Source organism: Actinoplanes sp. TFC3 (assembly GCF_001553785.1).
Classification (GTDB): domain Bacteria; phylum Actinomycetota; class Actinomycetes; order Mycobacteriales; family Micromonosporaceae; genus Actinoplanes.
Genome location: NZ_LOJP01000001.1, coordinates 1177078 through 1218438, shown reverse-complemented (window position 1 = coordinate 1218438; position 41361 = coordinate 1177078). Strand labels below are relative to the sequence as shown.

Below are 41361 nucleotides of genomic sequence, written 5' to 3'. Positions count from 1 at the left end.
GGCAGTTCGGGGGGCTCTGCTGATTCGGCTGGTGGGGGCTGCGTCGACGGTGGGGTTGTTCCGAGGGGCGCCTCGCGCGGCGTGGATGAGCGGGGTGCTGAGGCCCGGCGGAACTTGGCTGGGCGGAGCCTCGACCCCGCTGCGCGCAGGGCGGGTGTTCGCGCTCCAGCCACCCGTGGCGCAGGCGCCCGAGGCCCGGCCCTTCCCACATCAGCCGGACGAGGCAAAGGCGCCGCAACCTCCGCTGCAACAGTCAAAGAACGCAGCACCCGGACCTCCCGCCGCCAGCCGGCGACCCGCAGTGGACCCAGCGAGGGTGAGCTGGCCGCCCACCACTTCGTCAAAGCCTGCGCCGAAGTCATCAACGGCTACCGCCCCGCAGCCCACCTACGCTCCTTGGCCCAACCGCGCGAGGCAGCCCACCTGATCTCGCAAGCCCTGATCGCCGCGCAGCAGGTAGCTGTCACTCGCCGGGAAGTCCAGCAGCTCCCCCGCAATCAGGTTCCATCCCCGGTACTCGCCACTCGCACCTCCATCTGCGAACCCCGGATTGGCGTCGTAGAAGCAGCGGCCGTGCTGGTTGCCCCGGAGAGAGCCTGGGCGCTCGTGTTCCGCCTGGAGAAGCCCCATAACCGCTGGCTGGCCACCGTGCTGCGCCTGCTGTAACCACCCTCCTCAGCAGTACAGACCACGGGTACCCCCGGGGCGTCCGGTGAGCAGTAGAGGCGGCGGCCGTCCTGGGCCTCACCCTCCTTGAGCCCGTTACCGGTAACGGCGCTCGAGGCCTTACCCCCTCGATACCGCAGCATGGAGACACAGCCGCGCATACAGCCGAAAGAGCCCGGCCCCCACGGCAAACGCCGTAGGGGCCGGGAACTAACAACCACGAACCGATCAGACAGCGCCCGGAGCGCCGTGGCAGCGCTTGTACTTCTTGCCGGAGCCGCAGTAGCAGGGGGCGTTGCGGGAGGGGCCGTTGCTGGCTTCCGCTTGGCCGGAGGTGCGGCTCGGGGTCTGGCGGTGGGCGCCGGTGTGGGCCGGGCTGGCCGGGACTACCGGGGCGGCACCGAGGCCGAGGGCCGGGGCCTGCTGCTCGGGTTCTTGGATCTGGGGGGCGCCGGCTCCGGCCTCGCCGTCGATGGTGGGCGACGTGTACTGCAGGCGCTGGGGTCGACCGCTGCCGCCGAGGCCCTTCGCGCGGACTTCGACGTGCTGGTCGGGCTGGTCGTCGTCGTCGGGGTCGGTGGCCTTGGGCATCGGGACGGCCTGGGTCGGGTCGACGGTGACCGCGGGGGTCTCTTCGACCTGGACTTCGAGGTTGAACAGGAAACCGACCGCCTCTTCCTTGATGCCCTCCATCATCTGGTTGAACATGTCGAAGCCCTCGCGCTGGTACTCGACCACCGGGTCGCGCTGGGCGTACGCCCGCAGGCTGATGCCTTCCTGCAGGTAGTCCATCTCGTAGAGGTGCTCGCGCCACTTGCGGTCGATGACCGCGAGCAGGACCTGGCGTTCGAGCTCGCGGACCGCGTCCTCGCCGAGTTCGTCCTCGCGGGCCTTGTACGCCGCCTGCGCGTCCTGCTTGAGCCGCTCGATCAGCCATTCCTGGTCGATGCTGCTGCGCTCGCCGCCGGCTTCCTCGACGACGTCCTCGATGGTGACGCTGAGCGGGAACAGGCGCTTGAGGTTGGTCCACAGCTGCTCGAGGTCCCAGTCCTCGGCGTAGCCGTCGGTGGTGGCCACGTGCACGTAGTCGGCGGTCACGTCGTCGATCATGTGCTGGGCCTGGTCGTGCATGTCCTCGCCGTCGAGCACGCGCTTGCGCTCGGCGTAGATGACCTGGCGCTGCTTGTTGAGCACCTCGTCGTACTTGAGGACGTTCTTGCGGATCTCGGCGTTCTGCGCCTCGATCTGGGTCTGCGCGCTGCGGATCTGGCGGGTCACCATCTTCGACTCGATGGGGACGTCCTCCGGGATGTTGAAGCGCTCCATCACCGCTTCGACCGCGCCGGCGCGGAAGCGCTTCATCAGGTCGTCCTGCAGCGACAGGTAGAAGCGGGACTCGCCCGGGTCACCCTGACGCCCGGAGCGGCCGCGTAGCTGGTTGTCGATGCGGCGTGAGTCGTGGCGCTCGGTGCCCAGCACGTAGAGGCCACCGGCGCCGATGACCTCGGAGGCCTCGGTCTCGCAGGCTTCCTTGACGATCGGGAGGACCTCTTCGAGGGCCTTCGCGTACTCCTCCGGGCTCTCCACCGGGTCGAGGCCGCGCTGGTGCAGCTCGGCGGCGGCGAGGAACTCGGGGTTGCCGCCGAGCAGGATGTCGGTGCCACGACCGGCCATGTTGGTGGCCACGGTGACCGCGCCCTTGCGGCCCGCCTGGGCGATGATCGTCGCCTCCTGGGCGTGGAACTTGGCGTTCAGCACGCTGTGCGGGATGCCGCGGCGGCGCAGCAGGGTGGACAGGATCTCGGAGTTCTCCACCGAGACCGTGCCGACCAGAACCGGCTGGCCGGTGGCGTGGCGCTCGGCGATGTCCTCGATGACCGCGTTGAACTTGGCCTTCTCGGTCTTGTAGATGACGTCCGGGTGGTCCACGCGGATCATCGGGCGGTGCGTCGGGATGCTGACCACACCGACCTTGTAGACCTGGTTGAACTCGCCGGCCTCGGTCTGGGCCGTACCCGTCATGCCGCCCAGCTTGTTGTAGAGCCGGAAGTAGTTCTGCAGCGTGATGGTCGCCAGGGTCTGGTTCTCCTGCTTGACCTCGACGCCTTCCTTGGCCTCGATGGCCTGGTGCATGCCCTCGTTGTAGCGCCGGCCGTGCAGGATGCGACCGGTGAACTCGTCGACGATCAGCACCTCACCGTTCTCGTCGACGATGTAGTCCTTGTCGCGCTTGTAGAGCTCCTTGGCCTTGATGGCGTTGTTCAGGTAGCCCACCAGCGGCGTGTTCACCGACTCGTAGAGGTTGTCGATGCCGAGGCGGTCCTCCACCCGGGAGACGCCACGCTCGGCGATGGCGACCGTGCGCTTGGCCTCGTCGACCTCGTAGTCGCCCTCGCCGTCCTTGCCCTTCTGCAGGCGGTTGACGATCGAGGCGAACTCGCCGTACCAGCGCTGGGAGTGCTCGCCGGGACCGGAGATGATCAGCGGGGTGCGGGCCTCGTCGATGAGGATGGAGTCCACCTCGTCGACGATCGCGAAGTTGTGCCCGCGCTGGACCAGCTCGGCGGCCGACCACGCCATGTTGTCGCGCAGGTAGTCGAAGCCGAACTCGTTGTTGGTGCCATACGTGATGTCGCACTGGTAAGCCGCGCGGTGCTCGGCGGCCGGCCGGTTCGGCAGGATCACGCCGACGGTCAGGCCGAGGAACGAGTGCACCCGGCCGACCCACTCGGCGTCGCGCTGGGCCAGGTAGTCGTTGACCGTGATGATGTGCACACCCTCGCCGCTGAGCGCGTTGAGGTAGGCGGGGAACACGCCGGTCAGCGTCTTGCCCTCACCGGTCTTCATCTCCGGGATGTTGCCGAAGTGCAGCGCGGCGCCGCCCATGAGCTGGACGTCGTACGCCCGTTGCCCGAGCACCCGGCGCGCGCCCTCGCGCGCGACTGCGAAGGCCTCGACCAGCATGTCGTCGAGCTTCTCGCCGTCGGCGTAGCGCTGCTTGAACTGTTCGGTCCAATCCCGCAACTCGTCATCGGTGAGGTCGGTGTACTCGTCCTCGATCGAGTTGACCGCCTCGGCGATCGCCTTGAGGCGGCGCACCATGCGGCCTTCGCCTGCGCGGAGGACTTTTTCCAAAATCGACACGGGTCAACGCTCCCCTAGACGGTCTGCCGAACCATCGTAGGCGCCTTCTTGGCGTACTCGTGACCCGCGCCTCCGGTTAACCTCGCAAAGTGGTGCAAATACCGCAGCACGTTCGCTGAAAGCGGAGCGGCGGTGCGGCGTGCAACGTGGTGGCATCTCTGTGCGTCCGCGCGGCAGGATGGCCGCGTGCGTGCGCCCGAGTTTCGAGTCGATGAGCTACTCGTGCGCCCCTGGCGGTCCGGGGACGCCGAGGCAATGGTCCGGGCGTGTCAGGACCCGTGGCTGCGCCGTTGGTTACCGAGTTTGCCGTGGCCGTACCGGATGGAGGAGGCTTTGGAGTTCATCGGCTCGCGGCAGGACGACCGGACCAATTGGCACCTGGGCGTCTTCGCCGATCATGGGTTGGCAGGCAGCGTCGTGCTGAGTGGCATCGATGAAGCGGCGCGGACGGCGTCGATCGGTTACTGGACGGTACCGTGGGCGCGGGACACAGAGTTAGCGAGCGAGCCGCACGGGCGCTGCCGCAGTCGGCCTTCGAACAGGGATTGCGGCGGGTCAGCTGGCGGGCAGCCCGCGTTTTCGGCTCCACCCCCCCGACACTCACCGCCAATCCGGTCACGCTGCGTCAACCTGCCGAGAAAGACATCCCGGCCATCACCGTCGGCTACAACGACCCGGACACCATCCGCTGGTTCTCGGTTCCGGAGAAGTGGACTCACGAGACGGCCCGTGACTACGTCGACCGGCTGGTTCCGCTGTGGTGGGCCGGGGGTGTTGAGGTTGTTTTCGCGATTGCTGATGATCTGGACTCGTACGCCGGATCGATTGATCTGAGCGTGCGGCGCGACGACCCGGCGGTGGGCGAAGTGGGATATTTCGTCCTGCCTGACTTTCGCCGGCGTGGGTATGCGGTGTCGGCGGTCCGCGCCATCAGCAGGTGGGGGTTCGAGGTGCTCGGGCCGCAGCGCATCCAGCTCCGGTGGGCGGCCGGGAACGATGTGTCCGGGCAGGTCGCGGCGAGGGCCGGGTTCGCGACCGAAGGACTCATGCGGCAGGCTTTGATGATCAACGGGAAACGGCGGGACTGCTGGGTGGCATCGCTGCTGAGAGATGAGGTTGTGTGAGGGTTCCTGTGATCGAGGCGCACGGGGTACGACTACGCGCGCTGGCCCGGCACGACCTGGACGACCTGCTCACCGCGTACAACGATTGGGAACTGCGGCGTTTCCTGCCCCTGCTGCCGATCCCCTTCACGCATACGCAGGCCGAGGAGTACCTGAACGACGTCGTGCCGCGCATGTTCTCGGCAGGCGGCGGTTTCTGGGCCATCGCGGACACCGGAACCGACCAGTTGCTCGGCGGCGCGGGAATCGACCGGGTGGCGCTCGAACGCGGTCAGGCGGAGATCGGCTACTGGACGGCGCCGGATGCGCGCGGACGAGGCGTGGCCACTGCGGCGGTACGCGCCCTGAGCGAGCACGCGTTCGTAAGTGGGCTGTCCCGGCTGGAGTTGCTGACGCACTGGGAGAACACGGCGAGCCAGCGTGTCGCCTTTGCGGCTGGTTACACCCGTGAGGGCGTACGGCGGGCAGCGCTTCCGGACAGAGACGGCAATCGCGACGATCTGGTGGCCTATGCCCGCCTGGCCGAGGATCCCCCCGGCCCCGTCGAGCGACTCTTGCCCGATTTGCCGGGCAACGAACTGAGCGATGGCGTGGTGACCCTCCGGCCGCTGCTGCCCGAGGACAGCGAGTTCTACACGGCGCTGCACAGTCTCCCGGAGATCGTCGCAACCTCCGTGCCCCCCATCCCGCCCAGCCACATCGAGATGGAACGACGCTGCGACCGCTCTCAAGCCCACTGGCTCGCCGGCAACCGCGCCGACATGATCATCCTGGACGCGGAAACCGGCACGCGAGCCGGCGAGATCGGGCTGTACTACCAGGACCCCCGAACGGCCCAGGCCATGATCGGCTACAGCATGCTCCCGGCCTGGCGCGGCCGGGGCTACCCCACCCGAGCTGCGCAACTGGTGGCGCTGTGGGCTTTCGCGGAGACGGGAATCGCCCGGCTGATCGCGGGGGCGCTGCCGGAGAACCTGGCCTCTCAGCGGGTGTTGGAGAAGGCGGGATTCAAGCGCGAGGCGTATCTGCGGGGCCGGCTGCCCGGACCCGATGGGACGCGCAACGATGATGTTCAGTTCGCGCTGCTGGCTGAGGATGTGCTCGCTCTGATCAGTGAGTGAGGCGGTTGGGCGCGACGGGCTGCGGGCGCGAGAGTCGTCTGCCCACTGGACACAAGCCATCCTGCAAGCGCGCAGGTGTCAGACCGCGCCCTCAGTTCGCACTGCCGAGGGCGCGGTCAGCGTAGACAGGTCTTGCGCTCAACCCGCCCGTCCGCGGGCTGAGGACCGGCCGGACCGGGCACCGCGCTGCTCGCGACAGCGTCAGTCAAGACCGGTCAGAGGCCGCGCTCAGCCGGTTGTCTCCAGGCTGAGGATGCCGTAGTCGTAGCCGCGGCGCCGGTATACGACGCTCGGGCGGCCGCTTTCCTTGTCGTGGAAGAGGTAGAAGTCGTGGCCGACCAGCTCCATCTGGAACAGGGCGTCGTCGACGGTCATCGGGTCCGCGGGGTGTTCCTTTTCGCGCACGATGCGCCATGGCTGGTCATTGTCGTGTTCCTGCGGGTCGGCCAGCGATGAATCGTCAGGCGCGCTCAGACTCGGCAGGTCGGTTGGGAGCCCAGCGGTGGCTGCGGCCACGGACACCGGTGCGTGCCGGCCGCGGTGGACGCGGCGGCGGTCGGCGGCGCGGCGAAGGCGGCCGTCGAGTTTGTTGATTGCGCAGTCGAGTGCGGCGTAGAAGTCCTTGGCGCAGGCCTCGGCCCGGATGACGGGTCCTCGGGTCACTACGGTGATTTCGACGCGCTGGCAGTTATCGGACTGCCGCGGGTTGCGCTCGTGGAACAGTTCCACGTCGACTCTGATCAGCTTCTGGTCGTACCGTTCAACTTTTGCCAGCTTGTCGGCGACATGTTCCCGATAGTGATCGGGAACCTCTACGTTGCGGCCCTTGACGACAATGTCCACTCGTGACCTCCCCCAACGTTGGCACTGGGATCGCGCTGTGCTGCTGTCGGTGACGCCGGGGATCACGGAGCAATCCCACGCGCGTGACCGAATCGGCTTACGAGGACGCTCCTTTCCGGTGCGGCGGGCTGGATGTTCGGCTTCGCTCCGGTGGCGGATAAGCAAGGACGCTTACCCTCGTCACCAGAACGCTAACCTGCCGATGCCTGCCCGTCACCCCTCGTTGGGCAACCCGATAGCGGGACTTCCGGCTCTGGCGCTCGCCATGCCGGAGGGCTTTCACCCGCTTGGGGGCGGACCCGTCGCAGCGTTGTCGCTGCCAGCACAGCAGCCCCATTGACCTGCATGTCCACCTCCTGCAGCCGGCTCGCCACCGCGGCCAGTGTGGCCCCGGTCGTGACGATGTCGTCCACCACTATCAGGGTGCCTTCCATCGTCGGCCGCCGCCGCGAAATGTGGATCCGGGCGGGCCTGATCCTCAGGGAATTCTCAGCCGCGGCCACCCGTCCGCTTACATCCAGTGACGCGGAGTCCGGTCGGGGAAGCGCCCGCAACGGCTGATGGAGATCAGCCTGCCAACCGGCCCGACGCAACCGCCGCACTGCATGTGCGGCCAATCGCGCCATGTGGTCACCGTGCCGCTCGCGTGCCGCCCTTGCGGTCGATGGCACAGCAACAACATTTACCGGTACGTCCACAGCGCCCCCACCCAGCAAGGCAGCCTCAGCAACCGCACTGGCCAGCAGAGCCCCGAGCGGACGAGCCAACCGATGCCGCCCGCGTTCCTTGTAGCCGAGCAGCACCCCTCGCAACGAACCCGCGTACGGGCCCATCGCCACGCACCCCGGCATACCCGGCGGTGGTGGCGACGGGCTGCTGGCGTACGGGAAAAGTCTTTCCAGACGCGTCACACAGCTCGCGCAGACCCCGCGGCGCAACGCCACGCGCTCGGCACCACACCCGGCACAGACGCCGGGCAGCACCAGGTCGGCAAGGTCGGTTCCGAGCTCGGCCAGGCGCATGCCGCAGGCTCAGCGTAAGAAGAACGGCGCGACCGGTACGACTCCGGCCGGCGGGTTGGTCACCGGATCGGCCAGGTTGCCCACGCCGATGCGCACCGGCGGGGTGAGCGCGTCGAAGGTGATCCCGTTGGCCATGTAGTGGATGACGTCGGGCAGTTGCTTCACCGGAACCGGGCTGACCGGGTACGAGGTCAGGTACGTGACGTGCTGCGTGCCGATGTCGGCCAGCACCTGCGACGAGCGGGTCCCGTCGATCTCGGTTTCGATGATCGAGGCCCGGCCCCTGGCGGTCACCCCGGCGACGACCAGCGAGGTCTCCGTGCCCCAGTCCACCGCCGTGACCTGGTTGAGCTGGAAGACCTGCACGAGCCGGGGCGCCGACAACTCGGGCACATCCCCGTCCGCGTCGAGCGCGGCCACGTACAACTTGTCGCCGGCCACCAGGGCCAGGCGCCGCCCGTCCGGAGCCACCGCCACCGCCGAGATGAACCCGCCGTTCGAACCGGGCCAGGCCACCGCGCGCAGCGGCGACCCGTCCGCCGAGAAGCTGAACAGCTTGCCGCCCACAGTGATCAGGCCGAGCGCGCCGGTCTGCGCGTCATCGGAGGTGATCGCCCACACCGGCTGGCCGACCGAGCCACCCCGCAGCGCCACGGGCTTCAAGCCGGCCTGCTCCCCCGGCGCCGCCCCGCCGACCCGCAACGTGTTGACGCCCTTCTCGGCGGTGACCAGGGCGGCGTACCGGTAATTGCTGAAACTGTGTCCGATCGCCGCGGCCCGCACGTTCTTGTTTGCCGCCGACCGGACGACCGGGACCGCCTCGGTCGAGCCGCGCGACTGCGACAACCGCCGGATCTGCTGGTTGTAGATGACAAAGCGCTCAGGTTCCGCGGGCAGCCGGTACGAGGCGTTGCTCAGCAGGTAGTCGGTGCCCTCGTAGTCGTTCTGGTCCTGGCCGATGGTCAGCTCCAGCACCCGCGGTAGCAGGTCCTGCAGCGACCACATGACCTGCCGGCGCAATCGGTCCAGCGCGTTCGGATCGTCCTGCGGCTGCACGGCCTGGCCGCTCAGGCTGATCTGCAGCTTCCCGTTGCCGGCGGCCGGCACGTTACCCTGCAGCAGCGTGCCCTCGGGCAAGGATTCCACCGAGTCGGCCAGCCAGGCCGCAGGCCCGTCGATCAGCCACTTGATGACCTGACCCGGCACCTGCTCGGACGGCACGTCGGCGGACAGATAGCGGACGTCGGGCACCAGCGCGGTGTGATCCTTGTTCCAGAAGTAGATGGTGCGCGGCTCGTAGTAGTCCTGCAGCGCCCGGTCGGTCAGCAGCATGACCTGCGGTGCCTTGGTCACGAACAGCCCCGGCTTACCGGTGATCTGCGAGACGGTCAGCTTGTACGTCTGCTCGCCGCTGTCCTGCGACGGCTCGAGGATGCCCTTGGACGTCAGGACGCCCACGGTGACCACCTTGAGTGTCACGTCATCGCTGCCCGGGTTGACCAGCGGGTCGTCGGTCAGGTGCACGACCTTGATCTCGCTGGGCGCCTTGAACACGTTGTTGGCCGACGGCGAGAGGAAGCTCTGCACCTGCTTGAGCGAGGTTTCCGGGTTGCTGGCAGCCGCGGCGCGCAGGTAGTACTGCACCAGCTCGAGGTTGTCGGTGGCATCCTCGCGGGTGAACCGGTCGGGCGCATCGTTGTCCCCGGAAGCGAACCCGGTGGTCGGCCCTTCCTTGATCTTCTCGACCCGGGTGTTGTCCGGAATGCCGCACCCGGCCAGCGCCAGAGCACCGGCCAGCACTGCCGCCAGCAGTCCACGCTTCATCGCCGCACCTCCGCAGGCTCTTCCCCACGGGCCTCACCAACGCCGTTCCCGCCGGTCTTCGGGGCGTCGCCCGCGTCTGGGTTACCGCCGCTGCCCGGGGTGCCGCCGCTGCCCGAGTTGGCGCCGCTGTCCGGGTTATCGCCGTTGTCCTCCCGCGCGGCGCCGGCCACGGCGGGCCGGTCATCCGCGGCGGGCGTGGCTGCTGCGGGCGTGGCTGCCGCGGGCGTGGCTGCCGCGGGCGTGGCGGTTATCGCACGCGTGGCGGCTGCTGGCGTGGCGGCGGGCGTGGCGGCGATTGCGGGTGCGGCGTCGATCGCTCGGTCGCGGGGGATCAGCGGCAGCGGGGCCGCCACCAGCCGGTCGCCGGCGCGGACCGGGATGGTCAGGCGGAACTGGGCGCCACCGCCCGGCTCGCCCCACGCCTCCAGCCAGCCACCGTGCAGGCGTGCGTCCTCCACGGCGATGGACAAGCCGAGCCCCGTGCCGCCGGTTTGCCGGGCCCGGGACGGATCAGCTCGCCAGAACCGGTTGAAGACCAGCCGCTCCTCACCCGGTTTGAGCCCGACGCCGTGGTCGCGGACGGTGATGGCCACTGCCGCGTCGTCAGTGGCCATGGTGACCTCGACCGGTTTACGTTCGCCGTGCTCGACGGCGTTGCCGACCAGGTTGCGCAGCACCCGTTCGACCCGGCGCGGGTCGACCTCGGCGATGACCGGGGTGTCGGGCAGGCGCAGCTCGATGGTGACGCCGACGCGCTCGGCGAGGCCCTCGAGGCGTTCGGCGACGCGTTCCACGATGGGCACCAGGTCGGAGTGCTCGGCGTCGAGCGCGGCGAACCCGGCGTCGAACCGGCTGATCTCCAGCAGATCGGTGAGCAGGCTTTCGAAACGATCCAGCTCGGCTTGCAGCAACTCGGCGCTGCGGGCCACTGCCGGATCGAACTCGTCGCGCTCGGCGAAGATCAGGTCGGCTGCCATCCGTACCGTGGTCAGCGGGGTCCTCAGCTCGTGCGACACGTCGGAAGTGAACCGGCGCTGCAGGCGGGACATCTCCTCGAGCCGCACGATCTGGCGCTGCAGGTTGGCCGCCATCTGGTTGAAGGAGGCTGCGAGCAGGGCCAGGTCGTCCTCGCCGTCGACCTTCATGCGCTGATCGAGCAGGCCGGCCGAGAGCCGCTGAGCGGTGCGCGCCGCAACTCGCACCGGGGTGACGACCATGCGGGTCACCAGGCCGGCCACCACGCCAAGCAGGATGACCAAAGCCAGACCGGTGACCAGAACGGTGGCTCGGATCTGGTTGGCCGCGCGGTCCTCGGTGGTCAGCGGTACGAGGTAATAGAGCTCGACGTGGCCGAAACTGGTCGGCACCGGCGATCCGTACACCAGGTATTTGATCGGTTCGCCGTTCATCCTGATCGTGCGGATCTGCTGTGCGACCAGGCTGTCGGTGGCGACCGCCTGGCGCATCTCCCGGCTGATGAGCACGTCGGTGTCGGCCCGGGTCGAGGTGACCGGCTTGAGGTCAGCGATGTTGTCGGCCCGCAGCGAGACGATCGCCCCGCCACTCTCCGCGGGGTCGGTGTCGGCCAGCCGCGTCACGGTGTCGTTGATGGTTGCCGGTAGCTGCGGGTCACGGGCTTGGCGGTGCACGGTGAGCTGGCGGTAGGCGTAGTCCACCTTGCCCGCCATCTGCGAGCGGACCTCGTCCTCGGCGCGGTTGAGCAGGATCTTGGTGCTCTGGTCGGCGATGAACCAGCCGAAGCCGCCGACCAGCAGGCTGGACATCACCATGGTGAGCGTGACAACGCGCAGGTGCAGGGAACGCCGCCACGCGCGGCGGGCCGGGGCGGTGAACCGCTTGGCCCGGCGCACGGCAGCACGCCAGTGCCGCCGCACCACTCGCAGGGTGCGGCGGACGGGCATCGGAAGCCAGGCAGGAGCACGCATCGGGGCCAAGGTTAGCCGTTCGGCACCTCAGCCCCGAGGAGCCTGTGGATAAGTGTCAGCCCGTCCCGGCTTTGTAGCCGACGCCGCGCACCGTGAGGATGATCTCCGGGCGTTCCGGGTCCGGCTCGATCTTGGCGCGCAGCCGCTGGACGTGCACGTTGACCAGGCGGGTATCGGCGGCGTGCCGGTAGCCCCACACCTGCTCAAGCAGCACCTCGCGGGTGAAGACCTGACGCGGCTTGCGGGCCAGCGCGACCAGGAGGTCGAACTCGAGCGGCGTCAGCTTCACCTCTTCGCCGTCGCGCGACACGGTGTGCGCCGGCACGTCGATGGTGATCTGGTTGCCGGGCGGCCCGATGGTCAGCAGCTCCGGCGCGGCGTCCTCGCCACGGCGCAGCCGGGCTCGCATCCGCGCCACGAGCTCCTTGGGCTTGAACGGCTTGACCACGTAGTCGTCGGCGCCGGACTCGAGGCCCAGCACCACGTCGACGGTGTCGCTCTTCGCGGTGAGCATGACGATGGGGATGCCCGACTCGGTGCGGATGGCCCGGGCGACGTCGATGCCGCTCATACCGGGCAGCATGAGGTCGAGCAGGACGATGTCGGGCCTGTTCTCCCGGAACGCGGCGAGGGCCCGTTCACCGTCAGCCACGAACGAGGGCAGGAAACCCTCGCTGCGCAGGACGATTCCGAGCATCTCGGCCAGCGCTGGGTCGTCATCGACGACGAGTACGCGGGCTCTCATGCGATCCAATATTGCACTGTCCCTCTACAGCAGGTGCGACCGGCCGTCGATCATGTCGCGTGCCGGGCCAGATCCGGTCTAACTGAACAGCGCCCGGCCCCAGTAGTCGTCCGTACCGGAGACGCCGGGCGGGCACGCAAACAACGCCAACGACACGGGCTTGAGATATTCGTTCATCTCATCGCGCCGGGCGAGGTTGCGCTGGATCGGCACGAACTGTTTGCGCGGGTCACGCTGGTAGGCCATGAAGAACAGCCCCGCGTCGAGCCGCCCCAGCCCATCGGAGCCGTCGACGAAGTTGTAGCCCCGCCGCAAAAGCCGCGCTCCGCCGTTCATGGTGGGGTGAGCCAGCCGCACATGGGATGTTTCGGGCAGTGCGGACACGTCCGGCTCGTCGAACTCGGCGGCCTTGCCGAGCGCTGCGCCCGTACCCTTGTGCCGCCCCACAATGCTTTCCTGCTCCGCCAATGAGGACCGGTCCCAGGTCTCCACCACCATCCGGATCTTGCGGGTGACCAGGTAGGCGCCGCCGGTCATCCACTCCGCGCCGTCCCCCGGCTGCACCCACAGGTGCTGCTCAAGCTGCTCAGCTTGCTCCAGCTTCAGATTCGCGGTGCCATCCTTGAAGCCGAAGAGGTTGCGGGGAGTCGTTTGAGACGCCGACGTCGATGAGGTACGACCAAAGCCCAGTTGCGACCACCGAACGCCGACCACCCCCATCCCGATCCGGGCCAGATTGCGGATCGCGTGCACCGCCACCTGCGGATCATCGGCGCAAGCCTGCACGCAAAGATCGCCACCGGACAGCGCCGGATCGAGCACATCGCCGGGAAAATGGGGCAGATCGTCCAGGGCTGCCGGCCGCTTCGCCGCAATCCCGAACCGGTCCCGCCCATCGGCGTCACGGAAAAGCGAAGGCCCGAACCCCACGGTGATCGTCAGAGCGGACGGCGGCAACCCGAGAGCCTCTCCCGTGTCATCCGGCGGCGCCTCGGGCACGCCGTCAACCGCGCCGACCTCCCCGGCATCGCGACCCGCAGTCATCCGCGCGGCAGCCGCGGTCCACTCCTGCAGCAGGCCAATGAGCCGGTCCCGGTCCTTGGTGATGACATCGAACGCCACAAAGTGCAGACGATCCTGCGCAGGGGTGACAATTCCGGCCTGATGCGCCCCGGTGAAAGCCACCGACCCATCCCCCGCCGGCGCGGAGTCCGAAACGCCGCTGTCGATCAGCGCCCCGCCGACGGCGGCAGCGCCGGCAACCCCGGCCACACCGATACCGGCGAGCGCTATGGCCCGCCTGCGCGACACGTTCTCCGACGGCATCAGACCTACCTCTGCCCTTACTGCTCGATCTTCGCGTGCGTACTTCCGGGCCGCGGCTCTGTTTCGACCCTCGCTTACCCCCGCGGCCCGGCCTACCTTCCGTGCCCGGCCCACTTCCGTGCCCGGCCTACTTCCGTGCCCGGCCTACTTCCGGACCCGGCTTACTTCCCGGCCCGGCTTACTTCCCGGCCCGGCTTACTTCCCGGCCCGGCTTACTTCTGCGAGACCACCGCGGCGACCTTGGAGATCGGCTCGGCGAGTGCGTTGATGGCGTCCGAGAGGCTCTTCAGGTCGCTCTGGTTGAGCTCGTTGTGCAGCTTCCAGCCGTCCCCGCTGCGGTACTTCTCCAGCGTGGTGCCGACGTTTGCGAACTCGTTGTCCAGCGTCTTCACCAGCGCCGGGTCGCGTTCCTCCAGCACCGGCCGCAACGCCGCAATTGCCGCTTGAGAACCCTCGACATTTGCGTTGAAGTCGTACAAGTCGGTGTGCGAGTAGCGGTCCTCCTCACCGGTGATCTTGCCGGTCGCCACCTCGTCCAGCAGGCCCTTCGCGCCGTTGGCGAGCTGCAGCGGCGACAGCTTCTCCGCGTTCGCCTTGGCCACGATGTCCTTGACGTCGGTGAGCAACCGGTCGGCGATCGGGCCGTCCTTGCTGACGTCGGGCTTGGCAGCCCACAGGTCCTTCTCGAGGCGGTGGAAGCCGGTGAACTCCATGCCCTCCTCGGTGACCTCCTCGCGGCCGTCGATCTTCGGGTCGAGGTCGCCGAAGATCTCCGCTACCGGCTCGATGCGCTCCCAGTACGTACGGGCCACCGGGAACAGCGCCTTGGCCTTGTCGACGTCGCCGCCCTTGACCGCCGTCACGAACTCCTCGGTCTTGGTGAGCAGCGCGTCGGTTTGGCTCTTGACGTACCGCGAATAACTGGCGGTGGCCTCGGCCAGTTTGGCGTCATCGGCGAGCGGCGCCGCGGAACCCGACACGGTGAAGGCCGTCCGGATCCCCTTGCCGATCATGCCCGGTTTGCACGCCGTTTCATAGGATCCGGCCGGCAACTCGACGCGTAGGTCCCGCGACAAACCGGGCGCGATGTTCTCGACCTCGGCCATGATCCGATCACCCGGCGCGTACACGTAGAACTCGGTGACCTTGTTGCCGCCGTTGGTGACCTTGAAGACGCTGGTGCCCGCGCCAACCGCGTTCGTGGCGACCTCACAGGCCGTGTCCGAGGCCTTCACGGTGATCGGACCGCCCGACGCCGAGTCGGCCGGCTTGTCTTCACCGCCGCCGCACGCGGTCAGGGCGCTACCGAGGACGCCGACCGCGGCGAGGGCAAGGAGCCGGTTCGTACGCATGGTTCTCCTACTGCTGGGCGACTGTCGCGGGCGCGCCTTTGCGAGGCGACTCGTTGCTGAGGGGTTACTGCGCTGAGCGGGTACTGCATTGAGGAGTGACTGTCAGGGCTTGCTGCTGAGGCTTGCCGCCGGGCTTCTCGCCGCGGCTTAGTGACGGCTCATGGCTGAGATGCGGGTGCCGAGGTTGACGAGGTGGTCACCGGCCAGAGGAAGAGTGCGAGCACGGGAATGCCGTACGCCGCCCAGACCACGGTTTCGAGTACCGACGCGGTCGGCGTGATGTTGAACATGCCGGTGAGCAGCGCGGTGTACCAGGCGTTCGGGTCGAGTGCGCCGCTGATGTCGTACGCCAAATGGTTGAGGCCGCCCAAAACGCCTGCCTCTTGGAAGTCATGCGCCCCGTACTTCAAGATGCCGGCCGCGACCAGGATGAGCAGGGCGCCCGTGCAGGTGAAGAACACGCTCAGGTTGATGCGCACCGCGGTGGCATACATGAGCCAGCCGATGACAACAGCCGAGGCAATTCCGGCAACAAGGGCCAAGAGCGGTCCGGTGTTGGAGCTTGCTCCCTGCACAGCGGAATAGAAGATCAGCGAAGTCTCGAGTCCCTCGCGGACCACCGCCAGAAAGGCCATCAAAGCCACAGCCATCGAGCCCACGGCAAGCGCATCGTGCAGCTTGCCGCGCAACTCGCCGGCGATCGAGCGGGCCGCCCGCCGCATCCAGAAAATCATCCAGGTGACGAAGCAAACCGCCAGCAGCGAGGTGATCGCCTCGAAGAGTTCCTGCTGGTCGTAGGACTGCAGCAGGGTGGTCTCGGTATAGCTGAGCAGCCACCCGAACAAGACGGACAGCACTACGGCAACCGCGACGCCGCCCCAGACCTGCACGAGGCGGTCCTTGCGGTCCGATTTGACCAGGAAAGCGATGAGGATGCTGACCACAAGGGTGGCTTCCAAACCCTCACGCAGTCCGATGAGGTACGTGGCGAGCATGGCACTCCGTCGGTAAGGCATCCCTAACTAAGGTTCGGCATACCTTACGCATGAAGCCGCCCACCACGTCAAGAAGCCACGTAGTTTCGTTGCATGTCGCATACGGGCAGCCGGAGCTGCCCGCATGAGGTCCGTCGATTCGCGCCCACGGCTACCGGTCGAACTCACCGGCCTGCACGCCGGCGACGAACTGCGACCAGCCTCGTGCCGGGAACTCAAGAACCGGCCCGGCGACATCCTTGGAGTCCCGCACGAACACGGTGGCGGGTGCCGGGGCGACCTCCACACAGTGCCCGGCAGGTCCACTGCGGGTGCTCTTCTGCCAGGTCAAAGCGTTCTGCTGCAATGTCATGCCTTCCAGCCAATGTTCACTCCCCCAGATAACGCGGCAGAACGCAGCTCAGTTCAGCCGTTCGCCTGAACGAGCGATGAGTTCCCGCGTCTCGTCGGCGGACAGCGCGCGCTTACGGATATCGGAGAAGGCTTCGCGGTACACCCGCACTTCGGGGTCTTTCGTCCGCAATTGCCCGCCAACCAGGTCTTCGCTGTGGACCACCGGCGGCCGGTCCTCGAACTCGAAAACGACGAATGCTTCCGAGATGGCAGCGTGCGAACCGGCCGAAAACGGCATGACGTGAAGCTCCACGCGAGGCCGGCGGCTGGCGTCGTACAGGCGCTGCAACTGACGGCGGAGCACCTCGCGCCCTCCCACTTCGCGCCAGAGCACGGCCTCGTCCATCACCACACAAAGGCGTGGTGCGCCGTCCCGGCTGAGGACACTTTGCCGGGCCATTCGTAAAGCGGTCCGGCGCTGCAGCGTCTCCTGGTCTCGCACGTCAGCGCCCGACTTAATGACGGCGTGGGCGTACTCGTCGGTTTGCAGAAGGCCAGGCACGAGTTGCGTCTCCCACTCGCAAATCAAGACAGCTTCGGCCTCAAAAGCAACATATTCCGCGTACGGGTCATTCACCGAGGATCGGTAAGGTGCCCACCACACGCGGTCCCGGCCGCGCCGGGCGAGATTGCGCAGCCTCGCGCGAACCGGCTGCGGCGCCGCAAGTTCGTGCAACAGCCGCTCGAGGTCGGTATCGCTGATCCCGGTCCGGGCGGTTTCGATCCGGCTCAATTTGGATTCGGACCAGCCCAGCACGGTTGCCACATCAGCAGCGCGGCGCTCGGCCCGCAGCCGCCGAAGCTCATCGCCTAACTCACGGCGGGCAGCCATCGATGTCGGTCTAGACACGCGCCCACCGTACCGGCCACTCAGTGCAACTTGCAGACCACTTTCTGCACTTGCAGATCCGCCTCCCGCATGTGCTAATGAGATAAGAAATACCAACTTGGTGCAGGTCGTCACGCGGGACCCGGCACCTTGCGCATCGCCTGCGGGGGCGAAGCGCGGAACCGGAAAGCGAACCGGCGGCGGCAACCACCGGTTCGCTTTTCCATGCATCTCCCCCCGCCCCCCAAATCCCGCACAAAGTCCCATGCCTCATCCGGTACGGCCAAAGCGGGCCACTCCCCTGACCGGACCTCTGATCGCCCGATCGGCACCCTGAACCGACGCGATCCCGCTCGCTGCCCAACCGGCCACGAGCCGCACCCAAGCACCCCCGCGCCGGGCGAACCCAATCGTCGGCGGGCCGCACCGCTCGATAGACACCAGCAAAACTTGTTGAGCACCATCAGCGAGTTGCTGGCCAGCCGCCTGGAAATCAACCCTTCGGGGCGGGGCAACGCCGAATCTCAGCCATGCAGGCACCGCGAACCCCCACATAGCGAACGAGGCGACAGGTCAAAGACCTGCCGCCTCGTTCATCCCCCCGGTTTGGTACCACGCGCGTCGTGGGACCCCCCGATCACCATTGACGCTGCGTGTTTATAGATTCACACTCCGCAACAGCCATGTCAAGTAAATCAGCAAATTTCGTACTTTTTCGGTGGCGTTTGAGGTGCTCTGAGTGCGCCAACGCTCCTTCTCCGGGACTGAACCGCGTTCCGCGTCAGGTAAGAGCTAGTCGACGAGCCCGCCCTCAACCCCCACAGCAGCTACGAAAATCTCGCCCACCCCAGCAGCCGTAGCCGCCCCGGTCTCCGCGGGAAGGTACGCAGCCTTTCCAGCCGATACCTCAACCGGAGTTCCGTCCACCGCCTCAGCCACGTGCACCTCCCCCTCGGTTCCCAGCGCAATCCGGGGTCCCGAGGGCGGCAGGCTCACCGGTGGCGTGGCCGGTCCCAGCGTGAGCCGGTACAGCGCGAACTCCCGAGCCGGCACCTGCCACGTCGTCACGCCGGGTCGTTCCTGGGTTGCGGGCACGATGGGGTCGTCCAGCACCTCGAAGCGCAGGACCCTGAGCAGTTCGTCAACGTCGACGCGCTTGGGGGTCAGACCGCCGCGGAGGACATTGTCGCTGGCTGCCATGATTTCAACGCCGCTGCCCTTGAGGTACGCGTGCAGGTTCCCGGCCGGCATCCAGATAGCTTCACCGGGCTGCAGTCGTACCTGATTCAACAAGAGCGCGACCAGAACCCCCGGGTCTCCCGGATAGTGCTCAGCCAAACTCGCCGCGAGCGGGGACGTACCCGCCGTCACGACCTCCTCGACCAGCGTCGCACGATCCTCCGCAGGCCAGGTCAGCAGCGTGCGCACCGCCTCCGCCAAGCCCTCTGTTCCGGTGTTCAAAGCAGCAACAACAGGCCCAAGGCGCTCGATGCCGAGGTCCCGTAGGTCCTTCGCCGCGGCGGCCGGGTCGCGGAAGCCGCAGAGAGCGTCGAACTCGGTGAGCGCTACCAGCATTTCCGGTTTGTGGTAGGCGTCGGTGTAGTTCTTCGGGGCGTCCGGGTTCGCCTGCTGCGCGGCAAAGGCTTGCTTCGCATACTCGGCGTCCGGGTGGGCCTGCAGCGACAGCGGGGCTTCGGCGGCGAGGACCTTCATCAGGTACGGCAGCCGCGCGCCGTATTCCTCGACCGCCTCGGCGCCCAGTTGGGCTTTCGGGTCCTCAGCGATCAGCGCGTCGAGGCTGACCGGGCCGTCGCCGGTTGTCACGGTGGAGGGGTCACCGGGGTGGGCGCCGAGCCAGAGTTCCGCTTCCGGGTCATCGGTCGGGGCCGTCCGGCCCTGCAACATGGCGATCGCTGAGCGCGACCCCCAGGCGTAGGGCCGGATGACGCCGGTCAGGGGAAGTACTGCAGCCACCGTCGGCCGCCTCCCAATCTCAGGTTGCGACGGCGGTGTCCGCTGCCGTCAGGTTTGTCGCCTTCGCCGGGTGGTAGATGTCCGGTTCGAGATAGATTACCCGGGCAATGGGCAGCGCTTCGCGGATGCGGGCCTCGGTTTCGTTGATGTGCCGGGCCACCTCCTGCGCCTGCTCGGTCGGCGGCACCGCGATCTTCGCGGCGACAAGCAGCTCCTCGGGGCCCAGGTAGAGCGTCTTCATGTGGATGATGCGCTCGATGCCGTCGCCACTGCAGATGGCCTTCTCCAGCTTGGCAACATCCTCGGGGTTGGCGCCCTCGCCGATCAGCAAGCTCTTCGTCTCGACCGCCAGCACCCCGGCGATGACCACCAGCAGCAGGCCGATGGCGGCCGTGCCGATGCCGTCCCAGATGCCGTTGCCGGTGATCAGCGTCAGCCCGACACCGAGCAGCGCGAACACCAGACCGACCAGTGCGCCCGCGTCCTCAAGCAGGACAACCGGCAGCTCAGGGGCCTTGGCGCGGCGGATGTAGTCGACCCAGGAGGTCTTGCCACGGGTGTGGTTGGACTCCTTGATCGCGGTGCGGAACGAGAAGCCCTCGAGGCCGATCGCGATCAGCAGGACAACGACCGGCACCCACTTCCACGACTCGATCGCCTCGGGGTGCTGGATCTTGTGCCAGGCCTCGTAGAGCGCGAACAGGCCACCGATGCTGAACAGCACGATCGAGACGATGAACGCGAAGATGTAGCGCTCCCGTCCGTACCCGAAAGGATGTTCGGGGGTGGCCTTGCGGGTTGATCGCTTGCCACCGAGCAGGAGCAGGCCCTGGTTGCCGGAGTCCGCGACCGAGTGGATGGCCTCGGCGAGCATCGACGACGAGCCCGTGAGCAGCCAGGCGATGAACTTTGTGACAGCGATGCCGAGGTTGGCCCCCAGCGCTGCGAGAATTGCTTTGGTGCCGCCGCCCGCGCTCACTGCATGCTCTCCGGCATCGGGTTGCTCAATTCCTTCATCTCGTTGATCGCAGGCACGGCCATGGGGTCCAGGCCGTGCGCCAAAGCCAGATAAATCGAAGCGAAATCCGGTACGGCGGTCAGCGACGCCAGCCGCTCCAACGCCGAACCACCCTCGGCGGTCAACACGTCGCACCGCACGCCACGGCGCTCGGCGAGCACCTGGACGGCCTCGGCCCGGCGTTCCTCCACCGCGACCGGCTCGTCCGCGTCCTCTTCCGGGTTGAGACCGCCGTCGCGGAGCACGACCAGGCGCAACCGCGTGGTGTCCTCCTCCTCGTCGGGGTCGGCGAAGATGTCGCGCGCCGACTCCGCGAGCCCACCGAACGGGCCGTCCAGCAGACCGACGCGGCCCCGGCCGGCCTCGCCGAGGGCGCCGGCCATCACGGGGTAGCGGGCGTTGGCGGCAAGCGTGTCGGCGAAACGCCGCGCGGCGACGGTGGCCAGCGGCGATGAACCCCAGACAATCGGAACAGAACCGGCCAGATCGAGCGCCAATGACTTCGCCGGGTTGACGAACGCCTCGGCGCCGGGACGGCACCGCTCGGCGTCGGCGTCGAGGCGGGCCGCGGTCTCCGCGAAGTCGGCCTCGTTGACCTTGACCAGACCGAGTGCGCGGGCGGCCAGCAGCACCGGCACGGCCAGGCCCCACAGGCTGGCGCGGGCCGGGGCACGGCGCGGCACCGGGATGAACGGCGCGCGGGCCCGCTCGGCCATGGACTGCAGCTCGGAATCCGGGTTGCCGATCGCGACGAGGCGGGCGCCCCGGCGCGAAGCGGCGTCCGCGGCAGCCAGCGCCTCCGGGCTGCGACCGGACGCGGAAACGGCGATGACGACGTCCGCCGCGCCCACCCAGCCCGGTACGCCGGCGCTGCGGTGCCCGATCACCGGGACCGGGCACCGGGGGCCGGCCACCGTGGCCAGGATGTTGCCGGTCAGCCCGGCAGTGCCGATGCCGGCCACGACGACCGCGCGGGGCCGGCCCTCGTCGGCCAGGCTGGTCAGGTTGGCCTCGGCGGCCAGCGCCGCCGACTCCCGGACCTGGGCGCCGGCGGACGCGGTGGCGCGCAGCATGCCGCCCGGGTCCTTGGCGAGCATCGCCTTCTCGTCTTCGAGCAGCGACTCATCGGCCACCCGGCGGCCGGTCAGGCCGGTTCCGGCGTGTCTCGGGCTCGCCATGTCAGCCCACCTCATTTCGCGCTGTGGGGCCGGTCCCGGGCCGGGCCTCGTCCAGCAGCAGGACCGGGATGTCGTCACGTACCTCGAACACCCGCCCGCACTCGGTGCAGGTGAGCGTCTGTGCATCCGCTTCGTAGCGCAGCGGCGCATGGTGCGTGTCAGGGCAGGCCAGTATGTCCAGCAACTGCGGATCGAGGGCCACCGAGCGGCTCCTTCGTGACGCGATATGTATCCAGGACCAGGTGATCCTAACCGCGCACGATGCCGAGCACTTCGTCCCGGAGGGCCACCATCCGGTCGGGCTTGGGCGCCTCGACGTTCAGGCGCAGCAGCGGCTCGGTGTTGGAGGCCCGCAGGTTGAACCAGGACCCGTCGCTGAGCTGGACCGTCAGGCCGTCCAGGCGGTCGATCGTGGCGTCCGGGTAGGCGGCCTCAACCTCCGCGATCCTGGCGCCGGCGTCGGCGACCGTGGAGTTGACCTCACCGGAGGCGCAGTAGCGCTCGAACTCGGCCGCGAACTGTGACAGCGGCTCGTCCTGCCCGCCCAGCGCCGCGAGCACGTGCATCGCGGCCAGCATGCCGGTGTCGGCGAACCAGAAGTCACGGAAGTAGTAGTGGGCGGAATGTTCACCGCCGAAGACGGCGTTCGTGCGGGCCATTTCGGCCTTGATGAAGGAATGGCCCACGCGGCTTCGTACCGGCTGACCGCCGTTTTCCTTGATGATCTCGGGCACGGCAGCCGAGGAGATCAGGTTGTAGATGACCGTGGCGCCGGGCGCCTTGGCCAGTTCGCGCTTGGCCACCAGGGCGGTGATGGCGGACGGGGAAACGGGGTCGCCGTTCTCATCAACGACAAAACAACGGTCGGCGTCGCCGTCAAAAGCCAGACCGATGTCGGCGCCATGCTCACGCACGGCCGCCTGCAGATCGACCAGATTGGCCGGATCCAGCGGGTTGGCCTCATGGTTCGGGAAAGAACCATCCAATTCGAAATACATCGGTACGATCTCAAGTGGCAAAGCGGCCAGAAGCTGATCTCCCAGCACGGCCGGCACGGTGTAACCGCCCATGCCATTGCCCGCGTCCACGACGATCTTGAGCGGGCGGATATCGCTGAGGTCGACCAGCTTGCGCAGGTGCTCGGCGTACCCGGACAGCAGCGCGACGTGCTCGACATTGGGCGGCATTTCGCCAACCGCACCGAGATCGTTCAGCAGTTCCTCGGCGCGCACCCGGACTACCGCGAGACCACTGTCCTGACCCACCGGCTTGGCCCCGGCCCGGCACAACTTGATGCCGTTGTACTGCGCCGGATTGTGGCTCGCCGTGAACATCGCACCGGGCAGGTTCAGCACCCCGGAGGCGTAATACAGCTCATCGGTCGAACCCAGACCGATGTGTACGACCGCGGCTCCGGCGGAATTCGCGCCGGCGGCAAAAGCGGCGGCCAGTGCGGGCCCGGTCTCCCGCATGTCATGGGCGATGACGATCTTCTCGGCGTCGTCGCCGGACTCCCGCAGCATCTCCACGAAAGCGGTACCCAGGGCCCGGGCGACGGTCTCGTTGAGCTGCTCCGGCACGACGCCTCGCACGTCGTACGCCTTCACGAGCTGGGACAGGTCAGTCAACGCACACTCCTTGGGCGATTTACTGTCCCGCCGAGACTAACGGAGTGCCGGTACCCAGAAGGCGGCAACCGGGGTTCCGAAAAACCGCGATGTGCGCACGTCACACCGCGGTTCCCCGATCGTTAATGTCAGCCCCAGAAGACGTAAACGGCGCTGTAAGGAACGGCCGTGGTGGAACCATCGGTGCAGGTGCCGGCGGGCGCGACACCGCCCGAGGTGTACAGACGCTGGATGTAGCTGGCCTTGGCAAGCACGCCGTCGGCCGGGCCACTGTGGCTGTTGATCTGCAGCAGCAGCTCCGGGATCGTCCCGGCGCGCGTCTGCTCACCCACCTTGGCCGCGGTGACCAGCGAATCGTCCCGCTCGGACTGCCAGCTCGGTCCCTTGAAGTGGTGCAGCCGGCCGCCGGTTCCGGCGAGCTGCGCCTCGGGTACCGACGCCCCCGCGAAGGAACCGTTGGCGCAGGTGTAGGTCTGGGTCCCTCGAACCACCTTGTAGGTGCCGATCCGGCGCAGGCCGGCGGGCGGGTCAATGGGCGAAGCCACCGTGCTGGCGCTGGGCCGCGGACCCGGGCGGCCCGGGCCCTGGCTCTGCTCGGCGGCGGAGGCCTGGAACGTCACAGCGGTCAGTGCACCGACGACGGTGAGCGCCGCTCCGGACAGGATCGCGGTACGAACGGGAGTTCGCATGGATGGTGCTCCTTATGAAGACTCGGGTGTCCACCGAGCCGTACGGAGCTGACCTCGTCCCCAGTTCATCGATTGCCCCAAATGGCTATCCCAGTTGACCCGATCGGACAAGCTGCATCAATGGACATCGAAATGCGCCCGGTAAATGATGAGGATTTATCAGTCTTGCACCGTTTTGCGATCGAGCCAGGACTGATAGGGCCCAACTGGTACGGCTACCGCAACGTGCAGACCCTGAACAAGAGGTACGCCGAAGACGGCTTCCTCAACGACAATGACAGCCGCGTCATGGTTATCGCCGACGCCCAAACCGCGGGGCTGACCTCTTGGCAATCGGGAACTTTCGGCCGCTACGGCTCGTACTGGGAAATCGGCATCGTGCTGCTTCCGGAGTTCCGAGGTCGCGGCATCGGCTGGCGGGCGCAGGCGATGGTAAGCGACTACTTGTTCGAGCACACGCCGGTGCAGCGCATTCAGGCGACCACTCAGGCCGACAACGTGGCTGGGCAGAAGTCGCTGGTCAAGGCCGGGTTTCAGGTTGAGGGTGTGATCCGGTCGGCGGAGTTTCGGGCGGGTCAGTGGCGGGACGCATTGATGTACAGCCGGTTGCGGGCGGATCCGGTGGTTGCGTGGTGAGGGTTTGAGCTGCTTGCCCGCCCTCAGACCCGCGGCTTGCTGGCCCGGCACGGGAGATCGGCGTGGCAGGGTGATCGGGTGAGTGATGACGCCTGGTCCGAGATCGCCGAGCTGTGGTCCGAATTGTGGGGACAACTCCCGGCACCCATTTGGCGGGTGGTTCTTGATGCGGGCGGCATCAGCCGTGGGGCGAAGGTGCTGGATGTGGGGTGCGGTGCGGGTGACTTCGTCGCGTACGCCCGCAGTGTTGGCCTGGACGCCTTCGGAGTTGATCCGGCGCCGGGCATGGTTGAGGTCGCCGACCGGAAACTGACGGCCGAGCCGGAAGGCTTGAGGTCCAAACTGGACATCTCCGCGGCTTTCGTGCGCGGGCCGAAAGCCTTCGAAGGCATGCCGGAGACCTCTGCAACCGGGCCGGGGGCTCTTGCGGCCCAGCCGGGGTTTTCAGCGGGCGCTATCCGGCTGGCCGAGGCCGAACATCTCCTTTGGCCGGACGACACCTTCCACCTGGTGACCGCCTTCAACTCGGTGCAATTCGCCGGCGACACCGACGCGGCGCTCTTCGAGATGATCCGCGTGACCTTGCCGGGCGGGCATGTCGCGGTAGCGAACTGGGCCGAGCGCGACCTCAACGAAGTGGACTCGGTGGAACGAGCGCTCGATGATGAGCCGCCCGGACCGGATGGCGATTTGCGGGTGGCCGGCGGTCTTGAGGAGTTGTTCGGGGACTGCGGGCTGACCGTGGTCGCGTCCGGCTTGGTGGAGATGCCGTGGGAGGTGCCCGACGAAGCGGCCCTCGTACGGGGCATTCTGCTCGGTGAGGAGCCCGCTCTCGCTCCGGAGGTGACCGCCGCGGCCTTGCCGTACCGGAATGAGAGCGGGGGTTATCGGTTCGTCAATCACTTCCGCTTTGCTGTGGGACGGAAGTCCGCCGGCTCCTGATTGTGCTGTGGGACGGAAGCCAGCCGGCTCCTGATAAGGAAGCGCACGCCGTCGGGGGCTTCGAGGCTGAAGCCGCTCCCCCGGCCCGGCACGACATCCACCGTCAGATGGGTGTGCTTCCACGTCTCGTACTGCGCGTTGCTCATCCAGAACTGCACGGGCTCGTCCACCCCGTCGATGCGCAACTCTTCCAGCAGGATGTCGCTGGAACCGGTGCGGAACTCACCGTCGGGGTAGCACATCGGCGCGCTGCCGTCGCAGCAGCCGCCGGACTGATGGAACATCAGCGGTCCGTGCCGCCCCCGCAGCGAGCGGATGAGGTCCGCCGCTGCGGGGGTCACGTCGACCCGGGCACCCCTCGCCGCCGGGTCGCGATCGGCCGGTGTGGTCATCAGAAGAAGCCCATCGCCTTGGGCGAGTAGCTCACCAGCAGGTTCTTGGTCTGCTGGTAGTGGTCGAGCATCATCTTGTGGTTCTCGCGGCCGATGCCGGACTGCTTGTACCCGCCGAATGCGGCGTGCGCGGGGTACTGGTGGTAGCAGTTTGTCCACACTCGACCGGCCTTGATCTCCCGGCCTGCCCGATATGCCTGAGTGATGTCGCGCGTCCAGACACCGGCGCCAAGACCGTACAAGGTGTCATTGGCGATTTTGATTGCGTCTTCATAGTCCGAGAATGAAGTCACCGACACGACCGGACCGAAGATCTCCTCCTGGAAGATTCGCATGGAGTTCGCGCCCTCGAAAACCGTCGGCTGCACGTAGTAACCACCGGACAAATCACCACCGAGGTCGCCGCGCGCGCCGCCGATGAGGACCTTTGCGCCCTCCTGCTTGCCGATGTCGATGTAGGACAGGATCTTCTCGAGCTGGTCGTTCGACGCCTGCGCGCCGACCTGGGTGTCGGTGTCCAGGGGGTTGCCTTGCTTGAGGTTCTCCACGCGCTTGACGCCGGCGGCGAGGAAGTCCGAGTAGTGGCCCTGCTGGATCAGCGCCCGCGACGGACAGGTGCAGACCTCGCCCTGGTTGAGCGCGAACATCGTGAAGCCTTCGAGCGACTTGTCCAAGAAGTCGTCGTCGGCTCGGCTGACATCGTCGAAGAAGAGGTTCGGGCTCTTGCCGCCGAGCTCCAGCGTCACCGGGATGATGTTCTCCGACGCGTACTGCATGATCAGGCGCCCGGTGGTGGTCTCGCCGGTGAACGCGACCTTGGCAACCCGGCTGGACGATGCGAGCGGTTTGCCCGCTTCCACGCCGAAACCGTTGACGATGTTGAGCACACCCGGCGGCAGCAGGTCACCGATGATCGACATCAGGTAGTGGATGGACGCCGGGGTCTGCTCGGCCGGCTTCAGCACGACGGTGTTGCCCGCCGCCAGTGCAGGGGCGAGCTTCCACACCGCCATCAGGATCGGAAAGTTCCACGGGATGATCTGCGCGACCACACCCAGCGGCTCGTGGAAGTGGTAGGCGACCGTGTCATCGTCGATCTCGCCGAGCGTCCCCTCCTGGGCGCGCAAAGCCCCGGCAAAATAGCGGAAATGGTCAACGGCCAGCGGCAGGTCCGCAGCCAGGGTCTCGCGTACCGGCTTGCCGTTCTCCCACGTCTCGGCGACGGCGAGCCGCTCGAGGTTCGCCTCCATCCGATCGGCGATCTTGTTCAGCACATTCGCGCGATCGGCCACCGAGGTATGCCCCCAGGCCGGCGCCGCACCGTGCGCGGCATCCAAGGCCCGCTCGACGTCGTCGGCCGTGCCCCGGGCAACCTCGCAGAACGCCCGACCCGTGACCGGCGACGGATTCTCGAAGTATTGGCCCTTCGCGGGCGGGACGTACTCGCCGCCGATCCAGTGGTCGTAGCGGCTCTGAAACTCAACGATCGATCCGTCCGTGCCGGGCGGGGCGTAAATGGTCATCGCTACGTCCTCCTCGTCCTGCGTTTCACGGTCCTGCGCGGGCGTGTCGCGGCTTCGGCGTTTCCAGGCCGCCGTGTCCGTCGAGGACCGATTTGTCAGCTACCGCTTGCGCTGCGTTCGACTCACGCCCGAGCCGCACCCGCGCCCTACCGGTCCTGCGTTTGCGCCGCGTCCTGCTGATGCTTCATCTGCACCCGCGTTCCGCTGATGCTTGGGTTTGCCCGCGTTCCGCTCACGCTTGATATGCGGCCGCGTTCCCTGACCTTGATTCGCATGCCTTTTCCGCTGGCGCTTGATCCGCGCTCCTACGGACGTTAATGACGAGGACGTTGCACAGACGTTGCAACGCCGTACTCTCCGGCGAGCTCAACTATGCGGTCGAAGGCGGGCCGCCGAGCCGGTGACCCTTGCGGCAGCGTGGTCGCGTAGGCCTCCCACATCTGCAGGTCATCCGCACCCCATGGGGCGTCGAGCCAAGCCCGGATCAGCTTCGCATCCCCCGTCGCGAGCACCGCGCCGCGCAGCCGGGAGTCGATGAGGTTGCGCAGCCGAACCACGCCGGGCGCATCCGACGACGGCAACAGCGGTCCGGCGTAGGCCGTAAGCGCGTCGCCGACAAGCCCATCGTCCAGCAGGCGCGTCACCGTCAAGAAATCCGCCGCCACCTCACCGCGCAACCGGTAAGGCCGTGAATCCAGCAGTTCCGGCCCCAGAATCCGGCGCAGCCGCGACAGTTCAGCGCGCACGGTCACCGGATTCGAATCATCGGCATAAAGGTCAAAACCCAGTTGCTCGCCGGTACGTCCAGACGGGTGCACCAGCAGCAGGCACAGCAACTCCGAGTGACGCCGACTGAGCCGGCGGCTCTTTCCGTTGACCGCCACCACCGCATCCTCACGCCCCAAAACGGACACCGATGGTGCCCGGGGCGCCTGAGAGCCGAGGAACGCCTCCGCCGCCAAGGCGGTCGCCCGAACCAGGGCCAAACTGTGCGGGTGAGCCAAGTGATCGCCGCCGGTCACGTCAATGGCGCCGAGCAGCAGCCCCGTTGCCGGGTCGTGAATAGGCGCAGCCGCGCAGGTCCAACGCTGCACGCCGCGACTGAAATGCTCGGTGGCGAAGATCTGCACCGAGTGATCGACCGCCAGCGCCGTCCCCGGCGCGTTCGTCCCCACATGCGCCTCGTCCCAGCGAGCGCCAGGTACAAAGTTCATGGACTCGGCGCCGCGCAGCACCGTAGCGTGTCCCTCAACCCACAGCAGCCGGCCGTACGCGTCGCACACCGCCATCAGATGCGCGCCATCGTCGGCCAGACCGCCGAGCAGGTCCCGGAATATCGGTAACACCCGGGCAAGGGGATGCGCCGCCCGGTACGCCTCGAGATCCCTGTCGGTCAGGTCGATGGGTGCGGTGCTGTCCGGGCTGACTGCCGCACCGGCCGACCGCCGCCACGACTGAGCGACCACATCACGAACTTCCCGGTTCGCCCCGGCATCGCCGGTCAAAAATCGCTCATGGGCCCGGCCGACCTGGCTGATCCGTTCGGCGGGGTCGGCACCGAGATCGAGCGCGAACCAGGGATCGGCCATCCCACACCTCCAGACCACTCCATCGTGACCCAGCTCACCCCCGGCGACAACAGTCTGTCGATTGCCGTTTCGATCGGACCCGGATTCGCCGGAAGCGCCGGTCCCCGGTCGAGGCGGAAGCGCCGGCCCACACACCCGCCGCTCCGGGCGGAAGCGCCGGTCCACACGCCCGCCGCTCCGGCCGGAGGCGTAACCTACGCCGCCCGCGCTCCGGCTTAGACGCGGTCAACGCCTCCCACTCAGGGTTGAAGCGCCGGTCAGAATGTCCCCTTTGGGAGCGGGGCCGTAGCCCTTGATCCGGCTGCCGGCGTCCGGCGGTGATCGCTCAATCGGCTGCTGCTGATCGCGAGGTCTCCCCCATGTGTGCCAGCCCGCCGCGAGCGCCCACTGCGCCGCCGCACGGGCGGCCATATTTCTTCTCGTCCTTGGTGCTGCCTGTTCGGACGGAGATGGCGAGATGCGCAACCTGAAGATGATGGTGACCGGCCTGGCGCTGGCTGGGCTCGCGGGATGCGGCACAGCTTGGGCGGCCGAACGGTCGCCGTCGTGGGTCGCGCCGTCCGCGTCCTCGCACTCCCGAACGGAATCAGCATCGCCCGACAAGTCGGACTCGTCGGCTGGCGGCTCCCACGCTGCGGACGCCTCTGGCGAATCGGACTCATCCGCTGCAAGCGATTCCTCAGACATCGCATCCGACGCCGCCGGCTCGGGCACCTCAAAAGACTCGGGCTCCGCGACTGGCTCGGTGACTTCGACCTCTGGCTCGGGGACTTCGACCTCCGGCTCGGAGGCGCCTACCGATGGGACCGGAGCGCCCACTCCAGGAACAGCGGCTCAGCCTGCCTCTGCGGGTTCTCCGGCTCACGCGGCGTCCGATTCGTCAGCGGCGGCCAAGCCCCACGGTGATGGCCCGGCGAAGAGCCTCATGCGCACCGGCGGCGATGAAGTGGCGCTGACCTTCGACGATGGCCCCGACCCGGTGCAGACACCGAGGATGCTCGACCTGCTGAAGCAGCAGGGCGTGAAGGCAACGTTCTGCCTGGTTGGCCAGAACGCGGCGGCGCACCCTGAGCTCGTACAGCGAATCGCGGCCGAAGGCCACACGCTTTGCAATCACTCCTGGAATCACAGTTTGACGCTCGGCAGGCAGAAGCCGGCGGCGATTCGGGCGGACTTGGAGAAGACCAACGATGCCATCCGGGCTGCAGTGCCGGATGCCGAGATCAAGTACATGCGTGCGCCGGGCGGCAACTTCACGCCTGCGCTCGTTGAGGCGGCCGCCGAGCAGGGCATGACATCCATTTACTGGCAGCTCGACCCGCGCGACTGGGACCACTCCACCGACGCCTCCGACGGCGCTCACGAGGCCCGGGTCGTCAAGACCGTCAAGAAGCACGTCGGCAAGGGGGCGATCATCCTGTCCCACGACTACGGCCAGCCGGACACGATCGCGGCGTACAAGACGCTGATCCCGTGGCTGAAGAGCCGCTACGACCTGATCGCCCTGCCCTGAGACGAGCGCAACGGCACGCGGAACGAAAGAAGGCTCAGTGCGAGGGCGGGATGACCCGGAGATGACCGCGGCGGCCGGTTTGATGGCCGGGGAGGTTGTCGTGCTCCTCCGGACGCGGCGGCGGGGCTGGGCGCGCAGCTTCGCGGACGGCGTCGGCCAGGGCAACCAGATCGTCGGTCGTGGGCGGCGGTGGGGCGAAATCGCCGTCGTGGCGGACCAGTTCCCAGCCTCGGGGGGCGGTGAGGCTGCGGGCGTGGGGTTCGCAGAGGTCGTACGTGTGCGGCTCGGCGAATGCGGCAAGGGGTCCGACCACCGCCGTGGAATCGCTGTAGACGTAGGTCAGGGTGGCGACCGCCTGTCGGGGACAGCCGTTACGGGAGCAGCGCCGTGGGGACCTCACGGCGGCACGTTATCTCTAAGCGCGCTCTCGCGGGGCCGATGCCGCCCGCGACACGCCGAGCGGTGATGCATCACGAATTAGCGATGCCGCCGCGACACGCCGTCCCAATGGGACGAATTCCGGCGTCTGAAACTCGCCGCACACAGCCTGAGCACGGAGTACGGCGTTTGCGGGCTAGGCTGGCGGTGTGACAACCAGTCCCGACCGCCGCCGGGCCGGCTCTGAACCGGGCCGGACCCCCCGAACCGCCGGACCGGGTCGCCCTACTCGACGCGACCGGCACGGGCGAGGGCTGCGTGGCCGGCTCGTTCCGGCGACGGTGCCGCTTGCTCGTACCAAGGCAGAGATCTTTGATGATCTTGTTTTGGACACGGTCGAAAGCTTGGAACGCCGCTATGCCAAGGAATTGGCTGGCGTCGAGTTCGCCGTCGAGGACGTTCCGCCGGATCTCAACGTGTACGACTCTGACGTGCTGGAGGATGGCGAGGTGCCACTGGCGCGCCTGCTGCCGGGGCGCCCGGGACGTCAGGAGCTTCCGCCGCGCATCGTGCTCTATCGCCGTCCGCTGGAGTTTCGCGCCATGGATCGTGAGGACCTGGCGGACCTGGTCCACGACGTCATCATCGAGCAGGTAGCGAACCTTCTCGGCGTTGACCCGGACGAACTCACCTAAGCCGGATTGCCCGTACGCAAACAGCGGCTCGGGCGCGGTCCAAGAGGCCCCCACCTCGTGGATCCGCAGCCCGCCGCCGATCTACCGCTCGCGTCGCGGCTTCAATGCTGCATTCCGGCCGTACTCAGTTTCCTCGCGATCGGCCTCTGTCCGCTGCCCCCGGCAGCGTGCGCGAATCGCCTACGCCTTGGTCTTACCCCCAACTTCGCCACATGCCCCCCGGCGTCGTGACGACAGTTGGTGCTCAGGCAACGCGGCGCTTGAGTTTGCGGCGCTCCCGTTCGGAGAGGCCGCCCCAAATACCAAATCGCTCATCGTGACCGAGTGCGTACTCCAGGCATTCGGCTTTGACATCACAGCGGCCGCAGATTCTCTTCGCCTCGCGAGTTGAACCGCCTTTTTCCGGGAAGAAAGCCTCCGGATCAGTCTGCGAACACAGCGCCCGCTCCTGCCACTCGGGCGCGTCCCCCAGCAGGTCGACCCCTTCTACCTGCGCTTCCATCGGCGTGCCTCCTTTTCCGCGCCGGCAGCGATGCCAGCGCTGACCCCCCACGCACGCGGCGTGTTTCTTGCGGGAAATAAGCGGTTCGCGACGCCGCTTTCCCACAACCCCACCGAAATTACACGCGTGTAAGACGTGCGTCGTCAAGCCGAACCTGATAAATAGGCCCGTTCCCACAAGGCTCCGTCTTCACCGCGCGGTCCCGTTCCTGCCCTATCTCTCAGAGCGGTCAAGAGGTAACGCACAGTCGGCGCGTCGGGTCCAAATTACCCCAATTTGTGATGTAGGCACCAGCCCGGATGAGACTTCTCGTGGTAATGCGCAAGAGGTACAAGAGGCCGACATCCGACATCTGGGCGCGGGGCGTGATGGAGTAGATGGTCATGGGCGACCGGAGCCGGAGAGGTGACGATCAGCGGTAACCGACTGCGCGTTGACGCAAGGCTGCTGCCGGCTGCTCACTCCGGTTCTGACTTCTACGGCTAGATGCTGATTACCACCGGTGCTGGGTGCGGCGGGTGTTTTTCGAATCCAGCACACCGCTGGACGCTGATGCAGAAGGACCTACGTGCAAGGGGCGGTGAGCGCAGGCCACGGGGAGCGCAGGCCACAGCGAACGCAGGCAACGGTGAGCGCCCGCTCCGGAGCGCCCCCCTCGGCCTGGCCGACGATTACCGGCGATTCCGGGACGTCATAGACCGCACCCAAGCTCACCTTCGCCCGGCCATCGAAGCCGAACGAAGTGCCCGGACCGCGCGAGCAAACCACCAGACGTCAGCGCCGTCCGTACACCGTCGTCCTCTCAGCCGCGGGTCTCCCCGCGCGCGCCGCAAGGTCCTTCAGCTCTGTGACCGTGCGGGCTGAGCCGTTCTCCGAGCCGGCCATTCGGGAGATTGTTTCCTCCATCAGGGTTCCGCCGAGGTCGTTGCAGCCGCCGTTCAGCATGGCGATCGTGCCCTCGTCGCCGAGCTTGACCCACGAGCACTGCATGTTGCTGATCCGTCCGTGCAGCAGGACGCGGGCCATGGCGTGGACAACCCGGTTTTCCCGCCACGTAGGGCCTGGGCGGGCGATGCCAGCGAGGTAGATCGGCGCGTTGGTGTGGATGAACGGAAGCGCTACGAACTCGGTGAAGCCGCCCGTTACGTCCTGAATGCCGGCGAGCACGCGGAAGTGGCCCAGCCATTGGCGGGGGTGGTCGACGTGGCCGTACATCATCGTGGAGCTGGAGCGGATGCCCACTTGATGGGCGGTGGTGACGACGTCGATCCAGGTTGAGGCGGGCAGCTTGCCCTTGGTGAGCACCCAGCGGACATCGTCGTCGAGGATTTCGGCGGCGGTGCCGGGAATGGTGTCCAGACCGGCCTCGTGCAGTTCGATGAGCCAGTCGCGGATCGACACCCCCGCCTTCGACGCGCCGGTGACGATCTCCATGGGCGAGAACGCGTGGACGTGCATGCCGGGGACTCGTTGTTTGACGGCTCGCACCAGGTCGGCGTACGCGGTGATCGGCATTTTAGGGTCGATGCCCCCCTGCATGCAGACCTCGGTGGCACCGTCGCGCCAGGCCTGCTCCGCGCGGTCCGCGACCTGCTCGACCGAGAGCCGGTACGCGTCGGCGTCGTTCTCGCGTTGGGCGAAGGCACAGAAACGACAGCCGACATAACAGACGTTGGAAAAGTTGATGTTGCGGTTGACCACGTAGGTGATGTCGTCGCCGTTCACCTCTTTGCGCAGGTCATCGGCGAGACGGGTGAGTTCGTCGAGGGCCGAGCCATCCGCGTTGAACAGGGCCATCGCCTTGTCCTCGTGCTCGGGCAGCAGCAGCTTCGCCGGGTCCTCGGCGGCCAGGCGCAGGCCGGCCAGCACATCGGTGTCGGTCTTCTCGTAGACCGGTGTGGACACATGCGTGGCGACCTCGTCCCAGTCGCCGTACACCGAGTCGAAGTCGCCGCGGCGATCACCGGTGCGGCCCTCGGTGTCGATCGTGGCGAACAGGTCGGTGCGGCCGGTCGCGTACGCGTCGTCGGGCTCCTGCCAGGGCAGACCGACCGGCATCGCGTCCTCGCGGGCCAGCCCGGACGCATCGGCCAGCGCTGCGACATGCGCAGACAACCGGGGATCCAGCCAGCCTTCGGGGCGGCGGACGTACTCGGGATAAATCGTCAGACGCTCACGCAGCTCGAAGCCGGAACGGGCTGACATCTGCCGGAGATGGTCGATTTGCGGCCATGGCCGCTCAGGGTTGACGTGATCGGGGGTCACCGGCGAGACGCCACCCCAGTCGTCGATGCCCGCCCGCAGGAGCAGGTCGAACTCGGAGTCGATGAGGTTGGGCGGGGCCTGGATGCGCGCCCTCGGTCCCATGATCACCCTGGTCACCGCGACCGTTGCGGCCAGCTCTCGCAGCTCGGCGTCGGGCATGCCTCGCATCGCGGTGTCCGGCTTTGCCCGAAAATTCTGGACAATAACCTCCTGGATGTGCCCGTACTCGCGAGCGCTGCGACGCATGGCGAAAATGGCGTCCGCACGCTCGGCGCGGGTTTCCCCGATCCCGATGAGGATGCCGGTGGTGAACGGAACGTTCACGCGACCGGCATCGGCGAGCACCCGCAACCGCACCGCAGGTTCCTTGTCGGGCGAGGCATAGTGCGGCTGACCAGGCTCGGACCACAAGCGCGTGGCCGTGGTCTCCAGCATCATGCCCATGCTCGGCGCCACTGGCTTGAGGCGCTGCAGGTCCGCCCAGCTCAGCACGCCCGGGTTGAGGTGCGGCAACAAACCCGTTTCTTCCAGTACGGCCACAGCGCACGCCCGCACATAGTCGAGCGTCGAGTCGTATCCGCGCTCGTCCAGCCATTGCCGAGCCGCCGGCCAGCGGTCCTCGGGCCGGTCGCCAAGCGTGAACAGCGCCTCCTTGCAACCTTGCGCCGCGCCCTCCCGCGCAATCGCGAGCACTTCGTCGCGCTCCAGGAAAGCGGCGGGCAGCCGGTGCGGGACCGTCGCGAACGTGCAGTAATGGCAACGGTCACGGCAGAGCCGGGTCAACGGAATGAAGACCTTTTTCGAGTACGTGACCACACCCGGCCGACCGGCTTCACGTAGCCCGGCGTCCCTTATGCCCCCTGCGATGCCCAGCAATTCGTCCAGCAGCGGCCCATCGGCGGCCAGAAGCGCTGTCGCCTCATCGGCATCGATCGCTTTTCCGGCGGAAGCACGCTTGAGCGCGCGGCGGATGCTGGCTTCGGTTGGCGGAGTGTCCAAGGCTGCCACTCGTGCAGCCTAGGCCGGAAAAAGGTCAACCGCCCTCACGGCGGCTGCGCACAGTTAGTGGCAAGGAACACGCTGCGCCCGGAGCGGGACCGGTACCGGCCGGCTCGGATAACGCGCGGGACGCTAGCGCGGAGCCACGCCGGGAAGGCTGCCGGGTGGGGTGGAAGGCCGCAGTTCGGCGCGAATCCCGGAGGCGGCTCCAGGCCGCCGCTGCGGGCTCAACTGCGCCGGCATCGTCACCGCGTCGAAGAGCTGCAGGCCGGGCCAAGCCGTGGCAAAGACCAGCGGCGGGTCGCGGTTGAAGAGAGTGGGATGGCACGGCAACGGCCGCGGAACTGGATGTCCAGTGCCGCGGCCGTCATTGCTACAACTCAGGTGCGAGGCGGGTCCTGGCGGAACACCTCGGTGCGGTCGTCGTCCGGGTTGTGGGCCGGAATGGCTGCGGTCGGATCCGCGTATCCGCCGGCCGGGGGCTGCGGCGTGCCATGCGGATGCCCCGGCGACGGTGCGAACGGTCCCGGCGGCGGAGTGGGCGCTTGCCCACCATTCGAGTACTCCGATGATGGCTGACCCGCGCCCGGGTAGTCCGACGACTGTCCGGCACCCGGATAGGCAGGCGGTGCAGACGACGGCGCCCCAAACGACGGAGGCGAAGAAGCAGGCGCTCCGAACGAGGGAGGCGCGGAAGCAGGCGCTCCGAACGACGGAGGCGCGGAAGCAGGCGACGGGGAAGCAGGCGGCGACGAGAACGGCGCGCCCTGCGGGTAATTCACAGCAGGCTGCTGAGTCGTAGGCCCGCCCCAGGCAGGCGCCTGACCCCAAGGCTCCGCCGAAGCCCCACCCTGCGACCCCGCCGAGGCTCCAGGCTGCTGTGCCCCACCAGGCTGAGGACCCGGGAAACCGCCAGGCTGGCCACCACCAGGCTGCCCATATGGCGCCTGCCCCGGATACCCGCCCTGCTGCCCCTGCTGCGGCTGCCCCCAAGGCGGCTGCGAATGCTGCTGCGGCCCGCCATGAGGCGCTTGCTGCGGCCCACCGTAAGGCGAAGAACCGTAAGGCGAAGAACCGTAAGGCGACGGCTGCGGCTTAGGCGCGGAGTACAGCGTCTGCCAAACCATGAACACCGCGTACGCAGCCACCGCGAACACAGCCAGCCACGCCACCCGCACGAGCAGTTCCTCGAACGCGACCCGGATGCTCGAACCGGCAATCTTCACGATGGCGATCAGGAAACCGAAGACCACAGCGAAGAACGCCGCCACCGCATACTCGATCAGAGCCACGACGGTCACGAGCCGGGCTTGCCGGTGCCGGGGCTGGATCAGGTGCGCGAGCAGCACAGCGGCCAGCGGCAGCAGGATGATTTCGAGGTTGACGTAGCTGTAGAAGCTGTTCTGTGCCCGGCTCAAGAACGTCAGCCCGACCCCCGACGGGATGAGCCGGATGATCGCCACGAACAGCCAGATCGCCGGCGCGCCGATCAGCGCGTACACCGCCAAATCACGCAGCGGCCGGAGAATCGAGCCTAACGGGCGGCCAGCCGGTGCTGGTGCGGGCTGGGCCGCGGGCTGGGCGCCAGCAGGCCCGGGCGCGCCCGGGTGCGGGCCCGGCGGCGGGGCTGAGCTGGGCTGGTCCGGGTAGGCCGGGCCGGGCTGCGGCGTGCTGGTCACAGCGGCTCTCCAGGTTCGGGACACGAAAGACTCGGGACAAACGCGCTCAGCCTAGTCCCGATAGCCTCATCACACCCGCCACCCGTGGACCGCGATCCGGCGGCGGGTGCGCAAGGATGGTCGGATGCGGATCGTGGTCCTGACCGGGGGGATCGGTGGTGCCCGGTTCCTGGTGGGCGTGCGCGCACATGCGCGGCGCATCGGTGCCGAGGTGACGGCTGTGGTGAACGTCGGTGACGACGTACGCATGCACGGCCTTCAGATTTGTCCCGACCTCGACAGCGTGATGTACACGCTGGGTGGCGCGGCGGATCCCGAGCGGGGTTGGGGGCGCGTCGGCGAGACCTGGGTGGTCAAGGAGGAGCTGGCGAAATACGGCGCCGAGCCGTCGTGGTTCGGGCTGGGCGACAAGGACACCGCAACTCATCTGGTACGCACCACGATGTTGACCGCCGGCTATCCGTTGTCCCAGGTCACCGCGGCTTTGTGCGAACGCTGGCAGCCCGGCGTGACGATGTTGCCGGCCACTGACGACCGGCTGGAGACGCACGTGGTCGCCGACATCGAGGGCGAGCGTAAGGCAATCCACTTCCAGGAGTGGTGGGTGCGTTACCGAGGCGCTGTGCCGACCCATCGGTTCGTGTTCGTGGGCGCGGAAACGGCGAAACCGGCACCCGGCGTGGTCGAGGCCATCGCGGCTGCGGACGTGGTTCTACTCGCGCCCAGTAATCCCGTGGTGTCCGTTGCGCCCATTCTGGCCGTACCGGAGCTCAAAGAGGCTGTGGCTAACGGCCCCGCGCCGGTCATCGGGGTTTCGCCGATCATCAATGGATCTCCCGTGCGTGGCATGGCGGACCGCTGCCTGGGCACGCTGGGCGTCGAGGTGAGCGCTGCGGGCGTGGGCGCGCTCTACGGAGCACGTTCCGGGGGCGGCGTGCTCGACGGTTGGCTCGTGGATACAACAGACGACAAAACCGATATTCCTGGCGTACGAGTGAAAGCGGCGCCGTTATGGATGAAGAACGAGGACTTGACGGCCGCCATGGTGGCTTCGGCGCTGGACCTCGCGGGGGTGTGATGGACGGCCTGGAAGTTCTGCCGGTGCGCGGCATCGGCGACGTGACCACCGGCGACGACCTGGCCGAGCTGATCACCCGCAACGCGCCGTGGCTACGCGACGGTGACGTGCTCGTGGTGACCAGCAAAATTGTGTCCAAGGCGGAAGGCCGGCTGGTCGAGGTACCCGCCGACGGCCCCGATCGCGAGGCCACCCGCGCGCAGGTCCTGGCCTCGGAGACCCGCCGGGTGGTGGCCCGCCGCGGCCCGACCTCAATCGTGCAGACCCACCACGGCTTCGTGATGGCCGCAGCGGGCATTGACGCTTCGAACGTCGACAAGACCCATCTGGTACTACTCCCCGCCGACCCGGACAAATCGGCCCGCTACCTCCGCGCTGACCTGGCCACCCGCGGTTTGCAGGTAGGCGTCATCGTCTCGGACACGATGGGTCGCGCCTGGCGAAATGGCCTCACGGATGTCGCTCTCGGAGCCGCCGGCATCGAGCCAGTTCGCGATCACCGCGGCGAAATCGACCCCTACGGCAACGAGCTCCAGCTGACCCAGATGGCGGTCATCGACGAACTGGCCGCCGCGGGCGAGCTGGTGAAGGGCAAATGCGACCAGGTACCGGTCGCGGTGGTGCGTGGTTACCCAGGGGCAGGGGCAGAGGACGGGCCGGGCGCCGCGGTCCTGCTGCGGGATGCGGCCAGCGACATGTTTTCCCTGGGTACGGACGAAGCCCGCGCTCAGGGCCTGCGAGCAGCCGCAACGCTGAGCGACGCGGCCACGGACCGACCGGCCTCGGCCCAGGCGGTCCAACGGGCGATTGTCGCCGCGGGGCTGGAGGGGGCTGTGGCCGTACCGTCGCCGCAAACGTTGCGCTGCACCGCGCCGGACCCTTCCCCAGCAGGCCTGATGCGCTTCGGCGCCGACGTGCAACGGCTACGCGCGGCCCTCGCCGCCGAGGCCTTGGTATCGGCGGTCGCCTTCGACGAGTCAGGCGCCACCATCGCCGTCTCCGGAGGAGACAAGTGACCCTGCACGAAGACGCAGTGGCCACCCTGACAACCTGGAACGCCACGTCAGATCCGGCCGACCTGGCCCGTAAACGCACCCTTGAGCTACTCACGGCCGGCCCCGTCGCCATGACCCGTGCCCACCGCCGCGGCCACGTCACAGCGAGCGCCCTGATCGTCGACGAAAACCGCCGCGTCCTGCTCTGCCTGCACGGTCGCCTTGGCCTATGGATGCAAGTCGGCGGCCACTGCGAACCGGACGATCCCACCTTAGCCGCAGCAGCCCTCCGCGAAGCGACCGAGGAATCCGGCATTCCCGGCCTCCGCCTCGACCCCAACCCCATTGACGTGGACGTACACGAAGTCCGCTGCGCCCCAGCCGAGGGCCGGCCAGCCGAGCGATCCTGGCACTTCGACGTCCGGTTTTTGGCGATCTGTCCGGCGGGTGCGGTTGAGCAGATCAGCGACGAGTCTGCGGCTTTGAGCTGGTTCTCGGTGGATGATTTGCCCTCGCCGCTGGCTGAGGGCGTTGTGCAGCAGGTGGCGCCTGCTTTCGCTCGGCTGTGATCGGGCGTTTCGCTGAGGCTGGCGCTTGGCTGTGTAGGGATGCTCCGGCGGCGCGTTCCCTCTGTAGCTTGCTTTCTGCGGCCCTCTGTAGCTGGCTTTTCCGCGGGCCCTTTGTAGCTGGCTTTCCTGCGGATGAGGGGCTTGTCTGCGGGCGGCTAGCCCGCGGACGACGAGTTGCCGCTCGGGGACATTGCTTGCTTTCAGCGCTGGCTCCACCGCTTGTTTTCCCCGCTGGCTCCACCGCCCGGCTGGTTGACACCGGCCGGGCGTAATCCTTCGCTTTCCGAGATAAGCAGAATCTCTCAGCCAGATGCCAACCCTGCACCAGATCAAGCGCCAGCTTGCCCAGGTCCAAATACCGGCTTGTCCCGGTCAAATACCGACTTAACCTGGTCAAATAACGCTTTGCGCCTAGTCAGATGCGAGCTTGCCCCTAGTCAATTGCCGACGTGACTTCTCGGTCGAACGCGAGAGTGACCCCATATTTGCGCGCCAGCTGACTCATCCATCAAACCCGGGCGTGACGACTCGGTCAGATGTAGCTGAGCTGCCCGGTTTCCTTGAGCTCGTCCACGATCGATTTGACCTCCTGCGCCCGGTCGCGTGGGCACACCAGCACCGCGTCCGGCGTGTCCACCACAATCAGATCCCGTACGCCGAGCGCCGCCACCAGCCGCCCGGAAGTGGGCACCACGACCAAGTTCTGGGACTCCCGCAGCATGACGCCCGTACCGGCCGCCGCGTCGTGACCGACGACCACGTTGCCGGCCTGGTCAGCGGCGAGGACCTCGCCCAGGGTGTGGAAGTCGCCGACGTCGTTCCAACCGAAGTCGCCGGGCACCGTTCCTACCCGGCCCACTGCGGCCGCGCCTTCCATCACCGCGTAGTCAACGGAGATGCGCGGCAGCGTCGGCCAAACCTCCCCCAGCACGTCCTCCCGCGACGGGGAGTCCCATGCTTGCGCAATCCGCGCAATGCCCGCGTGCAGCTGTGGTTGCTGCCGGGCCAGCTCGGCGAGGAACACATCGACGCGCCAGACGAACATGCCGGCGTTCCACAGGTAGTTGCCCGACTTGACGTAGCTCTCGGCCACGTCGTACGACGGCTTCTCTTTGAATTCCTCGACCGCGAGCACCGGACCGTCGCCGACCGGGGTGCCGCACTGGACGTAACCGTACCCGGTCTCCGGGCGGGTCGGCATGATGCCCAGCGTCATCAACAGGCCCTGCCGCGCCCCGGCCATCGCCTGCTCGATGACGTTGATGAAGCGCTCGCCATCGGCGATGAGGTGGTCGGCGGCGAACGAACCCATGATGGCGTCCGGTTCACGGCGGGCGATGACCGCCGCGGCGAGGGCGATGGCCGCGCAGGAGTCGCGCGGCGACGGCTCGACAAGGATGTTCTCTTCAGGCACGGCGACCAGTTGGCGCGACACCGCGGCGGCGTGGGCCACCCCGGTGACCACGAAGATGCGGTCGGCCCGGGTCATCGGTAGGAGACGGTCGGCCGTCGCTTGCAGCAGCGACGCGTCCGTCCCGGTCAGGGGGTGCAGAAACTTTGGGTGCCCGGCCCGGGACAGTGGCCATAGACGCGTGCCACTGCCACCTGCGGGAATGACGGCGTACAGCCCACCCTGGTTCTCACTCATGCGGACGGAGTGTAGCGAACTATGACGAAGCTACGCGGTTCCACGTCGCGACGTGAACCTCAGCGCTGGACGCCCACGTGAACTCCTTGGCGCGGTCAAAACCGGCCTTCGCGAGAGTGAGCCGGCGAGCCTCGTCATGCA

35 protein-coding genes and 2 pseudogenes (1 of these 37 only partly in view) are annotated in these 41361 nt (G+C 67.6%); 11 read left to right on the top strand and 26 right to left on the bottom strand.

Annotation, left to right across the window (positions count from 1 at the left end):
- The first annotated feature begins 81 nt into the window (after positions 1-81).
- The gene (locus TFC3_RS39080) at positions 82-666 is read left to right on the top strand and encodes an Rv3235 family protein (protein WP_236718363.1); all 585 of its coding nucleotides are present in this window, start codon (positions 82-84) and stop codon (positions 664-666) included.
- Between the two features lie 228 nt (positions 667-894).
- On the opposite strand, the gene secA is transcribed toward TFC3_RS39080, so the two are convergent.
- Positions 895-3810 carry a preprotein translocase subunit SecA gene (gene secA / locus TFC3_RS05455; protein WP_067496443.1) on the bottom strand — a complete coding sequence of 972 codons (2916 nt, stop codon included), beginning with the start codon at positions 3808-3810 and terminating at the stop codon, positions 895-897.
- A gap of 132 nt (positions 3811-3942) precedes the next feature.
- Here secA and TFC3_RS40330 point away from each other — a divergent pair.
- The 3 genes and pseudogenes from TFC3_RS40330 to TFC3_RS05445 form a co-directional block, all read left to right on the top strand.
- Positions 3943-4305, top strand: a pseudogene (locus TFC3_RS40330) (GNAT family N-acetyltransferase); the annotation flags it as partial.
- Positions 4306-4355: 50 nt separating this feature from the next.
- Positions 4356-4934 carry a GNAT family N-acetyltransferase gene (locus tag TFC3_RS05450; protein WP_067496440.1) on the top strand — a complete coding sequence of 193 codons (579 nt, stop codon included), beginning with the start codon at positions 4356-4358 and terminating at the stop codon, positions 4932-4934.
- Positions 4931-6055, top strand: coding sequence for a GNAT family N-acetyltransferase (locus tag TFC3_RS05445; protein ID WP_067496437.1), 1125 nt, complete (start codon positions 4931-4933; stop codon positions 6053-6055). The genes TFC3_RS05450 and TFC3_RS05445 overlap by 4 nt, the downstream gene beginning before the upstream one ends.
- 228 nt (positions 6056-6283) lie before the next feature.
- Here the strand turns inward: TFC3_RS05445 and hpf are convergent, their stop codons facing one another.
- The 16 genes and pseudogenes from hpf to TFC3_RS05365 form a co-directional block, all read right to left on the bottom strand.
- Positions 6284-6898, bottom strand: a complete 615-nt coding sequence (gene hpf, locus TFC3_RS05440) for a ribosome hibernation-promoting factor, HPF/YfiA family (RefSeq protein ID WP_067496434.1) — start codon at positions 6896-6898, stop codon at positions 6284-6286.
- 191 nt (positions 6899-7089) lie between these two features.
- Positions 7090-7920: a ComF family protein gene (locus TFC3_RS39075; RefSeq protein ID WP_082771861.1), complete on the bottom strand. Its 831-nt coding sequence runs from the start codon at positions 7918-7920 to the stop codon at positions 7090-7092.
- Positions 7921-7929: 9 nt separating this feature from the next.
- Positions 7930-9744 (bottom strand): LpqB family beta-propeller domain-containing protein, encoded by a 1815-nt coding sequence (locus tag TFC3_RS05430; RefSeq protein ID WP_067496429.1) that lies wholly within the window; start codon positions 9742-9744, stop codon positions 7930-7932.
- A gap of 212 nt (positions 9745-9956) precedes the next feature.
- Positions 9957-11690: pseudogene (mtrB, locus tag TFC3_RS05425) on the bottom strand (MtrAB system histidine kinase MtrB); the annotation flags it as partial.
- A gap of 55 nt (positions 11691-11745) precedes the next feature.
- Positions 11746-12435, bottom strand: coding sequence for an MtrAB system response regulator MtrA (mtrA, locus tag TFC3_RS05420; protein ID WP_041831929.1), 690 nt, complete (start codon positions 12433-12435; stop codon positions 11746-11748).
- A 78-nt stretch (positions 12436-12513) separates the two neighbouring features.
- Positions 12514-13761 (bottom strand): iron uptake transporter deferrochelatase/peroxidase subunit, encoded by a 1248-nt coding sequence (efeB, locus tag TFC3_RS05415; RefSeq protein WP_067496426.1) that lies wholly within the window; start codon positions 13759-13761, stop codon positions 12514-12516.
- Positions 13762-13973: 212 nt separating this feature from the next.
- On the bottom strand, positions 13974-15113 hold the full coding sequence (efeO, locus tag TFC3_RS05410) for an iron uptake system protein EfeO (protein ID WP_067496424.1): 1140 nt from the start codon (positions 15111-15113) through the stop codon (positions 13974-13976).
- Between the two features lie 158 nt (positions 15114-15271).
- Positions 15272-16108 carry an iron uptake transporter permease EfeU gene (gene efeU, locus TFC3_RS05405; RefSeq protein ID WP_067496420.1) on the bottom strand — a complete coding sequence of 279 codons (837 nt, stop codon included), beginning with the start codon at positions 16106-16108 and terminating at the stop codon, positions 15272-15274.
- Between the two features lie 151 nt (positions 16109-16259).
- The gene (locus TFC3_RS05400) at positions 16260-16460 is read right to left on the bottom strand and encodes a DUF397 domain-containing protein (protein ID WP_067496418.1); all 201 of its coding nucleotides are present in this window, start codon (positions 16458-16460) and stop codon (positions 16260-16262) included.
- A 48-nt stretch (positions 16461-16508) separates the two neighbouring features.
- Positions 16509-17351, bottom strand: a complete 843-nt coding sequence (locus TFC3_RS05395; protein WP_236717994.1) for a DUF5753 domain-containing protein — start codon at positions 17349-17351, stop codon at positions 16509-16511.
- A 771-nt stretch (positions 17352-18122) separates the two neighbouring features.
- Positions 18123-19304 (bottom strand): mannose-6-phosphate isomerase, class I, encoded by a 1182-nt coding sequence (manA, locus tag TFC3_RS05390; RefSeq protein WP_082771860.1) that lies wholly within the window; start codon positions 19302-19304, stop codon positions 18123-18125.
- A gap of 19 nt (positions 19305-19323) precedes the next feature.
- The gene (locus tag TFC3_RS05385; RefSeq protein ID WP_067496409.1) at positions 19324-20283 is read right to left on the bottom strand and encodes a cation diffusion facilitator family transporter; all 960 of its coding nucleotides are present in this window, start codon (positions 20281-20283) and stop codon (positions 19324-19326) included.
- Complete coding sequence (locus TFC3_RS05380) at positions 20280-21500, bottom strand: SIS domain-containing protein (RefSeq protein WP_067496406.1); 1221 nt, start codon at positions 21498-21500, stop codon at positions 20280-20282. Before TFC3_RS05380 ends, TFC3_RS05385 begins: the two co-directional genes overlap by 4 nt.
- 1 nt (position 21501) lies before the next feature.
- Positions 21502-21702, bottom strand: coding sequence for a Trm112 family protein (locus TFC3_RS05375; protein ID WP_067496403.1), 201 nt, complete (start codon positions 21700-21702; stop codon positions 21502-21504).
- A 46-nt stretch (positions 21703-21748) separates the two neighbouring features.
- The gene (locus TFC3_RS05370; RefSeq protein WP_067496400.1) at positions 21749-23128 is read right to left on the bottom strand and encodes a phosphomannomutase/phosphoglucomutase; all 1380 of its coding nucleotides are present in this window, start codon (positions 23126-23128) and stop codon (positions 21749-21751) included.
- Between the two features lie 128 nt (positions 23129-23256).
- On the bottom strand, positions 23257-23817 hold the full coding sequence (locus TFC3_RS05365) for a DUF3455 domain-containing protein (RefSeq protein ID WP_067496397.1): 561 nt from the start codon (positions 23815-23817) through the stop codon (positions 23257-23259).
- A 120-nt stretch (positions 23818-23937) separates the two neighbouring features.
- Here TFC3_RS05365 and TFC3_RS05360 point away from each other — a divergent pair, with 120 nt between their 5' ends.
- Together TFC3_RS05360 and TFC3_RS05355 are read left to right on the top strand one after the other, a co-directional pair.
- Positions 23938-24453, top strand: coding sequence for a GNAT family N-acetyltransferase (locus TFC3_RS05360; protein WP_067496394.1), 516 nt, complete (start codon positions 23938-23940; stop codon positions 24451-24453).
- A 78-nt stretch (positions 24454-24531) separates the two neighbouring features.
- Positions 24532-25395: a class I SAM-dependent methyltransferase gene (locus TFC3_RS05355; RefSeq protein WP_067496391.1), complete on the top strand. Its 864-nt coding sequence runs from the start codon at positions 24532-24534 to the stop codon at positions 25393-25395.
- On the opposite strand, the gene TFC3_RS05350 is transcribed toward TFC3_RS05355, so the two are convergent.
- The 3 genes from TFC3_RS05350 to TFC3_RS05340 form a co-directional block, all read right to left on the bottom strand.
- Positions 25353-25787, bottom strand: a complete 435-nt coding sequence (locus tag TFC3_RS05350; RefSeq protein ID WP_067496387.1) for a DUF779 domain-containing protein — start codon at positions 25785-25787, stop codon at positions 25353-25355. The two genes, TFC3_RS05355 and TFC3_RS05350, sit on opposite strands and share 43 nt — an antisense overlap.
- Entirely contained in the window at positions 25787-27310 is a 1524-nt protein-coding gene (locus TFC3_RS05345; RefSeq protein ID WP_067496383.1) for an aldehyde dehydrogenase family protein, read from the bottom strand. Before TFC3_RS05345 ends, TFC3_RS05350 begins: the two co-directional genes overlap by 1 nt.
- A 314-nt stretch (positions 27311-27624) precedes the next feature.
- Positions 27625-28899, bottom strand: coding sequence for a diguanylate cyclase (locus TFC3_RS05340; protein ID WP_067496380.1), 1275 nt, complete (start codon positions 28897-28899; stop codon positions 27625-27627).
- A gap of 925 nt (positions 28900-29824) precedes the next feature.
- Between TFC3_RS05340 and TFC3_RS05335 the strand changes: the two genes are divergently transcribed.
- Positions 29825-30412 (top strand): polysaccharide deacetylase family protein, encoded by a 588-nt coding sequence (locus tag TFC3_RS05335; RefSeq protein WP_067496377.1) that lies wholly within the window; start codon positions 29825-29827, stop codon positions 30410-30412.
- Between the two features lie 34 nt (positions 30413-30446).
- Here the strand turns inward: TFC3_RS05335 and TFC3_RS05330 are convergent, their stop codons facing one another.
- The gene (locus tag TFC3_RS05330; protein ID WP_023358955.1) at positions 30447-30812 is read right to left on the bottom strand and encodes a DUF3499 domain-containing protein; all 366 of its coding nucleotides are present in this window, start codon (positions 30810-30812) and stop codon (positions 30447-30449) included.
- A 292-nt stretch (positions 30813-31104) separates the two neighbouring features.
- Here TFC3_RS05330 and TFC3_RS05325 point away from each other — a divergent pair, with 292 nt between their 5' ends.
- Complete coding sequence (locus TFC3_RS05325) at positions 31105-31485, top strand: metallopeptidase family protein (protein WP_201787224.1); 381 nt, start codon at positions 31105-31107, stop codon at positions 31483-31485.
- A 244-nt stretch (positions 31486-31729) separates the two neighbouring features.
- On the opposite strand, the gene TFC3_RS35335 is transcribed toward TFC3_RS05325, so the two are convergent.
- The 3 genes from TFC3_RS35335 to TFC3_RS05315 all read right to left on the bottom strand — a co-directional run bounded on the left by TFC3_RS35335 (position 31730) and on the right by TFC3_RS05315 (position 36753).
- A complete protein-coding gene (locus TFC3_RS35335) occupies positions 31730-31987 on the bottom strand; it encodes a WhiB family transcriptional regulator (RefSeq protein WP_015619224.1) in 258 nt (85 codons plus the stop codon).
- 774 nt (positions 31988-32761) lie between these two features.
- Positions 32762-35260 (bottom strand): bifunctional FO biosynthesis protein CofGH, encoded by a 2499-nt coding sequence (locus tag TFC3_RS05320; protein WP_067496371.1) that lies wholly within the window; start codon positions 35258-35260, stop codon positions 32762-32764.
- Between the two features lie 371 nt (positions 35261-35631).
- Complete coding sequence (locus TFC3_RS05315) at positions 35632-36753, bottom strand: hypothetical protein (protein WP_067496368.1); 1122 nt, start codon at positions 36751-36753, stop codon at positions 35632-35634.
- Positions 36754-37054: 301 nt separating this feature from the next.
- Between TFC3_RS05315 and cofD the strand changes: the two genes are divergently transcribed.
- From cofD to TFC3_RS05300, 3 genes are read left to right on the top strand one after another with little or no spacing between them, the layout of a single operon-like run.
- Entirely contained in the window at positions 37055-38008 is a 954-nt protein-coding gene (gene cofD, locus TFC3_RS05310) for a 2-phospho-L-lactate transferase (RefSeq protein WP_067496366.1), read from the top strand.
- Positions 38008-39024 carry a coenzyme F420-0:L-glutamate ligase gene (locus tag TFC3_RS05305; protein WP_067496363.1) on the top strand — a complete coding sequence of 339 codons (1017 nt, stop codon included), beginning with the start codon at positions 38008-38010 and terminating at the stop codon, positions 39022-39024. The genes cofD and TFC3_RS05305 overlap by 1 nt, the downstream gene beginning before the upstream one ends.
- Entirely contained in the window at positions 39021-39572 is a 552-nt protein-coding gene (locus TFC3_RS05300) for an NUDIX hydrolase (RefSeq protein WP_067496360.1), read from the top strand. Before TFC3_RS05305 ends, TFC3_RS05300 begins: the two co-directional genes overlap by 4 nt.
- 532 nt (positions 39573-40104) lie before the next feature.
- On the opposite strand, the gene TFC3_RS05295 is transcribed toward TFC3_RS05300, so the two are convergent.
- Positions 40105-41220: a mannose-1-phosphate guanylyltransferase gene (locus tag TFC3_RS05295; protein ID WP_067496357.1), complete on the bottom strand. Its 1116-nt coding sequence runs from the start codon at positions 41218-41220 to the stop codon at positions 40105-40107.
- Between the two features lie 19 nt (positions 41221-41239).
- Positions 41240-41361: the final stretch of a glycosyltransferase family 1 protein gene (locus TFC3_RS05290; protein WP_067496354.1), read on the bottom strand. It continues 1027 nt past the right edge of the window; the window shows 122 of its 1149 coding nt (coding positions 1028-1149); its start codon lies beyond the right edge, outside the window; the stop codon is at positions 41240-41242.

Bases quoted from the DNA above. Each gene is read 5' to 3' on its own strand.
- TFC3_RS39075 (WP_082771861.1), bottom strand. From the start codon at position 7,920: ATGCGCCTGGCCGAGCTCGGAACCGACCTTGCCGACCTGGTGCTGCCC.
- TFC3_RS05430 (WP_067496429.1), bottom strand. From the start codon at position 9,744: ATGAAGCGTGGACTGCTGGCGGCAGTGCTGGCCGGTGCTCTGGCGCTG.
- mtrA (WP_041831929.1), bottom strand. From the start codon at position 12,435: ATGAGAGCCCGCGTACTCGTCGTCGATGACGACCCAGCGCTGGCCGAG.
- efeB (WP_067496426.1), bottom strand. From the start codon at position 13,761: ATGCCGTCGGAGAACGTGTCGCGCAGGCGGGCCATAGCGCTCGCCGGT.
- efeO (WP_067496424.1), bottom strand. From the start codon at position 15,113: ATGCGTACGAACCGGCTCCTTGCCCTCGCCGCGGTCGGCGTCCTCGGT.
- efeU (WP_067496420.1), bottom strand. From the start codon at position 16,108: ATGCTCGCCACGTACCTCATCGGACTGCGTGAGGGTTTGGAAGCCACC.
- TFC3_RS05400 (WP_067496418.1), bottom strand. From the start codon at position 16,460: ATGACATTGCAGCAGAACGCTTTGACCTGGCAGAAGAGCACCCGCAGT.
- TFC3_RS05380 (WP_067496406.1), bottom strand. From the start codon at position 21,500: ATGGCGAGCCCGAGACACGCCGGAACCGGCCTGACCGGCCGCCGGGTG.
- TFC3_RS05365 (WP_067496397.1), bottom strand. From the start codon at position 23,817: ATGCGAACTCCCGTTCGTACCGCGATCCTGTCCGGAGCGGCGCTCACC.
- TFC3_RS05360 (WP_067496394.1), top strand. From the start codon at position 23,938: ATGGACATCGAAATGCGCCCGGTAAATGATGAGGATTTATCAGTCTTG.
- TFC3_RS05350 (WP_067496387.1), bottom strand. From the start codon at position 25,787: ATGACCACACCGGCCGATCGCGACCCGGCGGCGAGGGGTGCCCGGGTC.
- TFC3_RS05345 (WP_067496383.1), bottom strand. From the start codon at position 27,310: ATGACCATTTACGCCCCGCCCGGCACGGACGGATCGATCGTTGAGTTT.
- TFC3_RS05340 (WP_067496380.1), bottom strand. From the start codon at position 28,899: ATGGCCGATCCCTGGTTCGCGCTCGATCTCGGTGCCGACCCCGCCGAA.
- TFC3_RS05335 (WP_067496377.1), top strand. From the start codon at position 29,825: ATGCGCACCGGCGGCGATGAAGTGGCGCTGACCTTCGACGATGGCCCC.
- TFC3_RS35335 (WP_015619224.1), bottom strand. From the start codon at position 31,987: ATGGAAGCGCAGGTAGAAGGGGTCGACCTGCTGGGGGACGCGCCCGAG.
- cofD (WP_067496366.1), top strand. From the start codon at position 37,055: ATGCGGATCGTGGTCCTGACCGGGGGGATCGGTGGTGCCCGGTTCCTG.
- TFC3_RS05305 (WP_067496363.1), top strand. From the start codon at position 38,008: ATGGACGGCCTGGAAGTTCTGCCGGTGCGCGGCATCGGCGACGTGACC.
- TFC3_RS05295 (WP_067496357.1), bottom strand. From the start codon at position 41,220: ATGAGTGAGAACCAGGGTGGGCTGTACGCCGTCATTCCCGCAGGTGGC.